General features: G+C 58.4%; 57 protein-coding genes and 3 pseudogenes. 26 read left to right on the forward strand and 34 right to left on the reverse strand.

Going from position 1 to position 55322, the window contains the following annotated elements; genetic code table 11:
• The 3 genes from FQ182_RS30060 to FQ182_RS25820 form a co-directional block, all read right to left on the reverse strand.
• Nucleotides 1-246: hypothetical protein (locus tag FQ182_RS30060; protein ID WP_218575106.1), on the reverse strand; the 246-nt coding region annotated here is incomplete at its 3' end.
• Between the two features lie 26 nt (nucleotides 247-272).
• Complete coding sequence (locus FQ182_RS25815) at nucleotides 273-1502, reverse strand: winged helix-turn-helix domain-containing protein (RefSeq protein WP_149414367.1); 1230 nt, start codon at nucleotides 1500-1502, stop codon at nucleotides 273-275.
• A gap of 64 nt (nucleotides 1503-1566) precedes the next feature.
• Complete coding sequence (locus tag FQ182_RS25820; protein ID WP_149414374.1) at nucleotides 1567-1773, reverse strand: DUF1127 domain-containing protein; 207 nt, start codon at nucleotides 1771-1773, stop codon at nucleotides 1567-1569.
• A gap of 97 nt (nucleotides 1774-1870) precedes the next feature.
• Between FQ182_RS25820 and FQ182_RS25825 the strand changes: the two genes are divergently transcribed.
• Entirely contained in the window at nucleotides 1871-2725 is an 855-nt protein-coding gene (locus FQ182_RS25825) for a LysR family transcriptional regulator (protein ID WP_149414366.1), read from the forward strand.
• On the opposite strand, the gene FQ182_RS25830 is transcribed toward FQ182_RS25825, so the two are convergent.
• Nucleotides 2715-3464, reverse strand: coding sequence for a sulfite exporter TauE/SafE family protein (locus FQ182_RS25830; RefSeq protein WP_149414365.1), 750 nt, complete (start codon nucleotides 3462-3464; stop codon nucleotides 2715-2717). The genes FQ182_RS25825 and FQ182_RS25830 overlap by 11 nt on opposite strands.
• A gap of 108 nt (nucleotides 3465-3572) precedes the next feature.
• On the opposite strand from FQ182_RS25830, the gene FQ182_RS25835 reads away from it, so the two are divergent.
• Nucleotides 3573-4523, forward strand: coding sequence for a LysR family transcriptional regulator (locus FQ182_RS25835; protein ID WP_149414364.1), 951 nt, complete (start codon nucleotides 3573-3575; stop codon nucleotides 4521-4523).
• A 64-nt stretch (nucleotides 4524-4587) separates the two neighbouring features.
• Here FQ182_RS25835 and FQ182_RS25840 read toward each other — a convergent pair whose 3' ends face one another.
• Entirely contained in the window at nucleotides 4588-5160 is a 573-nt protein-coding gene (locus FQ182_RS25840) for an elongation factor P (protein WP_133098860.1), read from the reverse strand.
• A 49-nt stretch (nucleotides 5161-5209) separates the two neighbouring features.
• Nucleotides 5210-6343 carry an elongation factor P maturation arginine rhamnosyltransferase EarP gene (gene earP / locus FQ182_RS25845; RefSeq protein WP_149414363.1) on the reverse strand — a complete coding sequence of 378 codons (1134 nt, stop codon included), beginning with the start codon at nucleotides 6341-6343 and terminating at the stop codon, nucleotides 5210-5212.
• Between the two features lie 132 nt (nucleotides 6344-6475).
• Between earP and FQ182_RS25850 the strand changes: the two genes are divergently transcribed.
• Nucleotides 6476-6844 (forward strand): DUF1761 domain-containing protein, encoded by a 369-nt coding sequence (locus FQ182_RS25850; RefSeq protein ID WP_149414362.1) that lies wholly within the window; start codon nucleotides 6476-6478, stop codon nucleotides 6842-6844.
• 15 nt (nucleotides 6845-6859) lie between these two features.
• A complete protein-coding gene (locus FQ182_RS25855; RefSeq protein WP_149414361.1) occupies nucleotides 6860-7342 on the forward strand; it encodes a GreA/GreB family elongation factor in 483 nt (160 codons plus the stop codon).
• Between the two features lie 5 nt (nucleotides 7343-7347).
• On the opposite strand, the gene cysB is transcribed toward FQ182_RS25855, so the two are convergent.
• From cysB to FQ182_RS25880, 5 genes are all read right to left on the reverse strand, one after another.
• Nucleotides 7348-8322, reverse strand: a complete 975-nt coding sequence (cysB, locus tag FQ182_RS25860; RefSeq protein ID WP_149414360.1) for an HTH-type transcriptional regulator CysB — start codon at nucleotides 8320-8322, stop codon at nucleotides 7348-7350.
• 104 nt (nucleotides 8323-8426) lie between these two features.
• A complete protein-coding gene (locus FQ182_RS25865; protein ID WP_149414359.1) occupies nucleotides 8427-8927 on the reverse strand; it encodes a universal stress protein in 501 nt (166 codons plus the stop codon).
• A 73-nt stretch (nucleotides 8928-9000) separates the two neighbouring features.
• Complete coding sequence (locus FQ182_RS25870; RefSeq protein ID WP_149414358.1) at nucleotides 9001-9915, reverse strand: 5'-nucleotidase; 915 nt, start codon at nucleotides 9913-9915, stop codon at nucleotides 9001-9003.
• 12 nt (nucleotides 9916-9927) lie between these two features.
• Entirely contained in the window at nucleotides 9928-10887 is a 960-nt protein-coding gene (locus FQ182_RS25875; RefSeq protein ID WP_149414357.1) for a putative 2-dehydropantoate 2-reductase, read from the reverse strand.
• Nucleotides 10887-11264: a thioredoxin gene (locus FQ182_RS25880; RefSeq protein ID WP_149414373.1), complete on the reverse strand. Its 378-nt coding sequence runs from the start codon at nucleotides 11262-11264 to the stop codon at nucleotides 10887-10889. Before FQ182_RS25880 ends, FQ182_RS25875 begins: the two co-directional genes overlap by 1 nt.
• 146 nt (nucleotides 11265-11410) lie before the next feature.
• On the opposite strand from FQ182_RS25880, the gene FQ182_RS25885 reads away from it, so the two are divergent.
• Complete coding sequence (locus FQ182_RS25885) at nucleotides 11411-12487, forward strand: 3-deoxy-7-phosphoheptulonate synthase (protein ID WP_133098868.1); 1077 nt, start codon at nucleotides 11411-11413, stop codon at nucleotides 12485-12487.
• A gap of 63 nt (nucleotides 12488-12550) precedes the next feature.
• Here the strand turns inward: FQ182_RS25885 and FQ182_RS25890 are convergent, their stop codons facing one another.
• Nucleotides 12551-12832, reverse strand: coding sequence for a GNAT family N-acetyltransferase (locus FQ182_RS25890; RefSeq protein ID WP_133098869.1), 282 nt, complete (start codon nucleotides 12830-12832; stop codon nucleotides 12551-12553).
• A 617-nt stretch (nucleotides 12833-13449) separates the two neighbouring features.
• On the opposite strand from FQ182_RS25890, the gene FQ182_RS25895 reads away from it, so the two are divergent.
• Nucleotides 13450-13701 (forward strand): Lpp/OprI family alanine-zipper lipoprotein, encoded by a 252-nt coding sequence (locus FQ182_RS25895; protein WP_133098870.1) that lies wholly within the window; start codon nucleotides 13450-13452, stop codon nucleotides 13699-13701.
• A gap of 132 nt (nucleotides 13702-13833) precedes the next feature.
• Here the strand turns inward: FQ182_RS25895 and FQ182_RS25900 are convergent, their stop codons facing one another.
• From FQ182_RS25900 to FQ182_RS25910, 3 genes and pseudogenes are all read right to left on the reverse strand, one after another.
• Nucleotides 13834-14802: a L,D-transpeptidase family protein gene (locus tag FQ182_RS25900; protein WP_149414356.1), complete on the reverse strand. Its 969-nt coding sequence runs from the start codon at nucleotides 14800-14802 to the stop codon at nucleotides 13834-13836.
• 72 nt (nucleotides 14803-14874) lie between these two features.
• Nucleotides 14875-15171, reverse strand: a complete 297-nt coding sequence (locus FQ182_RS25905; protein WP_133098872.1) for a hypothetical protein — start codon at nucleotides 15169-15171, stop codon at nucleotides 14875-14877.
• A gap of 57 nt (nucleotides 15172-15228) precedes the next feature.
• Nucleotides 15229-15522: pseudogene (locus FQ182_RS25910) on the reverse strand (SGNH/GDSL hydrolase family protein); the annotation flags it as partial.
• A gap of 40 nt (nucleotides 15523-15562) precedes the next feature.
• On the opposite strand from FQ182_RS25910, the gene FQ182_RS25915 reads away from it, so the two are divergent.
• From FQ182_RS25915 to FQ182_RS25945, 7 genes are all read left to right on the forward strand, one after another.
• Complete coding sequence (locus FQ182_RS25915) at nucleotides 15563-17014, forward strand: tyrosine-type recombinase/integrase (RefSeq protein ID WP_149414355.1); 1452 nt, start codon at nucleotides 15563-15565, stop codon at nucleotides 17012-17014.
• A 106-nt stretch (nucleotides 17015-17120) separates the two neighbouring features.
• A complete protein-coding gene (locus FQ182_RS25920) occupies nucleotides 17121-17405 on the forward strand; it encodes a hypothetical protein (protein WP_149414354.1) in 285 nt (94 codons plus the stop codon).
• A 173-nt stretch (nucleotides 17406-17578) separates the two neighbouring features.
• The gene (locus FQ182_RS25925) at nucleotides 17579-18139 is read left to right on the forward strand and encodes an HNH endonuclease (RefSeq protein WP_149414353.1); all 561 of its coding nucleotides are present in this window, start codon (nucleotides 17579-17581) and stop codon (nucleotides 18137-18139) included.
• A 529-nt stretch (nucleotides 18140-18668) separates the two neighbouring features.
• On the forward strand, nucleotides 18669-18983 hold the full coding sequence (locus FQ182_RS25930; protein ID WP_149414352.1) for a hypothetical protein: 315 nt from the start codon (nucleotides 18669-18671) through the stop codon (nucleotides 18981-18983).
• Between the two features lie 202 nt (nucleotides 18984-19185).
• Nucleotides 19186-19581, forward strand: a complete 396-nt coding sequence (locus FQ182_RS25935) for a hypothetical protein (RefSeq protein ID WP_149414351.1) — start codon at nucleotides 19186-19188, stop codon at nucleotides 19579-19581.
• Nucleotides 19582-19639: 58 nt separating this feature from the next.
• Nucleotides 19640-20644, forward strand: coding sequence for a hypothetical protein (locus FQ182_RS25940; protein ID WP_149414350.1), 1005 nt, complete (start codon nucleotides 19640-19642; stop codon nucleotides 20642-20644).
• Between the two features lie 229 nt (nucleotides 20645-20873).
• Nucleotides 20874-21593, forward strand: coding sequence for a Rha family transcriptional regulator (locus FQ182_RS25945; RefSeq protein WP_149414349.1), 720 nt, complete (start codon nucleotides 20874-20876; stop codon nucleotides 21591-21593).
• Nucleotides 21594-21916: 323 nt separating this feature from the next.
• On the opposite strand, the gene FQ182_RS25950 is transcribed toward FQ182_RS25945, so the two are convergent.
• Entirely contained in the window at nucleotides 21917-22522 is a 606-nt protein-coding gene (locus tag FQ182_RS25950) for an arylesterase (protein ID WP_149414348.1), read from the reverse strand.
• A 10-nt stretch (nucleotides 22523-22532) separates the two neighbouring features.
• On the opposite strand from FQ182_RS25950, the gene FQ182_RS25955 reads away from it, so the two are divergent.
• Nucleotides 22533-23216, forward strand: coding sequence for an ABC transporter ATP-binding protein (locus FQ182_RS25955; protein ID WP_149414347.1), 684 nt, complete (start codon nucleotides 22533-22535; stop codon nucleotides 23214-23216).
• A complete protein-coding gene (locus FQ182_RS25960; protein WP_149414346.1) occupies nucleotides 23216-25726 on the forward strand; it encodes an ABC transporter permease in 2511 nt (836 codons plus the stop codon). Before FQ182_RS25955 ends, FQ182_RS25960 begins: the two co-directional genes overlap by 1 nt.
• 45 nt (nucleotides 25727-25771) lie before the next feature.
• Here FQ182_RS25960 and greB read toward each other — a convergent pair whose 3' ends face one another.
• Both greB and FQ182_RS25970 read right to left on the reverse strand, forming a co-directional pair.
• Complete coding sequence (gene greB / locus FQ182_RS25965; RefSeq protein WP_099169508.1) at nucleotides 25772-26245, reverse strand: transcription elongation factor GreB; 474 nt, start codon at nucleotides 26243-26245, stop codon at nucleotides 25772-25774.
• Nucleotides 26246-26401: 156 nt separating this feature from the next.
• Nucleotides 26402-27565 carry a hypothetical protein gene (locus tag FQ182_RS25970; protein ID WP_149414372.1) on the reverse strand — a complete coding sequence of 388 codons (1164 nt, stop codon included), beginning with the start codon at nucleotides 27563-27565 and terminating at the stop codon, nucleotides 26402-26404.
• A 316-nt stretch (nucleotides 27566-27881) separates the two neighbouring features.
• On the opposite strand from FQ182_RS25970, the gene FQ182_RS25975 reads away from it, so the two are divergent.
• The 3 genes from FQ182_RS25975 to FQ182_RS25985 are packed head-to-tail and all read left to right on the forward strand — an operon-like array spanning nucleotide 27882 to nucleotide 31354.
• Nucleotides 27882-28808 carry an ABC transporter ATP-binding protein gene (locus tag FQ182_RS25975; protein ID WP_149414345.1) on the forward strand — a complete coding sequence of 309 codons (927 nt, stop codon included), beginning with the start codon at nucleotides 27882-27884 and terminating at the stop codon, nucleotides 28806-28808.
• Nucleotides 28805-29530, forward strand: coding sequence for an ABC transporter permease (locus FQ182_RS25980; RefSeq protein ID WP_149414344.1), 726 nt, complete (start codon nucleotides 28805-28807; stop codon nucleotides 29528-29530). Before FQ182_RS25975 ends, FQ182_RS25980 begins: the two co-directional genes overlap by 4 nt.
• 15 nt (nucleotides 29531-29545) lie before the next feature.
• Complete coding sequence (locus FQ182_RS25985) at nucleotides 29546-31354, forward strand: Gldg family protein (RefSeq protein ID WP_149414343.1); 1809 nt, start codon at nucleotides 29546-29548, stop codon at nucleotides 31352-31354.
• Nucleotides 31355-31392: 38 nt separating this feature from the next.
• On the opposite strand, the gene FQ182_RS25990 is transcribed toward FQ182_RS25985, so the two are convergent.
• From FQ182_RS25990 to FQ182_RS26000, 3 genes are all read right to left on the reverse strand, one after another.
• Entirely contained in the window at nucleotides 31393-31701 is a 309-nt protein-coding gene (locus tag FQ182_RS25990; protein ID WP_149414342.1) for a class I SAM-dependent methyltransferase, read from the reverse strand.
• Between the two features lie 250 nt (nucleotides 31702-31951).
• Nucleotides 31952-32386, reverse strand: coding sequence for a DoxX family protein (locus FQ182_RS25995; RefSeq protein WP_149414341.1), 435 nt, complete (start codon nucleotides 32384-32386; stop codon nucleotides 31952-31954).
• Between the two features lie 102 nt (nucleotides 32387-32488).
• Nucleotides 32489-33910 carry a transglycosylase SLT domain-containing protein gene (locus FQ182_RS26000; protein WP_149414340.1) on the reverse strand — a complete coding sequence of 474 codons (1422 nt, stop codon included), beginning with the start codon at nucleotides 33908-33910 and terminating at the stop codon, nucleotides 32489-32491.
• A gap of 235 nt (nucleotides 33911-34145) precedes the next feature.
• Here FQ182_RS26000 and FQ182_RS26005 point away from each other — a divergent pair, with 235 nt between their 5' ends.
• Nucleotides 34146-34967 carry a TatD family hydrolase gene (locus FQ182_RS26005; protein WP_149414339.1) on the forward strand — a complete coding sequence of 274 codons (822 nt, stop codon included), beginning with the start codon at nucleotides 34146-34148 and terminating at the stop codon, nucleotides 34965-34967.
• Nucleotides 34968-35063: 96 nt separating this feature from the next.
• Nucleotides 35064-36545 carry a methyl-accepting chemotaxis protein gene (locus tag FQ182_RS26010; protein WP_149414338.1) on the forward strand — a complete coding sequence of 494 codons (1482 nt, stop codon included), beginning with the start codon at nucleotides 35064-35066 and terminating at the stop codon, nucleotides 36543-36545.
• Between the two features lie 103 nt (nucleotides 36546-36648).
• Here FQ182_RS26010 and FQ182_RS26015 read toward each other — a convergent pair whose 3' ends face one another.
• The gene (locus FQ182_RS26015; RefSeq protein WP_149414337.1) at nucleotides 36649-37860 is read right to left on the reverse strand and encodes an RNA-guided endonuclease TnpB family protein; all 1212 of its coding nucleotides are present in this window, start codon (nucleotides 37858-37860) and stop codon (nucleotides 36649-36651) included.
• Nucleotides 37861-37980: 120 nt separating this feature from the next.
• On the opposite strand from FQ182_RS26015, the pseudogene FQ182_RS26020 reads away from it, so the two are divergent.
• Nucleotides 37981-38100 (forward strand): annotated as a pseudogene (locus tag FQ182_RS26020) (transposase); the annotation flags it as partial.
• A gap of 133 nt (nucleotides 38101-38233) precedes the next feature.
• Nucleotides 38234-38596 (forward strand): Mpo1-like protein, encoded by a 363-nt coding sequence (locus tag FQ182_RS26025; protein WP_149414336.1) that lies wholly within the window; start codon nucleotides 38234-38236, stop codon nucleotides 38594-38596.
• 6 nt (nucleotides 38597-38602) lie between these two features.
• Here the strand turns inward: FQ182_RS26025 and FQ182_RS26030 are convergent, their stop codons facing one another.
• The 3 genes from FQ182_RS26030 to FQ182_RS26040 all read right to left on the reverse strand — a co-directional run bounded on the left by FQ182_RS26030 (nucleotide 38603) and on the right by FQ182_RS26040 (nucleotide 40637).
• Entirely contained in the window at nucleotides 38603-39400 is a 798-nt protein-coding gene (locus tag FQ182_RS26030; RefSeq protein WP_133098885.1) for an acyl-CoA thioesterase II, read from the reverse strand.
• Between the two features lie 102 nt (nucleotides 39401-39502).
• Complete coding sequence (locus FQ182_RS26035; RefSeq protein ID WP_149414335.1) at nucleotides 39503-40276, reverse strand: CHAD domain-containing protein; 774 nt, start codon at nucleotides 40274-40276, stop codon at nucleotides 39503-39505.
• Between the two features lie 82 nt (nucleotides 40277-40358).
• A complete protein-coding gene (locus FQ182_RS26040) occupies nucleotides 40359-40637 on the reverse strand; it encodes a hypothetical protein (protein WP_133098887.1) in 279 nt (92 codons plus the stop codon).
• A gap of 217 nt (nucleotides 40638-40854) precedes the next feature.
• Here FQ182_RS26040 and FQ182_RS26045 point away from each other — a divergent pair, with 217 nt between their 5' ends.
• Nucleotides 40855-41892, forward strand: coding sequence for a patatin-like phospholipase family protein (locus FQ182_RS26045; RefSeq protein ID WP_149414334.1), 1038 nt, complete (start codon nucleotides 40855-40857; stop codon nucleotides 41890-41892).
• A 42-nt stretch (nucleotides 41893-41934) separates the two neighbouring features.
• Here the strand turns inward: FQ182_RS26045 and FQ182_RS26050 are convergent, their stop codons facing one another.
• The 6 genes from FQ182_RS26050 to kdpF form a co-directional block, all read right to left on the reverse strand.
• Complete coding sequence (locus tag FQ182_RS26050) at nucleotides 41935-42630, reverse strand: response regulator (RefSeq protein ID WP_149414333.1); 696 nt, start codon at nucleotides 42628-42630, stop codon at nucleotides 41935-41937.
• 47 nt (nucleotides 42631-42677) lie between these two features.
• A complete protein-coding gene (locus FQ182_RS26055; protein WP_149414332.1) occupies nucleotides 42678-45329 on the reverse strand; it encodes a sensor histidine kinase KdpD in 2652 nt (883 codons plus the stop codon).
• 82 nt (nucleotides 45330-45411) lie between these two features.
• The gene (gene kdpC / locus FQ182_RS26060) at nucleotides 45412-45957 is read right to left on the reverse strand and encodes a potassium-transporting ATPase subunit KdpC (protein WP_149414331.1); all 546 of its coding nucleotides are present in this window, start codon (nucleotides 45955-45957) and stop codon (nucleotides 45412-45414) included.
• Between the two features lie 103 nt (nucleotides 45958-46060).
• Nucleotides 46061-48118 carry a potassium-transporting ATPase subunit KdpB gene (kdpB, locus tag FQ182_RS26065; protein WP_178114535.1) on the reverse strand — a complete coding sequence of 686 codons (2058 nt, stop codon included), beginning with the start codon at nucleotides 48116-48118 and terminating at the stop codon, nucleotides 46061-46063.
• A 12-nt stretch (nucleotides 48119-48130) separates the two neighbouring features.
• Complete coding sequence (gene kdpA, locus FQ182_RS26070; protein ID WP_149414329.1) at nucleotides 48131-49825, reverse strand: potassium-transporting ATPase subunit KdpA; 1695 nt, start codon at nucleotides 49823-49825, stop codon at nucleotides 48131-48133.
• Nucleotides 49826-49833: 8 nt separating this feature from the next.
• The gene (gene kdpF / locus FQ182_RS26075; RefSeq protein WP_003218754.1) at nucleotides 49834-49923 is read right to left on the reverse strand and encodes a K(+)-transporting ATPase subunit F; all 90 of its coding nucleotides are present in this window, start codon (nucleotides 49921-49923) and stop codon (nucleotides 49834-49836) included.
• Between the two features lie 1009 nt (nucleotides 49924-50932).
• Between kdpF and eat the strand changes: the two genes are divergently transcribed.
• On the forward strand, nucleotides 50933-52297 hold the full coding sequence (eat, locus tag FQ182_RS26080) for an ethanolamine permease (protein ID WP_149414328.1): 1365 nt from the start codon (nucleotides 50933-50935) through the stop codon (nucleotides 52295-52297).
• 110 nt (nucleotides 52298-52407) lie between these two features.
• Complete coding sequence (locus FQ182_RS26085) at nucleotides 52408-52575, forward strand: DUF2897 family protein (protein ID WP_149414327.1); 168 nt, start codon at nucleotides 52408-52410, stop codon at nucleotides 52573-52575.
• A gap of 74 nt (nucleotides 52576-52649) precedes the next feature.
• On the opposite strand, the gene FQ182_RS26090 is transcribed toward FQ182_RS26085, so the two are convergent.
• Nucleotides 52650-53498 (reverse strand): DUF1989 domain-containing protein, encoded by an 849-nt coding sequence (locus FQ182_RS26090; protein ID WP_149414326.1) that lies wholly within the window; start codon nucleotides 53496-53498, stop codon nucleotides 52650-52652.
• Nucleotides 53499-53513: 15 nt separating this feature from the next.
• The gene (locus tag FQ182_RS26095) at nucleotides 53514-54158 is read right to left on the reverse strand and encodes a GntR family transcriptional regulator (RefSeq protein WP_149414325.1); all 645 of its coding nucleotides are present in this window, start codon (nucleotides 54156-54158) and stop codon (nucleotides 53514-53516) included.
• A 157-nt stretch (nucleotides 54159-54315) separates the two neighbouring features.
• Here FQ182_RS26095 and FQ182_RS26100 point away from each other — a divergent pair.
• Nucleotides 54316-54902, forward strand: a pseudogene (locus FQ182_RS26100) (TetR/AcrR family transcriptional regulator).
• Nucleotides 54903-54929: 27 nt separating this feature from the next.
• On the opposite strand, the gene FQ182_RS26105 reads toward FQ182_RS26100, so the two are convergent.
• Entirely contained in the window at nucleotides 54930-55265 is a 336-nt protein-coding gene (locus FQ182_RS26105; RefSeq protein WP_371923916.1) for a ComEA family DNA-binding protein, read from the reverse strand.
• Nucleotides 55266-55322: the final 57 nt, after the last annotated feature.

Raw genomic sequence — 55322 nt, forward strand, 5'->3', positions numbered from 1 at the left:
AGAGCAAATCCTGCCTTCAGGAGCGATCGGCCTCCCCCAGAAACGCACTTGCTGTTGTATGAGTCCTTGAGCGTAACCTCTCTCTTTGGACTCAGGGTCAACATACAAGGAGCGAGCTTGCTCGCGATGGTCGTTAACGATGACATGGGCTTCCTGGATGAACGCGGCGCCCTCAGGTTCTTCGCGAGCGCCGCCCGGAGCAAACTCGCTCCTACAGTAGATCCGCTTTTGCTTTTCACCACTCACTTAGGCGCCCCGTTACCCCCCGCTTATCACCGCAACCCTAAAACCCCCATCGCCACCCGCAACCGCACCGCACTGGCCCGCTGGCAATTAAGCTGAACCTGCTCAAGCCCAAGCCAGTCGGCCATCTGCCGTAGATTCAGCGCCAAGGCCAACATCCCCTCCTCGTCCAACCCCGGTTCCTCTTCGTGTACGGCATGCACCGCCAATCGCCCGGCAGCACGTTCGGCCCGCAGATCGACACGGGCGGCGATCCGTTCGTTGTGCAAAAACGGCAGCACGTAATAACCGTAGACCCGCTTGTCTTGCGGGGTATAGATCTCCAGCCGGTAACGGAAATCGAACAACCGCTCGGTCCGGCTGCGCTCCCAGACCAATGAATCAAAAGGCGAGAGCAGCGCACTGGCCAGCACCTTGCGCGGAACTTTCGGCTCAGGCAGGCAATAGGCAGGCTGCTTCCAACCCTGAACCTGGCACGCAACCAACTGGCCCTCCTCGACCAACTCCGCCAAGCGCCCACGACTATCGGCGGGCTCCAGTCGAAAGTAGTCCCGCAGATCCTTCTCAGTGCCAACGCCCAACGCCGTAGCCGCGTGCAGCAACAAGCCCCGCTGCGCCTCGGCCTCGCTCAAGAGCGTTTGCTGGAGAATCGCAACGGGGATCACCCGTTCCGGCAAATCATAGAGCCGTTCAAAACCCCGACGTCCGGCGACCGTCACCAGGCCGGCGGCAAACAACCATTCCAGGGCATGCTTTTCATCGCTCCAGTCCCACCAGGGCCCGGCACGCTCCTCGCGGGTCGACAAACTGCCCGCGCCCAAGGCGCCCTGCTGCTCGACGATGCCCAGCACCCGGAGAATGGTGCCCTGTTGTTCACGACCAAAGCGCGCCATCTGCTGATAAATACCTTGCCCTTGAGACGCGCGCTGCATGCGCCAGCGCATCAACGGATACAGTGCCATCGGCAGCAACGACGCCTCATGCCCCCAATACTCAAACAACGAGCGCCGCCGCCCCTGGCTCCAGGCAGCTTGCTCAAGAATCAGCGGGGAATAACTCCCAAGGCGGGAAAACAGCGGCAGGTAATGGGAGCGCACCACAGCGTTAACCGAATCAATCTGCAGCACACCCAAACGGTCAATCAGGCGATTGACCTGCGCAGCCTTGATCAGCGCCGGCGGCTGACGCCCGGAAAAACCTTGGGCCGCCAGCGCCAGACGCCGCGCCTGCTTGAGGGAAAAGGACAGTTCTGCGGGCATGGGCATCTCCTTGTATGCTCGCAAACTACCTTACTGCACCTTGGGTTGTGTAGGGACATCGACGTCATTTTCGCAGCGGATCTTCCCAGAAGCGCCGATGACTTTCCCTCTCGACGTCAGCGCGATTAAGACCGATGTCCTTGAGTGCGTCATCGCTCATGCTCGTCAGCAACTGGCGTTCGCAATACAGCGCGTGCCAACGGGAAAGTCGCTGAAACAGCCCGAAAAAAGGACGTTTCACCATCAACACAAAACCTTTTTGACCTTTCATCATCTTGCCCTCCAGTGGGGATGACTGAAGTCTGTGCCTGACGCTATGATCAATCCAACGAATGTTTCTTATGTAATACATCTCGGAGATTGATCAATTGCCCAGCTATCCGAGCATCGACACTGAAGTCCTGCGCACCTTCGTCGCCATCGCCGATCAGGGCGGCTTCACCCGCGCGGGCGAGCAGGTCAACCGCACCCAGTCGGCGGTGAGCATGCAGATGAAGCGCCTGGAAGAAGACGTGCTGCAACGTAAGCTGTTCGAGCGCGATGGTCGGCAGGTCAGGTTGACACCGGAGGGGCAGGTTCTACTGGGCTATGCGCGCAGGATCCTGAAGTTGCACAGCGAGGTCTTTAACACCTTACGCGAGCCACATATGGTCGGGCTGGTACGCATCGGCACACCCGATGATTACGTGATGCGTTTTTTGCCGGGCATCCTCAAGCGTTTTTCTAAGGCTTACCCGCTGATCCAGATTGAAATGCATTGCGAGGCGTCGCCGATACTGATGCAGCGGCGAGACCTGGACCTGACCGTCATCAGCCGCGAGCCGGGCAATGAAGTCGGCGAATTGCTTCGCCATGAACCCATGGTCTGGGTCGCCGCACCCTGCTTCTGCACAGACGAACACGCCGCGCTGCCCTTGGCCATTTCCGGTCTGGACAGCTTCTGCACCCAGTGGGCGCGCGCCGCGCTGGATGCCAATGGACGGGAGTATCGCCTGGCGTATCACAGCTCAAACGGTGCCGCGATCCTGGCGGTGGTGGGCGCAGGCCTGGCGGTGACGGTCACCATGGAAAGCCTGGTAACCGAAGACCTGCAGATATTGGGCGCAGCCGAAGGCTTCCCGCCGCTGCCATCCGTCAATCTGCGGCTGCTGCGTAATTCGCGCACCACCTCACCCATCACCGAATGTCTCGCCGAGTACATCATCGAAGGCTTTAAACTTTAAAGGTGAGCATCACCGCGCACACCACCAGAAAGCCGCAGAACAGCCCGCGCAACAAGCGTTCCGGCAAGGCATGGGCGACTTTCACGCCCCAACTGATGCTAAGCAGCCCGCCGATGGCAAGCGGTATGCCGACCATCCAGTCCACTTCGTGGTGCCAGGCGTAGGTCACCAGGGTCACGCTGGTGCTAGGCAGCGCCAAAGCCAGGGACAGGCCTTGAGCAACCACTTGGGTGGTGCCGAAAATACTGGTCAGCACTGGCGTGGCAACCACCGCGCCGCCCACGCCGAACAAGCCACCCATCGACCCCGACGCCGCCCCCAGCACCCCAAGCCACGGCCAGGAGTAGCGCATCTGTGCCGACGGCGGTGCATTGCGGGTGAACATGCGCAATAAGTTATAAGCCGACAGCGCCACCAGAAATGCAATAAAACCAATGCGCATTACACCGGCATCAATGCCCACGGCCCAAATCGACCCCAGCCAGGCGAAGCAGAACCCCATCAGCCCCAGCGGCAGCGCGTGACGCAGCTCGATGCGGTTGCGTTGGTGATAGCGCCACAACGCGAGCATCACATTGGGCACCACCATCACCAGGGCCGTGCCTTGGGCGATTTGTTGATCAAGGCCAAACAACACGCCCAACACCGGGATGGCAATCAGCCCGCCGCCGATGCCAAACAAACCGCCGACAGTGCCCAACGCCACACCGAGTACCACATACACCGCCAAATCAAGCACACCGCATACTCCACAATCCCAAGTCTTGCATGCTACGCAGTCGGCTCTGGCGGGGAAACGCACAGCAACGCACAATGGCTGTGCCAATTTCGCATAAGCAGCATGTTTATGAATCCCAATACCTTGACCGATCAACTCAGCCTGTTTCTCGACGTACTTGAAACGGGAAGCTTTTCCGCGACTGCACGGCGCCATCCGCTAACACCCTCGGCCGTGGCCCGCCGGATCGACAGCCTGGAAACCTCGGTGGGCAGTCGCCTGTTCCTGCGCAGCACCCACGCGGTGGTGCCAACACCGGCCGGCCTAGCCTTTGCCGAGCGAGCACAGCGGATCGTCAACGAGTTGCAACTGGCCCGGGCCGAAGCTGTGTCTCTGAGTCATGCACCGGAAGGCCTGATTCGCGTGGATGCGCCTGCTGCCTTTGGCAGACGCCACTTGGCGCCAGCGATTGCCGACTTCCTCAATGTCTATCCGGGCCTGGATGTCCATCTGCACTTGATCGACAGCTTTGTCGACATGCAAGGCGCTCACCTGGGCAAGGTCGACCTGGTGTTGCGGGCCGGGCATATCGTCGATACACGCTTGATCGCCACGCCGTTGGCCAGCATCGTACGCATCGCCTGTGCCAGCCCGGCCTACCTGAAAAACAGTGGGACGCCGACCCATCCCAGCCAATTGAGCGAACATGACGGTCTGGACTGGGAAGGTCTGGCTCCGATGTTTGCCTGGCGTTTCAAGCTGGATGGGCGCCATGCATCCTATCGCCCGCAACGTATCCGCATGAGCGCCAACAACGCCGAGGCCTTGCTCTCGGGCGCCTTGGCGGGCCTGGGCATCGCCCACCTACCCACCTGGCTGGCCAGTGAGTATCTGGTGCGCGGCGAACTGTTGCCCCTGTTCTGCGAAGGCGGCCTGCCCACTCCGGAAACCGCAGGTATTTATGCCCTGCGCCTGGAGCAACAGGCCAACACCCGCAGCCGGTTATTGCTGGAATACCTCAAGGCACGTTTCAGCCCTGTGCCGCCCTGGGATCTGGCGCTGCAAAGCGCTATGGGCTAACACGCACTCAAAAAAAACCCGACTCATGGTCGGGTTTTTTTTGGTGTCGCGGGTCAGGCAAGGATTAGACCTTGGCCCGGCCCTTGTACGAACCACCTTCACGGGTATCGATTTCGATCCAGTCGCCGATTTCTACGAAATCTGCAACGCTCAACTCGGTACCGTTTTTCAGTTTGGCAGGCTTCATCACCTTGCCCGAAGTGTCGCCGCGAGCGGAACCTTCGGTGTAGTCAACCTGACGCACGATGGTGGTCGGCAGCTCTACGGAAACCAGACGCTCTTCGAAGAAGATCGCTTCGCAGACGTCGGTCATGCCTTCTTCCACGAACGGCAGAACGGCTTCGATGTCTTCAGCGTTCAGCTCGTACATGGTGTAGTCGCTGGTGTCCATGAACGTGTAGGTGTCGCCGCTGATGAAGGACAGGGTCGCTTCTTTGCGGTCGAGGATCACGTCTTCCAGCTTGTCATCGGCGCTGTAGACGATTTCGGTCTTGTAACCGGTCAGCAGGTTTTTCAACTTGGTCTTCATGATCGCGCTGTTACGACCGGACTTGGTGAATTCAGCTTTCTGAACCAGCCAAGGGTCGTTTTCGAGCTTGATGACGGTACCGGGTTTAAGCTCTTTACCAGTTTTCATTGCGAATATCCGAAATTTGGATGGGATTTACAAAATTCAAGGTCGCGTATCATATCCAACTTTCATAAAACTGTACCAGTGCCGTCGCAAGATCTGCTTGCAAGCCTTGTTCCAGACACCACTTTTCGGCATGAACGGTCACTTCCGGCCAGTGTTCAAGCAGCATTTTCCAGCTTTTGGCCATATCGCCACCAGCGTTCCACGCCTGCCAAAGGTCAACCAGCGCGACTTTCGCGGCCGGCGACAAGCCCTCGGTGTACAGCGCCAGGAAAGCATCGAGCTTGTCCAGATGGATGTCTTCATCCTGGCGGTAGATATGCCACAGCAAAGGACGCCCGGCCCATTGCGCCCGCACGAAGGAGTCTTCGCCGCGCACGGCGTTGAAGTCACAGCACCACAGCAGTTGATCGTATTGATCCTGTGGCACGAATGGCAGCACCTGAACCGTCAGGGCGCCGCGCTGGTGCACCGCCCCCACTGCCAAGCTATCCACACCCAACCAGCGCTGCACATCGCCGAGAATTCGCCCTTGCGGCACCAACAGATGGGTCGCTCGCCCATCGGCCGCCAACACGTCCAGCCAACTGGCCAGCCCGGCATTTTCATAGGCAAACAGCGACATCAGCCGCGCACCCGGCACCGGAAAAACCCCGAGCGCCTGCAGAAACTGTTGCCGGGCCTGCGGGTCGTTTTGAAAGGCCCGACGCTGCTCCAGCAATCCGGCCTCACGCAGCAAACCGCCTGTCTGCGGACGAAACCCCGGGAAGAAGAAGTACTTTTGCACGCCTTTGAACTTCACTGACGGCAGGCCGTGACAACCGACCACCCAGTCCTCGGCGCTCAAGTAGTCCAGGTTCATCCACAGCGGTATGTTCTCGCGCTCGGCCATGGCCTCCATATAGTCAGCCGGCAACTGACAGGCGAAGGCGGCAATGACCACGTCTGCCGCATCGGTCGCTTGCCAGTCTGCAGGCCAATGGCGCACCTCGACACCTTCTCGCCATTGCTGATCCAACTGCACATCAATCTGAGGACACATGCGCTCGAATGCCCGCAGGTCGTCCACCCACAAACGTACTACGCAAGCATGCTCCGCCACCAGTTGCCGGGCCAGGCGCCAAGTCACGCCAATGTCGCCGTAGTTGTCGACGACACTGCAAAAAATATCCCAGCGGGCTTTCATTCCGGGCTCCAACGCTCAAAGGCTCGATTGTCCGCATAAATGCTGCAATGCAGAAGGGTTGATAGCGATTATTCTGCATGGGGGCTGTGCGACAATCCGCAGCTTGCCGTAAACGCCTGTCAGGAGGCCGCCATGTCAGATCGCCCGTTATCGCTGTTCAAACTCAGTGTCGCCATTGCCCTGGGCCTGTGGCTGGGGTTTATCGCCATTGCATTGACCACTTGGCTGGCCTCGCATTATCTGTTCGAACAAACCCTGGCGCCCGTCGCCCAGGCTGTGCAGCAGTTAGGCAAACCGGCGGTGGTTGCACCAGAACTACCCAACCGAATGTTCGAGCAGTATCAGGACAACCTGCGCAAGCAGGAGCAACAGCAGGTCCTGGACCAGGCGCGTAACAACCCGCGTAACCTGTCCAACCCCAAATGCCAGTTCTGGCTGCAACAGGACCAGAACGCCTCCAGCGACAAAAGCCGAGCCAATGTCCTGCAATTTTGCGACTGATGATCAAGCAGACCCATGAATAAATACGCCGTCCACCAGTTGATCCTGGAAAAACTTATCGTCGACCTCGACGTCGCCCAACGCGCCGCGCAAACCGCCTACGAAACTGCGACCCACGAAGAAAATATCGCGGAAAACAAATACGATACTCTGGGGCTGGAAGCTTCTTATCTGGCGGCCGGGCAAGCCAAGCGTGTCGAGGAAATCAAGCAGGCGCTGACCTTGTGCCAGAACCTGAACCTGGGCCCCTACGATGATCAACGGGGGATTGAAGTGGGCGCACTACTCGGCCTGGAGGACGACAACGGTCGTCAGCAATGGCTGTTTCTTGGGCCGGATGCGGCGGGCTTGAAGGTTTATGTGGTGGGGCAGCTGGTGACCGTCATCACCCCACGCTCACCCCTAGGCAAAAGCCTGCTGGGCAAGTTCGAGGGGGACGAGGTGGAGATCCTGGTGGCGGGCGCTCGGCAACAGTTTGCTGTTACCGAGGTCAAGTGAGCCGATCAGTGAACCGGTAGTTCAACGCCGTCGAACAAGTCTTCCAGTTCCTGCTTGTTATGGCACTGGATAGCCTTGGCCATGACTTCACGGGTCAGGTGCGGAGCGAACTTCTCAATGAAATCGCACATGAAGCCCCGCAGGAAAGTGCCACGACGGAAGCCGATCTTGGTCACGCTGGATTCGAACAAATCGCTGGCATCCAACACCACCAGGTCGCTGTCGAGCTTGGTATCGACCGCCATTTTGGCGACGATGCCGACACCCAGGCCCAGGCGCACGTAGGTTTTGATCACGTCGGCGTCGGCGGCGGTGAACACCACTTTCGGCGTCAGGCCGCGATGGCTGAAGGCTTCGTCGAGCTTGGAACGACCGGTAAAACCGAACACATAGGTAACGATCGGGTATTCAGCCAGGGCTTCGAGGGTCAGCTTCGGCAGCTTGGCCAATGGGTGACCTTGCGGAACCACGACGCAGCGGTTCCAGCGGTAGCATGGCATCATCACCAGGTCGCCGAACAGCTCCAGGGCTTCGGTAGCAATGGCAAAATCGACGGTACCGTCGGCGGCCATCTCGGCGATCTGCATCGGCGAGCCCTGGTGCATATGCAAGGCCACGTCCGGGTACTGCTTGATAAAACTGCTGATCACCGGTGGCAGCGCATAACGTGCCTGGGTGTGCGTGGTGGCAATCGACAGGGTGCCTTTTTTCTCGTTGGAGAATTCCTGGGCGATCTGCTTGATGCTTTCAACCTTGCGCAGGATTTCGCCAGCAGTGTTGATGATGCGCTCACCGGCCGGGGTGACGCGGGTCAGGTGTTTACCGCTGCGCGCGAAGACTTCGACGCCCAGCTCGTCTTCGAGCAGGCGGATCTGCTTGCTGATACCTGGTTGCGAGGTGTAGAGGCTTTGAGCCGTGGCGGAAACGTTGAGGTCGTGGTGCGCCACTTCCCAGATGTAGCGCAGTTGCTGAAGCTTCATATGTATCCCTCAAAGCAGATAGACGCCACGGGTATCAGCGACGGTATATAACTATATTAAAGGTTAGACGCATAAATCTAGAACTTTTTATCGTTTTCTACCAATCACATGTCATCACTGCGTCGATGTTGCAACAACGGCACCAAATACACCGGCACCTGGGACAGTTGCAACACTCGTGCAGCGGTTCGTCCCAGCGGCGTCGCCACCCCGGCGCCATGGCTATGACTACCTACGATCAACAAGTCCACGGAGAGTTTCTGCACCTGGTCGAGAATCACCTGCGAGGGGTCGCCCTGGATTACCCGCACCGACTGGATCAACTCGAGGTCCTGCTCGCCCTCCCCCACCTCCTCGCGAAAGCTGTCCAGCACCCGCTGCTCGATATTGGCCATCACGGTGGTCAGCCCCTGGCTTTGCCATTCACTCAGGGCCTGCTCATCAAGGTAGCTTTGCAAGACAGATTCGGCGAACAGCCCAAGGGGCTCGACCACGTGAATCACGTACAACTCGGCCTTGAACGTTCGCGCCAGCGCCAGCGCATGTTGCATCACATAGGGCGCATACAGGCCGAGGTCTGTGGCGTACAACATCGAACGAATCATAGAACCTCCTGGAGTGCCAGGATGGCGGATATTGATTGAGCTTAGCAGCGCCTTTGCGAGTTAGGAGGCTTGCTCACTCAACCTGGATTTTCAGCTCGTTGCTGATGCCGTGAGGTACATGTCCGGTGGCCACCACTTCCCGGGCTTTCTCGCAATGTCCGGCCTGATCGTCGAAAAACACATCGGCGGCGAAGGCTTCAAGAAAGGCCGATTTTTCCAGGCCGCCGAGAAACAGCGACTCGTCCAGGCGGATGTCCCACTCGCGCAAGGTACGGATCACCCGCTCGTGGGAAGGTGCCGAGCGGGCGGTCACTAGCGCCGTACGGATCGGGCAGGCCTCGTCAGGAAACTCACGCTGCAACAGGTTGAGCGCCGCCAGGAAACCCTTGAAGGGACCACCACGCAGCGGCTCGCGTGCCGACTCCCGCTCGCTGGCCTGGAACGCTTCCAGGCCACCTAACTGGTAGATACGTTCCGACTCGTCGGAAAACAGTACGGCATCGCCGTCGAAGGCAATTCGCAATTCAGCGCTGGACGCCCGACGGGCGCCGCCAGAAAGAATCGTCGCCGCAGCAAACCCGGCATCCAGGGCACTGCGTACGTCTTCAGCATGGGTGGAGAGAAACAAGTGGCAACCAAACGCTGCCAAATAAGGATAAGGACTACGCCCTCCTACAAACGCAGCGCGGGAAATATCCAGCCCGTAATGCTGGATCGAATTGAACACCCGCAAACCGGTATCGGCACTGTTGCGTGATACCAGCACCACTTCGACCCGCGCCCGTCCAAGGCTGGCGTTGAGGCTCAGCAGTTTCTTGACCAGCGGGTAGGCATCACCCGGCTCAAGGGTTTCTTCTTCATGGTCGATCTGGTACTTGCGGTAGGCCTCGACGCCTTGCGCCAGGTAGACCTTGTGGCTTTCGCTCAGGTCGAATAACGCCCGCGAAGAGATCGCCAATACGAGTTTTTCGCCCAGACCCTTCGCCATATTCTTCCCCCGTCAGCTGTTGCGTCGATCGATAAAACTCAAGGCCTGATACAGCGCCTGCATCCTCGGCAACTCACAACCTGCTGCCCTGGCGGCGGCCAATGGCCGGGCGTAGATGGCCGCCAGTTCCAGCGGGCGCTTGTGTAAGTGATCGTGATACATGCTCGGCCAGTAATCGGCCAGGCTCTCGGTCATCTGGAACATCTGCTCGGCATAGCTCGACGCAATCTCATGGCCGCACGCCCGGGCGCCCTGCACCACTTCAGCCATCAATGCCTGGATCATTGCACGGCTCGCCTCATCAGCCATCAACTCCGTGGTCCCCGCGCCGAGCAATACCGAAAGACCGTTATACGGCACATTCCACACCAGTTTATGCCAGCGCGCCTGATGCAAATTGGCCATGGCCTGGGATTCGATGCCCGCCCGGTGAAACAACGCGGCGCCTTCTTCGACAATCGCTTGCCGACGGGCCTCATCGTTCGCGGCACTACCACTGTGATAGCCAAGATTGACCCGGCCCATCGCCTGATGCTCGACGATGCCAGGTGCTGAACGATGCACGCAGATATAACAAAGGCCACCCAACAGATGCAGCGAGTCTGGCAGGTGTTCGCGCAAACTGTCCTCGACGTCCAGACCATTTTGCAGCAAGACCACCTTGGCGCCCGGTGCCGCCACCTGGGCGATGGTCGGTGCCAATTCGACATTACCGGTGGTTTTGGTCCCCACCAACAGCCAGTCGCAAGGCGGCATATCGGCCGCACGGGCGTAAGCCTGGACCGGGTTGAGGCTCAACGCCCCGTGGACCGCACTATTAAGTTTCAGGCCTCGCTCACTCACCGCCGGGAACTCGCTGCGCAACAGAAAGTGCACATCGAATCCGGCGCGCGCCAGCATCAAGCCGTAAAAGCCACCGATGGCGCCGGTGCCGATAATGCCGATTCGCGGCGCCTGGTCTGCAGCACTCATCATGGCAACTCCTCTGGTTTTCGCGTGAGCGCCTGCTCCACGCCATGAGTAAGGTCGCTGGCGGTCAGGCGCGCCTGTAAGGCTCCGTGGAATTGACCGTCGCACACTACAAACAGTGCCGGCAAATGAAAAATCTGGTAACGCTCGACGGCCCCACCATTATGGCCGGCATCAATCCAGCACACTCTGTCTACCGGCAAGGCCCAGCCTGGCAACTGCTGACGCGCCCAGCGGCAGCTGGAACAACCGACGCTGGTAAACACCAGCAATGACGTGCCCGGTAGCCCCAACAACTGCTGGTCGATATCCAGATCGGTCAATTCAAGCGCTTTCACTCTATCTCTACCACTGCCATAAACTGGACAGCAGACTATCAGGCCGGGCGACAGCGCGCGCAATTGCCCATTGTCGAGCAGGCTTGTTACGCGCTAAGGTTCGGCTCCCCGCTGCATCTAAATCATGCTGTGCTCCGCCGCACGGGGATCGCTGGCGGCCGGCACCCGTGACCCTGACGAGTAACACGATGGCTGATTTACCGATCAACGACCTAAACGTCGAATCCAACGAGACCCTGATCACACCTGATCAGCTCAAGCGCGAAATCCCTTTGAGCGATGCTGCCCTGCACACCGTCACCAAGGGTCGCGAAGTCATTCGTGACATTCTTGACGGTACTGACCACCGTCTGTTCGTGGTGATCGGGCCCTGCTCGATCCACGATCTGAAGGCTGCTCACGAGTACGCAGAGCGCCTGAAAGTGCTGGCTGCAGAAGTGTCCGACACCTTGTATCTGGTCATGCGCGTCTATTTCGAGAAACCGCGTACCACCGTGGGCTGGAAAGGCTTGATCAACGACCCGTACCTGGACGACTCGTTCAAGATCCAGGACGGCCTGCACATCGGCCGCAAGTTGCTGCTAGAGCTGGCAGAAATGGGGCTGCCGACCGCGACCGAGGCCCTGGACCCGATTTCCCCGCAGTACCTGCAAGACCTGATCAGTTGGTCGGCGATTGGTGCGCGCACCACCGAATCCCAGACCCACCGGGAAATGGCCTCCGGTTTGTCTTCGGCCGTGGGCTTCAAGAACGGCACTGATGGCGGCCTGACGGTGGCGATCAACGCCCTGCAGTCGGTTTCCAGCCCGCACCGTTTCCTGGGGATCAACCAGGAAGGTGGCGTTTCCATCGTCACCACCAAAGGCAACGCCTACGGTCACGTGGTGCTGCGCGGCGGCAACGGTAAGCCCAACTATGATTCGGTCAGCGTGGCCCTGTGCGAACAGGCGCTCAACAAGGCGAAGATCAAGCCAAACATCATGGTCGACTGCAGCCACGCCAACTCCAACAAGGACCCGGCCCTGCAACCGCTGGTGATGGAGAACGTCGCCAACCAGATCCTCGAAGGCAACCAGTCGATTATCGGCCTGATGGTCGAGAGTCACCTGAACTGGGGCTGCCAGGCGATTCCCAAGGATTTGGCCGACCTGCAATACGGCGTGTCGGTCACCGATGCCTGCATCGACTGGGCTGCCACCGAGACCACCCTGCGCAGCATGCACGCCAAGCTCAAGGACGTATTGCCCAAACGCAAACGCACCTGAACCCACACTGCGCACACAAAAACGCCGGGCTAAGCCCGGCGTTTTTTTATGGGTCTCTACTGCTCAGAGCTTCGCAGCATGGCGCTGGTGGCGCTCCATGTAGCGTTCAACATAAGAGCAGGATGGGATCACCGTGTAACCCATGCTCTCGGCGTACTGCAGCGCCTGTTCGGTGAGCGCAGCGGCAATGCCGCGCCCCCGCAAGGCGTTGGGCACGAACGTCCGATAGATATCCAGGGTCTGCTTCCCGAGATCCATATAGGTCAGGTAAGCACGATGACCGTCCACATTGGTCTCGAATTGATGACCAGTCTGGTCATGGTGGATGGACAACGCCTCGCTCATCACTACTCCTCGCGGGTCTTGGTTTCTGACCCTTACCTTACCGATGTTTTTCCGGCGAAGGAACATCTACGCCACCCCGTGCCAGGTTTCGACAACGAGAAAAGCCCTACAGCACTCATAACCAGCACGTAGGAATAGTAGGCACCAATCCCGAAATTGCTCAAGGCGCACTCGTCATCCCCCCGTCGCTGGCAGACATAGAAAGGGCCGATCGAGCATCCTAGGGTCGATGGCCTGAACATTGCCGGCAATTGAAGCTTGAGACGAACAGCCTCTCTTAAAGTCACCTCAACATGCACAAAAGATACCTGTCGGCGAAAATACAATCTGAAAAATAGTGTCGACACCAATATATAATTTGACTTCTCTTTACACCGCTTAACACGTGCCAGCCGGTGCTTTGCGCCGGGATCCAATTCTGCGCAGAACCGCGAAAACTGGATATTTTTTATACAAACTCGCTAAAGATTAGCCAAAATAGATTCGGCACAAGAATTTTTTTTGCTTCTTGCGCTACGTCAGTTTACTTACTACAAGTAATGGGTAGTATGTACGCCGGCTATTAGCTCACTCTGAGAAAGTAGCCATTTAATAGAAAGTCCTTGAAGGGGAACACGATGAACAACGTTCTGAAATTCTCTGCTCTGGCTCTGGTCGCAGTTATGGCTACCGGTTGCAGCAGCGTCTCCAAAGAAACCGAAGCTCGTCTGACTGCAACTGAAGACGCAGCAGCTCGCTCCCAGGCTCGTGCAGACGAAGCCTATCGTAAAGCTGATGAAGCTCTGGCTGCTGCTCAAAAAGCACAACAGACTGCTGACGAAGCTAACGAGCGCGCTCTGCGCATGCTTGAGAAAGCAAGCCGCAAGTAATAATCCTTCGGGGTTGTTATCAAGCCGATCCATTTTTGGATCGGCTTTTTATTGCCCAAGATCCGGCTCCGGATTCTGGGCAATAAAAAACCCGCTACAGCGCAACGCCGTAACGGGTCCTGGCTACCTCAGCTACTGCTGCAGATCGATCGGCGCGCTCGAAACCATCGGCGCATCACCCGGCACCCCGATTTCTACCGGTAAGCCGTCTTCGGCCGCGACCACATCACGCACCTCATCCCAATTGACCCGCAGGTTCTTCGACAGGTCTTCACGCTTGAGCAAGGCATTGATCACCGCTGTGTGCTTGTCCACCACCGACGGCGTGCCATCGTCGTTCAGTGGCGTATGAGCTTCCAGGTAAACCTTGCCACCGCTCATGCCAAACTTGTAGGCGTCGCTGATAATCCGCACGGACGTGCCCACTGGCACCATGCCCGCCATTTCCAGCACATTTTTGTTGAACATGCGAAAGCAGCCGTGGCTGGTACGGGTACCGATGCCGAACTTTGCGTTGGAGCCGTGGATCAGATAGCCCGGCGTGCCCAGGGTGAACTTGAACGGCCCCAAAGGGTTGTTCGGGCCTGCTGGCACCACGTTGGGCAGCGGATCCCCGTTGGCAGCGTGCTCAGCCTTGATCGAAGCCGGCGGCGTCCATGTCGGGTTCGGGGTCTTGGCGATGATGCTGGTGTGAGCGATCGGCGAACCCCAACCTTCGCGACCAATCCCCAGCGGAAAGGTGTAAACGACGTTCTGGCCCTTGGGGTAGTAGTACAACCGGTACTCGGCCAGGTTGATCACAATACCTTCACGGGGCCCCGGCGGCAGAATGAAACGGGTCGGCAGAACGATCTCGGTTCCCGCCCCCGGCAACCAGGCATCAACACCGGGGTTGGCCGCGACCATCTCTGAATAACCCAGGTCATAGGTGGTACCCAGGTCGGCAAAGGTGTCTTCGTACTTGGCCTTGATCACCTGGACCTGGCCGACGATGTCTTCACCCGGTAGTGGCAAGGGCAACTGCAAGGCTGCAACAGGGCCGGCGGCACAGAGTGCAGCGAGAGACAGGCAGCGAGTGACGGCAGGGAGGTGCGACAACATCCGGAAAATCCTTCGCAGATCGACGGGTAATAAAAAATTGATTGTACACGGGAGCCTGGCGAGCACCCACAGTCAAAGCTCGAAGCGCAGCTCGGGCCAGATCGGCGGCGTACCACGTTTTTGCGATTCTAGAATCGCCCGGCACAAGGGGCACAGGCGTTGGTCCTGAAAAATCGTGCGATCCACTGCCGACCAGCGCGGCTGGGCAGGCAGCAACGTACCGCAGAGGGTGCGGTCGATCGAGCCGCCCAACTCCAACTGACGCGGCACCAGGTGCACCCTGGCTTCCTGGCAGGCGAACAGATCCAGCTGTTCGTCAGGCTCGATCAGTTGGTAGGCAAACAGGGACCAGGCAGGACGCGACGACATCGGGGGCACCAAATCGGGGGGCGCCACCTTAGCCGAAAGACCGCCGCTAGAAAAGCGTCATAACAGCGGTTTTAGCGTCGGCCAGACATTTTCCAGCAACTTGCCCTGGGCACTGACCGCCGGGTGCAGCCCGTCGGCTTGCATCAGGTCGGGATGACCACCGATTCCTTCGAGGAAAAACGGCACCAGCGGGACCTTTTTCTCTTCAGCCAACTTGCCGTACACCTCGGCGAAAGACTCGGTATAACGCTTTCCATAATTGGGCGGCAACTGCATGCCCAACAGCAGCACCTTGGCACCACTGTCCCTGGACTGGTCGATCATCGAAGCAAGATTTTGTTGCAATCCCTCCCTGAGGACAGGAACCCAATAAACTCAAGGGTTCCAGCTCATGACCACCACTCAGCGTCCTCAAAGTGGGACAAACCTGTTACAAACTGCCCTCGCCAAGCCGTACCACTATCGTCGGTCTGGTCGCTATTACCTTCGCCTTCGCCCTCAGGGCACCGCTAAGGGCTTCTTCACGCTATCGCTCAGAACTACCGACAAGGCCACCGCAATGACCATCTCCCAAGACATTCTCAAGACCCTCAAGGATTACCATCTGGACAACCCAGAGGCGACATGGGATGAGCTTCGGGAGCGTCTCATAGACATCGCTGAGTACAGCTTGACGATGGCCTTCGGGGATAGCTCGCTGGTGGCCTATGAGATGATCAATGATGAGCACCATCAGGCGCTTCGTGAGGCGAGCGCTAAGCTGCCCCTGAGCGTCAATCAGCAAAGGGCTGTGAGCAAGGCCTTGGAGATCATTGAGGCCTCTCAGGAGCGCATGAACGGCAGGGCGGGGAAGCTGGTAGAGATCGTTAGGGACCTCAAGGGTGAAACATGTAGCACGTCTGTAGCCCTGTCTCGGTCCCTATCTGTATTACCGTCTGGAGGTCCCCTCACTTGGGACTACCTGTCCAACCAGTACCTCACCGAGCACAGCGTCAATATCAAGGAGTCCACCAAGGCGAGCATGTTGGTCAATTACAAGGCCATCAAGGGCGCCTTCGAGGAGATCGGATTGACTGACCTACGGACCCACACTCGTGACCATATGGTGGCCCTCAGGTCCGCTCTGTTGGTGGGTCGTCAACCCTCCACCGTAAACAACATCCTCACCAAGATGATGACGGTCATGGACTGGGCTGTGGACAATGATTACCTGACCAAGGCCTACACCTCGAACCTCAAGCTGACCAAGGGGACCGATAGCAAGCGTGAAGGCTTCACCAAGGGTCAAGTAGTCACCTTAATGACCCACGCGGCAGAACTGCCAGCCGACTCATGGGAGCGCTGGGGTCTGTCCCTTTTGGCAATCACTGGGGCTCGTGTCGGTGAAATCGCTTATCTGACCAAGAAGGACATCAAGCAGGTCGATGGTCTCTGGTGCATTCACATCAACGAAGACGGTCCCGACAAGTCGATCAAGAACAAGCACAGTGACCGGACCATTCCCCTGATCGACGGTGCCTTCAATACCTTCGACCTGAGTGAGTTCCTCAAGGCTGTCGAGTCGGGCGCCCTACCCTCTGACCATGGCGTCAACCCAATGAAGGCCAGCAGGAACCTTGGGACGCTGATGAAGACAATCCTTGGGGAGGCCCGAGGGGAGAACCAGACGCTGCACTCGCTGAGACACTTCTTGTCGTCCGCCCTGCAAGCTGAAGGGGTTCCTGTGGCGTTCGTCCAAGCCATCGCTGGGCACTCAACCCGTACCATCACCTTTGACAACTATGGTTCTGCTGTGCCTGTAGGGAAGCTCGCTGAGGAACTCAAGAAGGTCCTGAAGGCGTAAGCAAGATGCCTTTAGAAACCTCTGAGGCTGCCATGAAGGCCGTTGAATCTTCCTTAGAGGCGTCCATTCTGCTCTACTCAGGACTCATCACATCAGGGAGTCAGTCATGAGCGATAAGGTTGTCGAAATAACGTTATCAGGCGGGGAAGTGGTCACATTCACCGATACGGAATATCACTTGGAGTTCCCGCCCGCTGATCTTTATACAGGGGCTGACGGCTCTCAGGCTTTCATTGTGAAGGCCGGTACGTTTTCGATAAGGACGCCGGAGTTCAAAGGATGGCAAGGCGCTGAGGGGGTTACTGTTGACGGGGCTTTCTACGAGGTCAAAAGGAACTTTCGCTACCCAACCCAAGAAGGGGAGTGGCTGCAATACCCTGTCGGTCAATAGGTAAGTAAACCTCTGCGCTCCTACGTGAAATCTAATCGAATCGCTGGGTCCTGGCCTTGCTTCGTGAGCGTAGGAGCGTGGAAGCTCGTGACTGCTTTATCCTTTTTGGTCATATCTGAAACGATTTAATAAACCCTCACTCGTGCCACCACCAACCACACGCAGGAGGAGTTATGACCAGTAAAGTAAAGATCACCCCACTTCCACCCATCGAGATCCTTGAGGCTCGATACAAGCTCGTAGACAGCCGTGAAGGAATTCTAACGAAGGCATATAAGGTCTCACCGAAGTCTCGTCGAGTAACATATGAAGGAAGCCTTGTAGGTTCCGTGACAAACAATAAAGGACGCCGCCAAGCTCAGGTTGAGTGGGAGGACGATACCGGACGACACATGGTCAGGGTCCAAACGAGCCGCATTGTTTACCGTATGGCTTATGGTCCATTCGATGAGGCTCTATATGTTGACCACATTGACGGTGACCCATCCCACAATCATCCATCTAACTTGCGGACTTGCACCGCGAAGCAGAACATGCAGAACGCCAAGAGGAGAGACACTAAGGCCGATGGTCTGCCTAAAGGCATCTCCGCATATGGGACTCAGTTTGCGGTTGATATAAACATAGGTGACGGTGATCGGGGGGTTGTCCTCTTTGAGAACATCCGAGCGGCAACCCGATACGCTGATCAGATTCGCAAGCGATTCCATGGTGAATTTGCCCGGAATGGCTGAGTACCAATCATAGATTGATGATGACTGTCAATAATAAGTTAATTCCCCCTCACTATTGTAGAGGACACCCAGAGAATAAAAATAAATATCTCTGAGAGGCCTTTCCAGATTCCTACCGTTTCCCTCAACGGCAACGACCGAGACGACCGAGACGACCAGTGCGACCACCCTCAAGGGAGGCACGCCAAGCGCTCAACCGTTCCCCGGTAATCAGACCTTAGTGTCTGGCTCCAGTAGGAAGGAGCGCAGCTTGATAATGTCACCTGTTAGTCGATGTCCATTAAGGGCGCCGCTGGGAGACCGCATACGGGATTGGGACCACCGTATGTTGCTCAAGTTGCAGGGGACCTTAACTTAAAGATTCTTAAAGATTACTCATTGAGTAACTTTATAATTATTATCTTTAAATAATCTAATAAGAAAAGAACTTAAAGATTCTAATAGATTGTCTAAGATCATCTCAAGTTGGGGATTGGTCTTGCGACCATGATTATCCCGCTCTCTCAGTCACCTCAAAGGAGGTCGATAATTGAACTTTCAATTTGTCCTCGATGATCTTAGCGCGCAGCACCAAGCGGACCTATTGACCATCGAGAAGGCCATGGGTGAGATTCCCAGATCGGCCTATGCAGTCTTTGAACTTAAAGCCTGTGGTCTCCGGTTCCACCGTGGTCTTGAAGATGCCCTTGAGTTCCTGAAGACCAGACTATCAGCGTTCCACTTGGTCCCCCTTGAGATGCTCCTTGAGTCCACTGGGTTCGACTTGGAGACGCTCGTCAAGCTCGTCAAGCGTGTCCCCGTGATCCTCAAAGCTCGTCCCAGTGGTGCTAACCACACCCAGTAACACCTCTACGTCGCCTCGTAGATCAACTTAAAGATGCCCGCTCAGGATTGCCATGTCCTGACCATCAACACACAACCAAACCCCAGAACCTATTAGTCAGTCTTGGATGATGCCCGCGTGGCTCCCTCCTTGGCCGTCTGGTCGCGTGCCTCAATGGCGCCAAGGCTGAACTAATGGGTCACCCAATAGGAGTCCCAATCCCATGCTAATCAACATCACCAATGTCCTGAAGAACGAAGTGACCATCTCCGGCCAGACCCAGAGCCGTGAGTACGTCGAGAACATCCTGCTGCCCATGCTGGTCGCCCAATGCGCCACCGTAGTAAGCCGAAAGTTCGAGATCGTTAAGGTCTTCGATGAGGCCGGGTTGTCGCTCGATGCGATTCCCGATGTCGCCCGTGAGTACCGCCAAGACAAGTCAGAGAAGGCCCGTGAGCGTCTCCGTCAACAAGCTGAGGCCAATGCCCATGCTGAGCGTCTCCGTGAAGCTACGCCCCGTGAGCTGGCCCAATTGAAGGCCGACCGAGAAGCCCGAGCGGCTGCCATTCGAGAACAAGGTGAGCGCATCCGTGCTGCCTCTCGTAACTCCGGCTGGTAACAGCACCTCGACATCTACAACTTCATCCCCCTTCAACTAATTCAGGAGAAACAATCCCATGCGCCTACCTAACCAATACGTGAAACCGACTTCCCATTACTCGACCATCTTTGATGATCAGAACGGGTCAATCCGCTTCAACACTGCTGACATCCGCGCTGAGAACGAAGCGGCCACCGATGTGTCCGTCTACGTGGAAGCCCTGACCGATGGCCTCGACGAGTACCTTAACAGTGACGAATGGCGCGAAGAGGCTGCTGAGAGAACCCCTTGCGAGTTCCGTCCGGCTGGCTCTGATGCCACGGGTCAGCAAATCATTACCATGGCTGATCGCTCTGTCACCTTCGACCCTCGCAAGAACTGGGACAACAAGACCATCTCGAAGGGCGAAGTCCTGGCCGGGTCTGTGATCTTCACCGAGCCCACCGATAAAGCCTTGGTCATCAGCCACCGCTTCACCATCCTCGACCACACCCTGTTGGCAGGCTTCACCGAGGGCTCCATGAACCAGACCGCTGAGAAGCTGTTGCGGGACATCGAGTTCCTTGCCGCTGGCAAGATCGCTTCAATCCTGTCTACCGCTCCATCCACTGAGACCAAGCCAGCGACCAAGCCAACCGGCAAGCCTGTAGAGATCGCAGAGGACCTGATCGACATCTTGACGATGAACATCAACCAGACTGTGGGCACCTCGTTGGGTGACTTCGTGGTCCTGCTCCCTGTGTCGCTGGTGGCCGTTCTTGAGCGGGCTGCTCAACGAGCTGGCGTAGCGGACATCGAAGCCCTGATCGGCGCCTCTGTGCAACCATACGCTGGTACTGACTATGGTCTGTTCCTGTTACCTAAGATGTTCACCTCGCTGAGCTACCGCGAAGGTCGTAACGGTGACGTGTGGAAGATCGAAGCGACCCGCAACGGTGCCCACCAGTGCTGGGACGTTGAGATCATGGCTGTCGTGGACATCGTTGCTAATGGCAAGGTCCGTGTGAAGCTGAGCGCTGATGGCCTCCAGACCGAGGATGTGGCCTTCCCGATGATCACCCGTATCACGCTGACTGCCTAAGGGATTCCCTTAGATGCCCCGTAAGGCCGACCTAATGAAGGATCGGCTGGGGCGCTATCAGACGATGTGCAGATTTGCATATCACTTCACCTATCGCCCATCGCTGGGCATTCAACCATCAGAGTCTTTCTGATTGCTCCTTGTGCCACTCGCCAGAACCCTTGTTGTGGGTCTCTGAGCTGGCCTGTGGGAGCGAACTCAGGGGGCAATCAAAAGGAGTCACAACACTATGCTGACCAACACCGTAACCATGACCACCATTGAGATCGCTGAGCTGACTGGCAAGGCCCACAAGAACGTCCTTGCGGATGCCCGTAAGGTAATCGAGATAACTCGGCTCAAATCTCAGCCGTGTTCAAATAATGACCAACCCTTGGGATACTCCGAGGCGACCTACCGGGATGGTCGGAACGCTGAGCGGCCTATGCTGGTCCTCGATAAGCACCTGACCTTCACCTTGATCACCGGCTATGACACGGGTCTACGTCATACAGTCGTGGGTCGATGGATTGAACTTGAGGCTCAGGCCAATCCGGGCTTCCTCGCGGAGACCATCAAGGACACCCTCGACACTCTCCAAGCGCGAGTCAATGCAATGGCCCCAGCCTATGACGAACACGTCCGCAAAGGCCGCACAGTTGGCTATAGCTGGCGTGAAGCCTGCCGCCTCGCTGACATCGACCACCCTGACAAACTACTGGCCTTGCTGATCACCCAAGGGAAAGCCCGTAAGACCCTTTCAGGTCACACCGAGCTTCACCCCGACTATCACGCAAAGGGCTTCGTGAAGGCTGTTAAACCGACCAACCTGATTACCCAATCCAATGGCGGTCACCTGTTCAAGATCACCAGCAAGGGTCTCACTGAGTGGCTCAAGGCCAAGGCTGGGGAGATGAACAAGGCTGTTGCGTTCGCTGGTGTTGACCAATGGGGCCGACCCATCAAGTAACCTTTAGGAGAACCCAATGGACAAGCTACAGGCTGCCTATCTGGTCTGTGCGGCTGTCCATTTGGTCATCTGGCTGTGGTCGCATAGGTCCCGATGAGAAAATACAGAAAATTTGGGAATGACCACCTCATTGCTACTACAGGCCGAGGTTCCCCCGTGTGCCTTCGCATAGGTCCTCGCGGGCGCCATAAGGACCCTCGCAGGCGGACGATAAGGACCCCAAGCGATGGGACAAAGGTGCGCCAAACCTGTGACAAAAGCTCTGGACAGGCTGATTGGCAGCTCCCTACAATCGGGTCTTCCTGACCTCTTCAGGGATTACTTCAAAGCAACGGCTTCAGCATCGGCCAGACGTTATCCAACAGCCGAGACTGAGCTTCAGCAGTAGGGTGAATTCCATCACTCTGAACCATGGAAGGCACGCCACCTATGCCCTCCAGCAAGAAAGGCACCAAGGGAATGTCATTCTCTTTGGCTACTTGAGGGAACACTTCAGCGAAAGCAGTCGTGTAGCGAACACCGTAATTTGGCGGTAAGCGCATACCCAAAAGCAGCACCTTGGCCCCCGCCTTCTTCGACTGCTGAATCATGCCCGCAAGGTTTTGTTGCAATTGCGTTGGCAACTGACCACGCAGGCCATCGTTGCCCCCCAGCTCAAGGATCACCAGGTCCGGCTTATGCTCTGCAAGCGCCGCGGGTAGCCGCGCCAGGCCTCCGGCACTGGTGTCGCCACTGATGGACGCATTGACCACCTTGTCGTCGAAACCTTCGCTCTTGAGCCGCTGCTCCAACAACGCGACCCACCCTTTGCTGGTATCCAGGCCGAAACCGGCACTGATACTATCGCCAACGATCAGGACTGTACCCGCCGCTGCGTTCTGGGCCATGCACATCAGGGCCAGGCCAGCACTCAAAAACCACATTCGCATCGGACTCTCCATGGGCGCAAGCATTCTCACTGCGCGGAACCTTAGCAAAGTGGTTCCCAGCGCGGAAGGTGAACTGACCATCCTGCACGAACTGAGCCTGGAACTGAACAAGGGCGATAGCCTGGCTATCGTCGGAAGCTCAGGTTCCGGCAAATCCACTCTCCTGGGCCTGCTAGCCGGCCTCGACCTGCCCAGCAGTGGCGAAGTCACGCTTGCCGGGCTTGCCCTGAGCACCCTGGACGAAGACCAGCGCGCACGCATCAGGGCCGAACACGTTGGCTTTGTATTCCAGTCGTTCCAATTGCTGGACAGCCTCAACGCCCTGGAAAACGTCATGCTGCCTCTGGAACTGGACGGCCGCAAAGATGCCCGAGAACGCGCCAGACACCTGCTGGAGCGCGTCGGCCTGGGCCAGCGCCTGACCCACTCCCCGCGCCAGCTCTCCGGTGGCGAGCAACAGCGGGTCGCCATTGCCCGGGCTTTCGCCGCCGAACCGGACGTGCTGTTTGCCGACGAACCCACCGGCAACCTCGACAGCCATACCGGCGAGCGCATCAGCGATCTGCTGTTCGAACTCAATAAAGAGAACGGTACAACCCTGGTGCTGGTGACCCACGACGAGCGTCTGGCCCATCGCTGCCGACGCCTGATCCGCCTTGAAGCCGGCCTGATGGTCGCCCCCCTGGAGCCTTGATGGCACGTTTGCCGCTGTTGCGCCTGATCAGCCTTGCCCTACGCCAATTGCTGCGCGATGCCCGTGCTGGCGAATTACGCGTGTTGTTCTTTGCCCTGCTGGTGGCCGTGGCCGCCAGCACTGCCATCGGTTACTTCGGTGCACGCCTCAACGGTGCGATGCTGTTACGCGCCACTGAATTCCTTGGCGCCGACCTGGTACTCGAAGGCAGCTCCCCTGCCCGCCCCGAGCAGATCAGAAGCGGAACCGAGTTGGGTCTGGCACATGCCAGGGTCGTGGAGTTTTCCAGCGTCATCGCCACCGACAACAGCATCCAGCTGTCGAGCATCAAGGCAGTCAACGAGCAATACCCGCTACGCGGAGAGCTTAAAAGCGCCGCCGAACCCTTCGCAGAGCAAATACCCGGCGGCGGGCCTAAGCCCGGAGAAGCCTGGGTCGAGGCGCGCCTGCTGACGGCGCTGGACATGAAGATTGGCGACAGCATCGACGTCGGCATGAAGACCCTGCGCATGGCCCGCGTGCTGACCTACGAACCGGATCGCGCCGGCAACCTGTACAGCCTGACACCACGGGTGATGATCAACCTGGCCGACCTTGAAGCCACCGGCGTGGTACAGCCCGGCAGCCGCGTCAGCTACCGTGAGCTATGGCGTGCGCCGCAAGCCAGCACGGCCCTGCAAACCTACCGCGACCTGGTCAGCCCAGGTCTCGCTGCCAACCAGCGCCTGCAGGACGCACGGGACGGCAACCAGCAAATCGGCGGCGCCCTGGGCAAGGCCGAACGCTACCTGAACATGGCCAGCCTGGTGGCCGTGTTGCTGTCTGGCGTGGCTGTAGCACTTTCGGCAAATCGCTTTGCCAGTCGACGCTTTGATGCCAGCGCTCTGCTGCGCTGCCTTGGCTTGTCGCGACGGGAAACGATGCTGCTGTTCAGCCTGCAATTGACCGTGCTGGGATTGCTGGCCAGCCTTAGCGGTGCCCTGCTCGGTTGGCTGGCGCAATTGGGATTGTTTTATCTGTTGCACGACCTGCTGCCGGCAGACGTTCCGCCGGGCGGGCTGTTGCCAGCCATTGCCGGGATCGGCACCGGGCTCGTAGCCCTCGCAGGTTTTGCCCTGCCACCCCTGGCCGCACTGGGTCGCGTGCCGCCGCTGCGAGTGTTGCGCCGCGATTTGCTGCCTATCCCATCCAGCACCTGGATGGTCTATGGCGCCGCACTGTTCGCCCTGGGCCTGATCATGTGGCGCTTGAGCCTGGATCTGGTACTGACCTTCGCCCTGCTTGGCGGCGGCGTCATTGCGGCGCTGGTTCTGGGTGGCCTGCTGCTCCTGCTGTTGCAAAGCCTGCGCCGGTTGCTGGCCCGCGCGTCCCTGCCCTGGCGCCTGGGACTGGGCCAGTTGTTGCGCCACCCACTGGCGGCAGCGGGGCAATCCCTGGCGTTCGGCCTGATCCTGCTGTCCATGGGTTTGATCGCGCTGCTGCGCGGGGAGTTGCTGGACACCTGGCAGAACCAGTTGCCCAAGGACGCACCCAACTACTTTGCCCTGAACATCCTGCCCGCCGACAAGGAAGCCTTCGGCGCTCGCCTGCTGGAATTGCAGGCACAGTCAGCGCCGCTGTACCCGGTGGTGCCAGGACGGCTGATCAGCATCAATGGCGAACCTGTGCAGCAAATTGTCAGCAAGGACTCCAGTGGCGATCGCGCGGTGCAGCGCGACCTGAGCCTGACCTGGGCTGCGGACTTGCCACCGGGCAACAGCCTGACGTCGGGCTCATGGTGGTCAAGCCAACCCACCGATGAGATTCCCGGTGTCTCGGTGGAAACCAAGGTCGCCGAAAGCCTGAAGCTCAAGCTCAATGACCACCTGGTCTTCACCATCGGCGGGGAAAACCGTGAAGCCCGTGTCACCAGTCTGCGGGAGATCAACTGGGACAACTTCCAGCCTAACTTCTTCATGATCTTCCAGCCGGGAACCTTGAAAGACCTGCCGGCCACCTACCTGACCAGCTTCTATCTGGCTCCCGGCCATGACCAGCAGATCGTCGACCTGTCCCGGGCTTTCCCGGCAGTGACCATCCTGCAGGTCGAAGCCTTGCTCGCGCAGTTGCGCAGCATTCTGGCCCAGGTCACCCTGGCAGTGGAGTACGTGCTGCTGTTTGTGCTGGCGGCGGGCATGGCGGTGTTGTTCTCCGGCCTGCAAGCCACGCTGGATGAACGTATCCGCCAAGGCGCGCTGCTGCGCGCCCTGGGGGCGGAGCGCAAGTTACTGGTCAAGGCCCGGCGTATCGAATTCGGCCTGCTGGGCGCGGTCAGCGGCCTGTTGGCGGCGCTGGGGACGGAACTGGTGACCCTGGTGTTGTACCGCTATGCCTTCGACCTGGCCTGGCACCCTCATCCCTGGTTGCTGGTGCTGCCGGTCATCGGGGCCGTGCTGATTGGTGGTGCCGGTGTATTCGGTACACGCCGGGCGTTGAATGCCAGCCCATTGACGGTGTTGCGCGAAGGCTAAAACGTCGATGGCCCGCCCTCCTTCCAGAGAGCGGGCCACCAATGCCTACTTCACGTACTCGATACCAGTGATCCACCAGCACACTTCACCACCAGGGGTCTGCACGATAGCCTCATCGTCCACCTCCTTGCGTAGCAGCGCCCTCGCCATGGGCGAGTCTATGGAGATGTAATCCATACGCTCATAAATTTCGTCGTAGCCGACAATACGAAAGCGCTTGGTCTCGCCCTGCTCATTCTCGATATCGACCCAGGCGCCGAAAAATACTTTGCCTTCCTGCTCGGGCATGTACTCAACAACGCGCATGTCTTCCAGGCGCTTGCGCAGGTAGCGCACACGGCGATCAATCTCGCGCAGCAGTTTCTTGTTGTACTGGTAATCGGCGTTCTCGCTTCTGTCCCCCAGCGAGGCTGCCCAGGTCACTTTGCGGGTAGTGTCAGGACGCTTTTCTCGCCACAGGTAATCAAGCTCTTTCTTCAGCGCTTCATGACCTTCTTTGGTAATCAGCTTGGTACTCAAAAGCTTCACATCCCCAGGAAATTCCCACATGTTCAGACAGCTGCCGCATCAGACATACGGCGATGGCTAGCTGACTCCAGTTGATAGGGAGCGATAATAAATGAACGGGGGAAAGTAGCCAGACCTGATGACGACGCCCATCAGCAAAAGCACCCATCAGACGGCTTCTGGATGCCCCTGCACGCCCTTATCCAGGGGTTGATCAGCCTCAGCCACAGGTTCCAGGGCTTCGTCCAGACGATGAAACACGTCCCTGAGACTGTCCCGCAAGACGGATAAATGCGCCAATCCGGTCGCCAGTTGTTCCGCTTTTTTGTGAGTCGCCACATCATCGGTCTGCAACCGAGCCGCAAGGCTATCCAGATGATGGGCCAATTCGTCCAGGTGGCGCTGCTCGGTCTGTTGCGCCTGCGCCCCATGGACCAGGTGTTCTTCACGGGCATTCAAGGTTTGGGTCAACTGCTGCAAGGCCGCATTTTTTTCAGCCATCAGCTCGATACTCTGCTGCTTCGACTGCTCCAGAAGCGCTTTTTCCTGCTGCAACTGGCAACGCAACTGCTCAAGCGCTTCTTCCTGCTGGAGTACGGCGAGTTTCTGTTGCGTCAACTCCTGAGCCACACGGGCAAGATTGGTCAGCGTACTGTCTACTTCAAACAGCGATGGCGGGGCCTCCCTGGCAGGCAAGGCTGGTGGTTCGTCCGGGGTTGGCGGCACCGCCTCAGTTGGCAGCGTCGGTGCGGTGACGATCATGGGAGCCTGCACTACCGGGTCGAACGAATCCGGCAATACGGGTTCAGGACGGCTCGGAGTCTTTGGAGGAGACACCATTTTCGAAGAGAAACGAATAGAGGGGACGATCAGTTCTGTGCTTTCGATAGCAGGCAAACCGGTCACTGAAGTTCCCAGAGTGATGACCTTCATCACCAGCGCCTTCTTGATCATCAGCGAGTGGTGATCCTCTGGCCGGGCAGGTGGCAGTTTGCTGCCCTTCAGATCAATGAAATGGTAAGGCACCTGAGCCTCTGCCGCGTTCCCGGTTTTAATGCCGGATGCCGCCGCCAGAGTGAGGATTTGCTTGAAGACGTGCATCGCCAGTTGCAGATCCTCCTTGGAATCAATGCTTCCAAGAAAATACCGCTCCGACTTTTTGCGCAACGCCGCGATGTACACCCGAGAACTTCCGGGCTCCATTTCTTCATCCAGACTATAGGCAAGATAGTTTGAGGACGTCTGCGGTACAGCGAAACCACAGAGCAATGCACCATTAACCGGGGTGTCATGACCAGAGTTCTCAAGAACAAGAGTACGTAGAAGCATCATGGAATAGGGCTCCGTTACGGTAAAACCTCCTATGCGTGCCAGATAAAAAACTGACAGCAATAAAAACGCCAATAACAAGGCAATTGTTTCAGCGCGTGATCGAACAACCTGTAGGACTTACCTTATTCAACCTCTTTGGCATTTCCAAGACCGTCTATTGAACGTACCATTTTTTAACAAACAAATACCTGGCATCACCTGATCAAGACTTTTCAATTTTTTACTTTTCGACAACTCACAACCTGCCCCCACCCAGGTTAATCGAGGCTTCGTCAATGCAGCGATTCTTGCCAAACTTATTCAGTAGAAAAGCTTAATGATCAAGATAACAAACCTAACAAAATACCTTGGCAGAAAAGCCGTCATCAGTGACTTTTCATTCTGCGCCAAAGGCCAGGAGTGTGTAGGACTATTTGGAAACGATGGTGCTGGCAAAACAACTCTAATCAAATTATTGGCTGGCTCAATTCAGCCCTGTTCCGGCCATATAAGAATACTGGATTTGGATAGTGGAACGCATCCTCTCCAGGTAAAAAAAATAATTGGCTATCAACCTGCGTCCACGGTCAGCCATAGCACCATGACAGTGGAAGGGTTCCTCAACTTCATTGCTGAAATTCGCGGGTTCCGTGGTATGGAAAAACGCAAGATGGTTGACCGAGCCGTCGCCCGACTGGAGCTTTGGCGAACACTTAAATGCCCGATTGAAACACTGTCCATAGGGTTGAAACGCAAAGTGGCCATTGCCCAGGCCATTGTGCATGATCCCAAGCTGCTATTACTGGATGAACCTACAGAGGGCCTCGACGCTTATCAAAAAAACAAGGTCAGGATGCTCATCAAGTCGTTGACCAATGAGATGAGTGTGATCGTTGCCTCTCGCAACCCCGAAGAGCTGTCCAGCATCTGCAACCGCGCACTGGTCATTGCTGGCGGCCGTTTGCTGACAGACATCCCCCTGCCCGAACTGCAGCGCAGCTCCCGCTACTACCAGGCAGTCACACTTGCAACTGAAACCCCGCTGGACCTGCTGGCACTGGCGGTATTGCCTGGCGTAGCCGGTATCGAAGAGGACCGGCACACGCCTAGCTGCGTGACGGTACTGGCGATGCCAGGCCAAATAATTTACCCCCATGTCAGCGCGCTGATTGCCAATCGCCGCTGGAAAATCGACTCGTTGAGTCTGGAGTCTGGACGCCTGAATGACGTCGTTCACCAACTAAGCCAGGAGGCGTTAAAGTGAGACTTCTACCCGTAATGCTCAAGCGTCAACTCGCCAGTTATTTTTCCACACCGGCAACTTATTTCAGTATTTCGGCTTTCTTGACAGGCAACGCAGCACTCGGCTTCTACTCAGAAAACTTTCTTGATCAGCGAGTGACGGATCTGCATGTTTTTTTTAAGCTTCACACGTGGTTATACTTATTCCTGATTCCCTTTCTCGCCGCACACCTTTGGTCAGATGAACGCAATGAAAACGCCATTGCTTTTATGAATACACTGCCGGTGACGGCCTTCGAGTTGGTTGCAGGCAAATTTTTCGCCGCGTGGCTGGTTTCTGGACTGGCCTTGTTATTGACCTTTCCGATAGTGATCACCATCAACTATCTAGGCACGGCGGACAATCTGGTTATTGCATCCCAGTACCTGGGCAGCTGGTTATTGGCTGGCGGTTACCTTTCGGCGGGTTGTTTTATTTGTGTACTGACACGTCACCGGCTTGTTGTTTTTACTGTCAGCATGGGTTTGTTGATCATCGCCAGCGCTTTATCTTCGGTGCTGGACGCCCTGGATCATCACGCACCTGTCTGGATCATCGAAAGTTTGATTTCCCTGAGCCCGTCGGCACGCGTTAGCGCCATCGACAACGGCCTTATGACCTTGCATGACATATTGTATTTCGCAAGTATGATCTTCGCTTTTCTCACCGCCACAAGCGTCACTTTAAATTTTAGAAAAGGTTGAGAAAGGAAAACCTTAATGCGCAACGCCATAAACTTTAGCGTGACAATAATTGTCATACCCTTACTTTTCCTCGCCTTCAATCTGGTGTGGGCACTGAAACTTCCCAACCTGCGGCTGGATTTTTCAGAGCAAAAAATCCATAGCCTGTCCGACGCTACGAACACCCTGCTCACCTCGCTTGAGAGCCCCATGGATCTCTACTTTTTCAACTCAAGCAAACATCCCCAGAAAAGTGAAGCCTTGAAAAACCATGGCCAACGCGTTGCGATACTGCTCAGGGAGTATGAAAGGGTAGCGAATGGCAAAATCAACCTGCACCTGATTGATCCTGCCCCCTTCTCCGAAGATGAATACAAGGCCGGGTTATTTGGCTTGGACAGTACACGAGGTTTTTTCGGCTTGATCGGTACCAGCGCGGACCATGGCACGCAAAGAATCGATTTTTTCAATCCTGAACAGGAGGCCTTTCTGGAGTATGAAATCAGCCATCTGATTCATAAAGTCGCTCACCCGGAACAGCCCGTGATTGGACTGATCTCCGGGCTGCCCATGGATGGCAGTCGGGATGAACGTGGCAAGGCAACCGCACAGCCCTGGCAACTGCTGCAAGAAATCCGTCGGCAGTTTAAGCTCATGAGTCTGGGCCAGGAAACCCGGCATATTCCTGAGCACGTCAACACCTTGATGCTGGTTCAACCCTCTCGACTGCCCGAGCAAACCCTGTTTGCGATTGATCAATTCGTGCTGGGAGGAGGCAAGCTGATGATGTTTATCGATCCATCCAGCGACCTGGACTCGAACGTCGAAACCCCGGCTTTATCTTCCAGCCTGCAAGGGTTGCTGGCGGCATGGGGCGTGCAGATGCCTGCGAATAAAGCGTTGGCCGACAGTCTCTACGCAACACCGGCCATTCTTGTTGGTGGGCAACTTCCCGTACGCCACCCTGCGGCGCTTACCCTGCCCCGGGAGGCGTTGGCGCAGAACGATGTCAGCGCCTGGAAACTGGACAATGTGACCGTATTGAGCAGTGGCGCTCTTATGCCACTCAAAAAAAGCCGTACATCCTTCACCCCATTGCTCCAGAGCTCTGGGCAAGCCGCTCTGTTTGAAATTGAGCGCTTCACCGTACATGGCGCGTTTGATTCAGTGCTCAGCGAGGCGGCCGCCCGTGGTCAACGCCACGTAATAGCGGCCCGTATCCAGGGGCCGGCCTATTCTGCGTTCCCTGACGGCTTTGACGGGCAGAAAGCCCAGTTGCAGAAAGCCGCCGATATCCATGTGGTGGTAGTTGCCGACACCGATCTACTCAGTGATCGCGTATGGGCATCCGCACAGAACAGCAATGGGCACCAAGCGCCTCGCTCAGGTAACGCGACGTTTGTCTTGAATACTCTGGATCAACTGTCCAGCCCCGGCACGCTGATGGAGATTCGTCCTCGTACAGGTAGTCGAGAGCAACTGCAGTTGCTGGGGAAATTACGCAGGGATGCCGCACGGTCTTACCAGGAAAAGGCCACAATTCTGGAGCAACGCCTGGAGCAAACGGAAAAGGAATGGCAATCCCTGAACAACCCATTGCCGTCATGGGGCACCCAGCCCGTCAACACCCATTCGTTGCTACAAGCACTCAACAAGGAGCGCCTGCGTTTGCCCAGGGAGCTTCATGCGCTGAAAGTAGAGGCCTACAGGAAGGTCAACACCCTGGAACGAAACGTGAAGCTGCTCAATATCATTGCATTGCCGCTGATACTGAGTCTGATTGGCCTGGGGATTTTCATGTCTCGTCGGCGTATTCAGTATCCACCTTCAGCAGCGTTTTACTGATCGTTGGCAGTTCTCAAGTGGTATCAGGCAAGGGCCGATTAACGTCGCATAATCAGTCCTTGCCGTGCAACACGGGTCAAGTGGCGGATAACCTCGACAGCATCGGCCGCGCAGGGAGCCTGAATCACCGCCAGGTCAAAACTGTTGGTGGCAAAGCGGGCAAGTGACTCGCCGTCCTCGACAAACTGGATCAAAAAAGCCGAAGGCCGGCCGGTGCGACGGGGCCAGCCATCCAGATAACGCAATAGCGTCGGCTGGTGCTTGCCACCCAAGAGGATTTTCGGATTGCGCTGAGTCAGGCCCGCAGTGATCGGCGCCAAGCGTAAAAGAGGGTGAGGTGCATTCATCGTGTCGTGTCTCTGCCTCAAAAGTCTGCAGGCAGGTGGGAGGCAACACCGAACCAGCGCTTTAGCGGTATTTCGAAACCTGGATCAGGTTTCTGTCGGGACTGTATTGAGTCACCTGTGGCGCCCCGCAATTAGCTGTTTAAATCGGCGCATGGGCAACATCCTAGAGAAGCCGATGGGGAGGTGTCAAGAATCCCGATCAACGAAAAGGCCCGCACGGGGCGGGCCTTTGGGGGAACTTGCAGCTTAATCAGTTGGCGATGGCGCGGTCGGCAGACAATTTGCCAGCACCTTCGAGCAGCACCGCAACAGTACCGCCCAACAGCGCCAGGGCGAACTCGTAGCCATTGTTGGCCATGAACAAACCGTTATGGATATGCACCGAGAAGATCGCCACCAGCGAGACGATGGTGAGGCCCAACGCCGCCGGGCGAGCCAGGAGGCCGATGATCAGTGCCAAGCCGGCGAAGAACTCAGTACCGCCCGACAGCAGCGCCATCAAGGTACCCGGTGCCAGGCCGATGCTTTCCATCCACTGCGCCGTACCGGCCAGGCCGCCACCGCCAAACCAGCCGAAGAGCTTTTGCGAACCGTGGGCGGCGAAGATGATGCCGACAAAAATCCGCAGAACCGTCAGACCGTAGCCGGCGCGAGTGGACAGAACGCTTTTGATCAATGGGCTCATGCTGGGAATCCTTTTCAAGGTAGGGTGGGTTGGCCGCTATATTAATCAGTTTATGCAATGATAAAATCCGAAATATCGCCTTATTAATATCTAATTTGTCGATTACTTTCGTGAGGCGATCTTCGGCGTTGGCGGTTCGAGGGAGTCCCGCTCCCGATCGAACGCCAGGTAGTACTTGTTAACGCTATTAACATAGCTGACACCGCCCATTCCTACCTGCTCCATGGCAATGCGCTCAACCTGGAAGAACCACTGGTTGGGGTTCAAGCCTCGGCGCCGCGCCTCGGCACGCATACCCTGTACCCGCTCCGGCCCCATGTTATAGGCCGCCAGGACGAAGGCCATGCGCTCACGCTCATTGAGCTTGGGGCTGGCAAAAAACTTGCGGCGGATCATCGCCAGGTAGCGCGCGCCCGCCTGCACATTGTTGTCCAGAGTCTGGATATTGTTGACCCCCACTCGCTGGGCCGCCGACGGAGTGATCTGCATCAGGCCAGTGGGGCCACTGCCGCTTTTAGCGCCTGGATCAAGGGACGATTCCTTGAAGGCCAGCGCCGCCAGGTTCAGCCAGTCCATGCCCTGCTCGCGAGCGTGTTTTTGCAGGACCGGGCGCAGCTTCTCCAGGCGCTGGCGATCAGCCCGCGCCAATGGGTAACGCACTTGATAAAGGCGCCGGTAGATGCGCTGGAACGCCACATCCTGATCGGACGGGGTCTTGTAGGTTTTTAGGAAGCGATCGATGCTCGCCCGCAACATCGAGGCGTCCTGCCGTACGAACCAGTACTCCTCACCCGGTTCGCTGATTGCCACTTGCCGATCGAAACGCAGTTTGGGCAGGATTTTCGACCAGCGCTCGGCAATCGGCTTCTCGACGATAGTCAGGTGAAAGATACCGGCCTGGACCATCTCCAGCACGTCCTCCACCGCAAGGCTGGGATCAACCCACTCCACCTTGACCGGCGGTAACTTGCGCAGCGCCAGCTTCTGGTTGATCTGGTTCACCGCCTCCCCTGCCGCGCTGCCGGTGGTTAGGGCCAGAGTTCGGCCGGACAACTGCTCCAATCGGGTAAACCGTCGCTCGCCCTTGATCCCCACCAGCCACAGCGGCACGTCGCTGACAATCGGGTCGCTGGTGCTGATCTTGTGCGTTGCGTTGGCGTCCAGTAGTTCGCCGGGCGCCACCAGGTCACCCTCGCCACGGGCCAGCGCGCCCAATAGTTGATCCTTGGCTTTGGGAATGATTTTGAGGTTGATTTCCTGACCGTCACGGGCGTGGCCGTTGAGGTATTGCTCGAAGGCCCGCAGGCGATGGTACTCGACACCAATGGGCTGGCCCTGGACTTCGCCGGAGCTGTTGCGGCTCTGGTTGACCAGCACCCGCAAGGTTCGACTGCTGCGAATCTCGGCCAGATCACGAACCTTGCTCGGTTTGGTCACTTCCAGCGGCCCGTCCAGACGCGCAACCGCCGCCGGGGGCAGCAGTAACGTCAGGCACAGCATGAGCAACACCGAGGGTCGGATCATCCGCTCTCCGGAAAGGATACTGCCCATTGCGTCGCGAAATACGAAGCGTTGGGGGACAGAAACAGAGCGCTGTTAGCGCAGGCTTTGGGCACAAGGGTGGCACAGTAGCGGGCACTCGGCCAACCACGGCGTCACTCACGACATTCAAAGACAGCTTTAACTCGTTGTAGTTCTTGGTTTTTCTTATAAATCTACAGCTCTGATATGCTTTCCGGCCGCAGGCGGAGATAGCACCATGCAACTCATTGATATTGGCGTCAACCTGACCAACCCAAGTTTTGACGACAAGCACCAGGCGGTACTCGACCGCGCCTACGCCGCCGGAGTGAGCCAACTGGTCCTCACCGGCACCAGCATCGAAGGCAGTGAACAGGCCCTGGAATTGTGCCAACGGCTGGATGAAAGCGGCCAACGGTTGTTTGCCACCGCCGGCATTCACCCCCACAGCGCCAGCGAGTGGAACGCCGACAGCGCGCAACAATTGCGCGGGTTGCTCAAGGAAAGCAGCGTGCGTGCCGTCGGCGAATGCGGGCTGGATTTCAACCGGGACCTCTCGCCACGTCCCCTGCAGGAAAAAGTCCTCGAAGAGCACCTGGCCCTGGCTGTAGAGCTGAAATTGCCGGTATTCCTTCACGAGAGGGACGCTAGCCAGCGCCTGCTGGAAATCCTGCGGGACTACCGCGATCACCTAACTGCGGCGGTGGTGCACTGTTTCACCGGAGAACAGCGGGCCCTGTTCAGCTACCTCGACCTGGACCTGCATATTGGCATCACCGGCTGGATCTGCGATGAGCGCCGTGGGACGCACCTGCATCCTCTCGTCAGGGAAATCCCAAGGGGTCGCTTGATGCTGGAAAGCGATGCGCCCTACCTGCTGCCGCGTACGCTGCGGCCCAAACCGAAGAATGGCCGTAACGAGCCGGCCTATCTGCCGGAAGTCTTGCGCGAGGTCGCCTTGCATCGGGAAGAAAGTGTGGAAGACCTGGCCCAACACAGCACCGCCTGCGCCAGGGACTTTTTCGGATTGCCTGTTATTGACTTGCCTGTGCCGAATTGACGCGGTTCATTGACTCATATCAAAACCCTTTCACTGAATAGCAGCATAATGCTGGCACCTTGCCAATGCTGTTTCCGCTATCAGAGAAAACCTTCCATGGGTGCCTGGCTTAGCAATATATCGTTGAAGTACAAGTTCTGGGCCGTCAATGCCGTCGCCTTCATCACCACCCTGCTGCTGGTGTTGTACGCCGTGCAATTGGAGCAACAGGCACGCAGCCACGCCTCCCAGGCCTCGGCCCAGGCTCAAGGACGATTGCTCAGCACCTGGCCCGCCGGGCAAACGCTGCCCAAGGGCGAGCACTGGCTGACTTATCGCCGTGGCCACATTCCGGAATTGGCGGACCAGAATCTTTCAGCCCTGAGCACGGCCAGCGGTTGGGTCGAGTTCAGCCATATGCCGCTGTTCGGCGACAACCCATTGATAGGCGCCGAAGTGGTCGCTCGCCCGGACGGCCAGCAAGTGGCCGTGCTGGCCTATGGACCCAGCCTGAGCCAGGTGTTCACCGAGCGCTTCGCCAACTATGCGGTGGCGGTAATGATCCTGATGCTGGCGATGCTCTGCGCCTCGCAGTTGTTGATCCGCTTTCTACTCAGCCACCTCAACACCTTGAAAGACGTGATGCTGCACGTGGAAAAAACCGGCGACCTCTCGACCCGCGTGCCCTTGGCCTGCAAGGACGAGGTCGGGCAAATGGCGAGTGCCTTTAACGCCATGCAGGCGGGCTATCAACGGGTGGTCAATACCGTGGCGTACACCGCCAAGCAGTTGGACGACGGCGCAGCGCGCCTGGCCAGCAGCATGAATGAAGTTCGTCACGGTATGCTTGGCCAGCAAAGCGAAACCGACCAGGCCGCTACGGCGATCAATCAAATGACCGCCACCGTGTATCACATCGCCCAGCACGCCGGTGCTACCCGCGACCTGTCCCAGACCGCCGACACCCTCGCCGGCAGCGGCCAGGAAGTGGTGAGCCGTGTACAGAAGTCGATTGCCGGACTCTCCACAGGCGTACAGCAGACCGCCGAGACGATCCAGAAATTGGCCGAGGACAGTCAGAAAATCAATGCCGTGGTCGGCGTGATCCACAGCATCGCCGAACAGACCAACCTGCTGGCCCTCAACGCCGCCATCGAAGCCGCCCGTGCCGGGGAAATGGGTCGAGGCTTTGCCGTGGTCGCCGACGAGGTGCGTAACCTCGCCAAGCGGGTGCAAAGCTCCACCGATGAAATCACCCGCATGGTCTCGGACTTGCAGGCTGGGACTCGGGACGCGGTGGACTTTATGCAGGAAAGCTCGTTCAAGGCCGATGATTGTGTGCAACAAGCCCAGGAAGCTGGCGTTGCGCTCGCGGAGATCACCAGGGCCGTGGCACAAATGCGCGAGAGCAACACCCAGATCGCCGTCGCCGCCGAACAGCAAAGCCACGTCGCCGAAGAGATGAATCGGGCGATAGTGAGTATCCGTGATGTCACCGAAGACACCGTGCAACAGACGCTGGATTCAGCGACTACCAGTAATAAGCTGGCGACATTGGCCGGGGAATTGAACAAGGCGATTGGGCAGTTGAAGCTGTAACAGTTTTCAAGGCTGGCAAAGCTTTGACATCCTCCCCCACCTCTCGGCCTGCTACGCAGGACCTCCCCAGACACGCTGGAAAGGAGGGAGATTCCTACCGTGTTCAGCCTGCTAGGGCTGACTCACCTCGGCGGGTTCCTGCTGCTGACGGCCTGACAGCGCCGTTCACTTCACAGGCGAACCGGGCGTGTCCCACCCTTAATACATTGATCGCACCGACTACATCGGCGTTTTCCTCGAAACCACACTCGACGCATCGGAACTGAGCTTGAGTCTGCCGGTTGTCCTTGCAGACATGAGCACAGCATGGACAGGTCTGGCTTGTATAGTGCGGTGGGACCGCAACGAGGTAGCCTCCATTCCATGCCAGCTTGTAGTCCAGTTGTCGCCGAAACTCGAACCATCCTTGGTCGAGGATGGATTTGTTCAGCCCAGACTTAGCCCGAACATTCTTTCCCGGTTGCTCGCTATCGCCTGCCGATGACTTGGACATATTCCGAACCTGCAAGTCCTCGACACACACCATCGCGTGGTTTTTGCTGAGGGTGGTTGTGGTCTTGTGCAGGTAGTCACGGCGAGCGTTACCGATATGGGCGTGAATACGCTGGACGCGGGCTTTCGCCTTCTTCCAGTTGTTGCTGAATTTAACCTTGTGGCTCATCACCCGCTGCGCTGTGCTTAGGCGTTTCTCATGCCGCCTAAAGCTGTTGAGCGGCTTATAGAAAGTGCCATCTGAAAGCGTGGCGAACCGTGCGATTCCCAGGTCGATGCCCACTGCGTTGCCTTGTGGGGATGGCTGCTCTACCTCACGCTCTGTCTGGATACTGACGTACCACTTGCCGCAAGACAGGCTGATGGTGATGTTCTTGGCCTTGCCCAGAATATCGCGGCTGTTTCGGTAGCGCATCCAGCCCAGCTTGGGCAGGAAAATACGATTGTTGGCTTCGTCGATCTTGAATTGTTTGCTGTCCGGATAACGAAAGCTCTCGCTCTTTCCTTTGCGCTTAAAGCGTGGAAAGTCGGCACGTTTGGCGAAAAAGTTGGAATAGGCCCGCTCAAGGTCTTTGAGGGCATGTTGAAGTGCCTGGGATGGCGAGTCTTTTAGCCACTCAAAACCTGCCTCTCGCTTCCATATGGGTAGCCGGGCAGCCATTTCAACATAGCCAATAAACTTGTTTTCGGCCTCATGGTTGGATTTCTGTAAAGCCAGCGCCTTGTTAAAAACGAACCGACACGACCCCGCAAAGCGGCGCATTTGCCGCTCTTGATTGCCGTCTGGCATCAGTTCGTACTTAAAGGCTTGGAGTCGTTTCATCACTCGACTATAGTTTGGCCTATGAGTGATGACAATGATGTCAGACTTGGAAAACATTGAATTTTTTTGATACATGCTCACTTGGTCTTTGTAACAAAAAACCGCGAGAGGTGTTAGAGCATTCAAAAGAAACTGTGGGGCGCAGCTTTGGGGTCCCCGTCCTACTTCGCCGGTAGCTGCGGTGGGGCCTCCATAGATGTTATTCGCCGATACATCGAGCAGCAGCGAACACCTCTTTAGGACGGCTTCGCCGTCCACGCTATCCATCCCCGCCGCGAAGCTATAACCCTCATAGCCAGCCTTGATTCGCCCAAGCTCCTCGCCCGACCTAAACTCTGTTCAAGTTGTTTCAACGGACAGAGGATTTACCATCATGGGCAAACGTCATCCCAATCTCCCCGCCTGGCAATGGCGCGCCTACCCGCAAAACCACCAGCACCCGACCAATCTGGTATTGCACCTGATTGCCGTACCGCTGTTCATCATCGGTTTTCTGCTGATTGTGTCTGGGGTGTTCAGCCTGAGCCTGGCCGGTTTTGCCATCGGCGTGGTCGGCGTGCTGGCCGGCCTGGCACTGCAACGTCATGGCCACAGCCTGGAAGCCCAGGCCAGCGAGCCGTTCAGTGATCGCAAAGACGCCGTGCAACGTTTGGTGGTCGAGCAGTTTGTCACCTTCCCACGTTTTGTCTTGAGCGGTGCCTGGTGGCAAGCCTGGCGTCAGCGCCACCGGCACTAACTGGATTCAGGCGAACACCACCACGGTCTGGCGGCTCAGCGCGATCAACTGACCCTGCGGGCTCCACAACGCGGCCGCGGCATGACCATAGCCGTCGCGGGCGTGCTCGATCTCAACGTGGTACTGACACCAGTCCAGGGTGCTGACTTGCTGCAGCGGCTGGATAAACTCGATGGTCCAGGTCAAGGTGCTGCCCGGCGCCGGTTTACTCAGGTGCGGCAACAAGGCTGGCGGCCAGGCATCCACCAGCGCCAGGATATGCGCCTCGGTCAGCGGCTCCTCTTTCACATCCCCACGCAAGCGCACCCAGCCGCCCATGTCGCGGGACTTATTGCCAGTGAACGGCAAGCCGCCGACGCTCCAACGCATTGCCAGATGGCGCATGAACTCGGGTGTCACGCCTTTGATATAGGGCAACTCCTGGCATTCATCCCAGTGTTTGAAGGTGGGTGCAGGCTCGGCCACCACATTAATCTGCGACTCCCGCGAGGCGCCGAAGCTGGCCTGCACCAGGGTCATCACTTCACCGTTTTGCACAACGCGGCCCAGCAACTGGCTGACCGCCTTGCCTTCACGCAGCACTTCGACTTCATAACGTGCGGATACATCCGGCGCCACAGGACCGACAAAGGTAATGGCCAACGATCGCAGCGGGCGATCATCTGGCACACGAGCGCGCAAGGCTTCGTATTGCAAGGCGGCGACCAGACCGCCAAAGGTGGCGCGGCCCTGGGCCCATTCGGCTGGGATCGACACGTCCAAAGGATTATGGCGGGCGGCATCAAGCAAATCACTAAAGCGCATGGCAACCTCAATCGACAGAAAAACGATTGAGGGATCTTAACCACCCAAGCTGCGCGGTACAGCACTTATTCCGGCCAAAAACCCGGACAGATAAGCCGCAGACTAAGCCTTGTTCGAGAAACAGTCCGCACTCAGCTTATCCAACACCCGATCTGCGTGCCCTTCGGCCTCGGCCATAGTCCGGTGCCAAACCGCAACACAGGGCTGCAAATCTGCCTGGTGTTCGGCCTGGGCCAGCCACTGCCAACAGTCATGCCAATCACCCAATGCCCCTTGGGCGGACTTGAGGTGGGACATCGCCTTCGCAGGCAATTTGCCCAGTTGCGGGTACGCCTCGGCTGCATAGCGCACGCGCTTGATCAAAAGGCGCAGGCGATGGCGATCGTGACTGGGGTCGTGTAATGCCTCGTCCAGTTTCTGCCATTGCTTGGCCAGGCGCTTTTTGATAAGCGGGCGCAGGCCCTTGAGCAGTTTCTGGCGCTGGGAAGCGCGGATAAAGCGAGGGAATGCATCAATGATCAACAACAGTTGCGCCAGTTCCGGGCCTTGGGCCACCTGACGATAGGCCGCCGGCTGTTGACGGGTGCGTCGGTCGGCCGCCTCGTGATGGCCGTGGAGGTGAAGATAGGCCGCCAACACCTCACGGTCCCGCAACGGTGTAGTCAGTTGGCCGATGCCGCTGGCGGCCGCCTCGAGTTGCTCAACACCGGGCAACCCGCGTAACGGCCGCAACAGACTGCGCAAGCGCCGCACCGTGGTGCGCAGGTCATGCAGCGCTTCATCGTCGGTGACATTAGCAAGGCGAGCCTGGCAGCTCAGCAACCCCACTTCCAGGCCAATGACCTGAGCGACTAACTGATCCACCAAGGCTGACATCCTTTCCTCTCCTCAACGATAAAAACCCCTGCCTGCGCAAAGCTACTATCGCAGCCTCGCGTCACTCGACAACGGCTACAGGTCAACGCCCGGCACGAGACTCACGAATATAGAAACGGGCTTTCTCGGCTTTGTTGGAGCAGCCTTCGAACGCTTCGAATTGTTGCTGGGTCTTGGCGCCGGTCAACAGTGACAGGGCCTTGGAGTAACTGATGGTGCCAGCAAAGCCTTCGGCCTTGGCCAAGTCAAGCTCATGCCAGGCAGCGTCCAACTGCGTAGCGCAGCTATCACGATAGGCCGTCTTTCCCGCACAACCAGCCAACGCCAGTACGATCACAGGCAAACACATCCAGGCTTTCATCAATGACACCTCAAGAAAAGAAAAACAGTCGTGGGATGTAGACGTTGCCTACATCAAAAAGTGCCTCATCGCACAGCCTGAAATGCACAATGCCAATTGCCAGAGCATACCCGAGCACACTGGTCAGCTTACAAAAATAATAGCCCCAGTCGGCTAGGATTGAAGCAACCCCCACGATAGGTGCATTGTGGAGACCTGTTTTGCGAAGGAACGAGTCATGAAGAAACGTGTTGCATTGGTCCTGGGCTCCGGCGGCGCACGGGGCTACGCCCATATCGGGGTGATCGAAGAGATCGAAAAGCGCGGCTATGACATCGCCTGTATCGCCGGCTGCTCCATGGGCGCCGTGGTCGGCGGAATCTATGCCGCAGGCAAACTCAAGGACTATCGAAACTGGATCGAAAGCCTCGATTATCTCGATGTACTGCGCCTGGTGGATGTCAGCTTTCGCCTGGGGGCGATACGCGGCGAGAAGGTCTTCGGGCAGATCCGCAAGATCGTCGGCGAGATCAATATCGAAGACCTGCGCATTCCCTACACCGCCGTGGCTACCGACCTGACCAACCAACAGGAAATCTGGTTCCAGGAAGGCTGCCTGCATCAGGCCATGCGCGCATCGGCGGCGATTCCCAGCCTGTTCACGCCCGTGATGCAGGGCAACCGCATGCTGGTGGACGGTGGCCTGCTGAACCCGCTGCCCATCGTGCCCGTGGTGTCGAGCCATTGCGACCTGATCATCGCGGTCAACCTTAACTCCACCAACCAGAAGCACTACCAGTTGCCGGTGATCCAGCGCCCGCCCGCGTTCAAAAGCCGGTTCGATAACCTGGTGCGGTCGCTGGGTTCGCACTTGCCGTTTCGCCGCAAGCAGGCCGAACAGTTGTTGCTGCTGGAACAGGAAGCCCTGCTGGCCCAGGCCGCCGACATCAATCCGTGGCTGGACTCCGCCGAACCTGAAGCCCAACAACCGGCCGCTGCTCCGGAAATGGCCGGTGCGCCAAAGTCCGCCACGGGTTCGTTCATCATCGACAACGTAGGACCTGCGTCCCTGCTGGACTTGATCAACCAGAGTTTCGAGGTGATGCAAACCTCATTGGCACAGTACAAGATCGCCGGCTACCCGCCGGATATCCTGATCAACGTGCCCAAGCGGGTGTGCCGGTTTTTCGAGTTCTACAAGGCGCCGGAGCTGATCGAACTGGGGCGACAAATTGCCAGTGATACCTTGGACCGGTATGAAAGTGAGCAGCACTGAGGGTTGCTGCTACGAGAAAAAGGTACAGGCAACAGGAATCTATCAGGTCTCAGGGTTCAATAACCGATACCCCACTCCCGCCTCGGTCACGATAAACCTCGGCTGGGTGGGATCATCCGCCAGCTTCTGCCGCAGATGCCCGACCACAATCCGCAGGTAGTGGCTGTCTTCGGTATGGGTCGGGCCCCAGATGTCCTTGAGCAATTGCTGTTGCGTGATGACCCTCCCTGGATGACGCGCCAGTTGCGCCAGCACCGCATACTCTTTACGGGTCAGCGCCACCTCGGCACCGTCCAGCAATACCCGGCGATAGGCAAGGTCCACGGTCAACGGGCCAAAGTTCAGCGCCGCTTCCTGAGCCTCCCCCCCCGGAGCCTGGCGTAACAGGGCACGCACCCGCGCCAGAAACTCCTGGATGCCAAAAGGCTTGGTCACATAGTCATTGGCGCCATTGTCCAGCGCCTCGACTTTCTGCCCTTCACTGGCGCGAACCGACAACACCAGCACCGGCACCGTCGACCACTCGCGAAACTCGCGCAGCACTTGCTGGCCGTCCATGTCCGGTAGGCCAAGGTCCAGCACCAGCAGGTCCGGTTTGCTCAACGCCGCCTGGGCCAGTCCTTCATTGCCGGTACCGGCCTCAATCACTTTATAGCCCTGAGAAGCCAGGCTGATGCGCAAAAATTTGCGGATCTGCGGTTCGTCGTCAATGACCAAAATCGTCGCAGTCTGGCTCATGGTATCCAATCAAAATCCGTTGATAGAAGAAAGTAGCGTACCTGGGTTCAAGGTTCGCTTTCCAGGCCGGGTTGAGTCTGCAATGGCAGGAACAAGGTGATGCACGTGCCCTGCCCTTCGATGCCCTCGGCCACACTGATATGCCCGCCGTGGGCACCGACCATGCCCTGGCAGATCGCCAGGCCAAGCCCGGTTCCCTGCCCGCCACGATCACCCCGGGCAGCGGTGTAGAACATGTCGAAAATCTTCGCCCGCTCGTCCTCGGGAATTCCGGGGCCTTCGTCGCTGACGGAAAAAAACAATTCCTTTTCAACAACACCCGCGCGCAGTTGAAGACGCCCGTGGGGCGGCGAAAAACGCGCGGCGTTTTCCAGCACATTAACCAGCGCCTGCTCAATCAAGGCCGCGTGAACATACAGTAACGGCAACTCAGCGGGTACGTCGGTACTCACCTGCAACGGTGCCAGCACCGCCCGCAATCGGCCGAGGGAACTGCCGACGATATCGCCGGGCGACACCCAATCGCGCGCCAGCTTCAAGGCGCCGTGGCCGAGGCGGGTCATGTCCAGCAGGTTCTGGATGTAACGGTCCAGGCGTTCAGCTTCATCGCGGGTGCCTTCCAGCAATTCCCGGCGATCTTCCAGGGGAATGGCTTCGCCAAGAGCCAGCAGGCTGTCGATGCTGCCGCGCATGGAGGTCAGTGGGGTGCGCAAATCATGGGACACCGACGCCAGCAAAGCACTGCGCAGTTGCTCGGTTTCACCATGCAGACGGGCCGCTTCCAGCTCCTGGGCCAACTGCGCACGGGCCAACGCCTGAGCCAGCGGTTGGCTCAAGGCGGTGAGCAAGCGACGGCGCTGGCCGCTCAGTTCCAGGCCGGCTTTCGGGCTGACACCGAGCAAGCCCAAAGGGCCTTCTTCGCCGGACAACGGCCACCACCACCAGCGGCCAAACGGCAAGGTGCCGGTGCCCATCCCCGCCGGCTGATCGTGTTGCCAGGCCCAATCGGCGGCGGCGCGCTCGGCCTCGGTAAAGGTGATCGGGCCGCCTGTCTCGATCTTCCAGTCGCCCTGCCCATCGCGGTTGACCAGGCACAGTTGCAAGTCGCGCCAGCCTTCCAGGTGATGGGCAGCCGCACTGATCACCGCCTGGCGATCGGTGGCAGCGGTGAGTTTGCGCGACAGGTCCAACAGTTCGCTGGTTTCTTCCTGAGTGTCGCGCAGCGCCTGCAATTGCCGACGTTGGCGCGCAGCCAGGTTGCCGGTCAACGCCGCCATCAGCAGGAAGAACAACAGGGTCAACACATCTTCTTCACGCTGGATAGCGAAGGAGAAATTCGGCGGAATAAACAAGAAGTCGTAGGTCAAGAACGACAGCGCCGCACAGGCCAGCGCCGGGCCAAGACTGCTGCGCACCGCTACCAGCAGCACGGCGGCGAGGAATACCAGAGAGATGTTGGGCAACGGCAAGACGCTGGACACCGCCCAGGCCAATCCGCTGGCCAGCACCGTCGCCAGCAGCGCCAGGAGGTAGTCGAACCACACCAGCCCGTGGACATCGGGCAAGCGTGACGGGGCCGGTGCTTCATCGCTGTCGAGGACGTTAATTTCCAGGCCCCGTGCGTTACGCAACAACCGCGCCGCCAGCCCGCCGCCGAACAGCATGCGCTGCCAGCGTGGTCGCGACTGCCCCACCAGCACCAGGCTGGCACGGCGCTCGGCGGCATGCTGGATCAAGGTCTTGGCCACTTCGCCAGCGCGTAGCAACACCACCTCGCCGCCAAGCCGTTCAGCCAGTTGCTGGGCATTTTGCAGATGCAGGCGTGACCGCTCATCCTGTACACGGCCGTTGTCGACATGCACCAGGCTCCAGGGCAAATGCCGACGCTGGGCTACGCGACTGGCGTGGCGTACCAGGCGCTCGGCGTGGGCATCGCCATCGACACCCACCAGCAAGCGCCCGCGCACGGCGGGCGCAGCCTGGCCCAGCTGTCGATAACCCTGGGCCAGATCGTCGTCGACGTGGGCGGCGGCGGTTTGCATCGCCAACTCGCGCAGAGCCATAAGGTTAGTCTGGGTGAAAAACGCATCGATGGCCGCACGGGCCTGCTCCGGCACGTAGACTTTGCCGTCCCGCAGACGCTCCAGCAGCTCACGGGATGGCAGGTCGATCAGCAGCAGTTCATCGGCTTCCTGCAACACCCAGTCGGGCAGGGTTTCGCGCACCTGCACGCCGGTGATGCCGCGCACCTGATCGTTGAGGCTTTCCAGGTGCTGGACGTTGACCGTGGTGAAGACGTTGATACCAGCTGCGAGCAGTTCCTGGATGTCTTGCCAGCGCTTTTCGTGGCGGCTGCCGGGGGCGTTGCTGTGGGCCAGTTCGTCCACCAGTACCAGCTTGGGCTTGGCGGCGAGCAGACCGTCAAGGTCCATTTCCTCCAGCATCACGCCTCGGTACTCGGAGCGCAGCAAAGGCTGCTGCGGCAAACCGCTGAGCAAGGCTTCAGTCTCAGCTCGGCCGTGGGTTTCCACTATCCCGGCGATCAGCCTTACACCTTGGCGCAATTGAGTGTGTGCAGCCTGAAGCATGGCGTAGGTCTTGCCCACACCTGGGGCGGCACCGAGGAAGACTTTGAGCCGGCCACGGCCGTCCCGGGGTAGATCGGCTAACAGGGCATCGGCACGGCCGGAGTCGCTCATGCGCAGGGTTTCCTTCTGGTGTTTATGTAGAGTTTTTCAGACTGTCATCGCGGGCAAGCCCGCGATTGGCGGTGCCTACTGTTTATAACGCTTGCAGGGCCATGTTCAGCTCCAGCACATTCACTACTGGCGGCCCTACCAGCGGCTGCTCGATGTGAGCAGCCATCAAGCGCTCCAGTGTGGCCACCGGCAGATTGCGTGCGGCGGCGACCCGCGCCAGTTGATAGGCAATCGCTTGCGGTGGCAAGTGTGGATCAAGACCGCTGCCGGAGGTAGTCAGCAGCGCCAGTGGCACCGGCCCCTGGCTTGAGACGAGCAATTTATTGGCATCGTCAAACACCCGCGTGGCCAGCGCCGGGTTACTTGGCCCCAGGTTGCTGGCGCCGCTGGCCACGGTAGCAAAGGCACCGGCGGACGGCCGTGGGTGGAACCAGCCGTCACCAGTAAAGTCCTGGGCAATCAGGCTGGAACCACGCACCTTGCCGTCGGCATCGCGCACCAGGCTGCCATTGGCCTGGTCAGGGAAGGCGACTTGCGCCACGCCAGTGACAACCAGGGGGTAAGCCACGCCGGTAATCAGGGTCATCAACACCAGCAGGCTAAGGGCCGGGCGGATAATGTTGGACATTTCATATTCCTCAATTCGTTGAACAAAACGGCGTTGTGGTGAGAGGCTTTTGTGGAGAGGAGATACCCCCCTCTCGGCACAACAAGTCCCCTCACAACAGGGCTTAAACCAAGTGCAACGCCGTCAACAGCATGTCGATCGCCTTGATCCCCACGAACGGCACCAGAAGCCCGCCGACGCCATAGATCAACAGGTTGCGACGCAGCAACGCCGCCGCACTCGCCGCCTGCACCCGCACACCGCGCAGGGCCAGCGGGATCAGCACGACAATAATCAGCGCGTTAAACACGATGGCCGAGAGGATCGCGCTCTGCGGGCTGCTCAGGTGCATCACGTTGAGCACGCCCAGTTGCGGGTAGATCGAGGCGAACAGCGCCGGCAGGATGGCGAAGTACTTGGCCACGTCGTTAGCGATGGAAAAGGTCGTCAGCGCGCCACGGGTCACCAGCAATTCCTTGCCGATCTGCACCACGTCCAGCAGCTTGGTCGGGTCGCTGTCGAGGTCGACCATGTTCGCCGCCTCGCGGGCCGCTTGTGTGCCGTCGTTCATGGCCATGCCGACGTCAGCCTGGGCCAGCGCCGGGGCGTCGTTGGCGCCGTCGCCGCACATGGCGACCAGGCGGCCGTCGTTCTGTTCATGGCGAATGCGCGCCAGCTTTTTCTCCGGTGTGGCTTCGGCCAGTACGTCATCGACACCCGCCTCGGCGGCAATCGCAGCAGCGGTCAACGGGTTGTCACCGGTCACCATTACCGTGCGAATCCCCAGCTTGCGCAGCTCGGCGAAACGCTCGCGAATGCCAGGCTTGACCACGTCCTTGAGGTGAATCGCCCCCAACAACTTGCCATCGGCGCACACCAGCAACGGCGTGCCGCCGCTCTGGGCGATCTTGTCGATTTCACGGGACAGCGCCGGCAGCAGGTCGCTACGTTGCAGACCGATAAAGGCCAGCAGCGAATCCACCGCGCCCTTGCGGTACACGCGCCCTTGATAGTCGACACCAGACAAGCGCGTTTCGGCACTGAACGGCACGCTAGTCAGTTCTTCGCTCGACGGTTCGGCTTGCGGGTGCAGGGCTCGCAGGTACTCGACAATGGACTTGCCTTCGGCGGTGTCGTCAGCCAGGGACGCCAACAGTGCGCCTTCGGCCAGTTCCTTGCCGCTGACACCTGGGGCCGCATACACGGCAGTGCAACGACGATTACCGAAGGTGATCGTGCCGGTCTTGTCCAGCAACAGCACATGTACGTCCCCCGCCGCTTCCACGGCGCGGCCAGACTTGGCGATCACGTTCAGGCGCACCAAGCGGTCCATGCCGGCAATGCCGATGGCCGACAGCAGGCCACCGATGGTGGTAGGAATAAGCGTCACCAACAGTGCGACCAGGAACACCAGCGGCAGGCTGCCATTGGCGAAGTGGGCGAACGGCTGCAGGGTCACGACCACTAGCAGGAAGATCAGGGTCAGGCCGATCAGCAGAATGTCCAGCGCCACTTCGTTGGGGGTTTTCTGGCGTTTGGCGCCTTCTACCAGGGCGATCATGCGGTCCAGCGTCGACTCACCGGGGTTGGCGGTGATACGAATCATCAGCCAGTCCGAGACCAGCCGGGTATTGCCGGTGACGGCCGAACGGTCGCCGCCGGATTCGCGGATCACTGGCGCGGATTCACCGGTGATGGCCGCTTCGTTGACCGCAGCAATCCCTTCGATGACTTCGCCGTCACCGGGGATCATTTCCCCGGCGGCGACACGTACCACATCACCTTTGCGCAGGCTGGTAGCCGGGACGACCTTGAAGCTGCCGTCGGCTTCCTTGCGCCGTGCACTAAGGCCTTCGCTGCCAGCCTTGAGGCTGTCGGCGCGGGCCTTGCCGCGACCTTCAGCCAAGGCTTCGGCGAAGTTGGCGAACAGCACGGTGAACCACAGCCACACGGCGATTTGCACGGCGACAAAGGTCGGCACAGCGACGTCTGGTATGAAGCACAGGACGGTGGTGAGAATCGCGGTCAGTTCGACCACCAGCATCACCGGCGAGCGCTTCAGTTGGCGCGGGTCCAGCTTGACGAAGGCCTGGATCAGCGCCGGGCGCCACAGGGCCGACATCGCGGTTTTTGTAGGCTCCGGGGCTTTCACCGGGGCAGCATTTTTGGCAGGCATATTCATTTCCATATCCCCTTAGAAGCCCATACTCAAGTGTTCAGCAATCGGACCCAGCGCCAGCGTCGGCAGGAAGGTCAAGCCGCCCACCAGCAAAATGGTCACGGTCAACAGGGTCACGAACAGCGGGCCATGGGTCGGGAAGCTGTTCTGGCCAATCGGTGCACTCTTCTTCATCGCCAGGCTGCCGGCCAGGGCCAGTACCGGGAGGATGTAGCCGAAGCGGCCGATCAACATGCCCAGACCCAGCATCAGGTTGTGGAACGGGGTGTTGGCACCGAAACCACCAAACGCCGACCAGTTGTTGGCACCGGCCGAGGTGTAGGCATAGAGCAACTGACTGAAACCATGGGGGCCAGGATTACTGACGGCCGCCGCAGGGCCAGGCAGGCTGGCGGCGATGGCGCTGAGCACCAGTACGCCTACCGGCATCACCAGCAAGGTCACCACCAGCAGTTGCACTTCCTTGGCCTGGAGTTTCTTGCCCAGGTATTCCGGGGTGCGGCCAATCATCAATCCGGCGAGAAACACCGCAATCAGTACGTTGAGCAACATGCCGTACATGCCGGCACCGACACCGCCGAAGATCACTTCGCCGACCATCATGTTGACCAGCGCGACCATTCCACTCAGCGGGCTAAGGCTGTCTTGCATGCCGTTGACCGAGCCGTTGGACGCCGCGGTGGTGGTCACTGACCACAACACAGTGCCGGTGGTGCCGAAACGCGATTCCTTGCCTTCCAGCGGCGCGGTCTGTTCGACGGCGGCGTTGTTCAGGGTTGGGTTGGGTTGGTATTCAGACCACAGCGACACCGAGCCGCCGATCAGGAACAACGCCAGCATGCAAGCGAGGATCGCCCGGCTCTGACGCAGATCTTTCACGTAGTGACCGAAAGTGAACACCAGGGCCGCCGGGATCAGAATGATCGAGGCCACTTCAAACAGGTTGGCCCACGCGGTTGGGTCCTCAAACGGATGCGCTGAGTTGACCCCGAAGAAACCGCCGCCGTTGGTGCCCAATTGCTTGATGGCAATCTGGCTAGCTGCTGGCCCGAGCGGGATCACTTGATCCACGCCTTGCATCGTCACCGCGCCAACGTAGTGGGCGAAGGTTTGCGGCACACCCTGCCAGACTAGGAACAACGCCAGCACCAGGCACAACGGCAACAGGCCGTAGAGGGTGGCGCGGGTCATGTCGACCCAGAAGTTGCCCAGGGTAGTAGCCGATTTGCGACCGATGCCACGGCACAACGCAACCAACACGGCCAGGCCGGTGGCAGCGCTGACGAAGTTCTGCACGGTGAGCCCGGCCATCTGGCTGAGGTAGCTCAGGGACGCTTCACCGCTGTAGGACTGCCAGTTGGTGTTGGTCATGAAACTGACTGCGGTGTTGAAGGCCAACGTCCATTCCTGACCCGGCAATTTCTGCGGGTTAAGAGGCAGGTAGTCCTGGAACAGCAGGATCGAGAACAACAGCACGAAACCCGCAAGGTTGAAGGCAAGCAAAGCCAGGGCGTATTTCTGCCAGCTCTGCTCGGCCTGCGCATCGACGCCTGCGATGCGATAACACACGCGCTCCACCGGGCCGAAAACCGGGGTCAGCCAGGTTCGCTGGCCTTCCATCACCTTGTAGTAGAACCGCCCCAAAAATGGCGCCGGAACCAGTACCACGGCAAAGAAGGCGATGATCAGCCAATAGTCATAACTGTACATAGCCGCTCCTAGTTCCGATCCGCGCGTAACAGCGCAACCAGCAGATAAATGAACAGCGCCACGGCCAATAGCAGTGACACCCCGTCCAGAACGCTCATGGAAGTTTCTCCGTTGTACGGCGATTGCCGAGTGTGGGGGTATTGTCCGCAGGAGCACCGTAAAGGAACGAGAGCGAGGGTATGGGCAGGGCGTAAAGAACGCGTAAAGAGTGGGGTTGTGCGCAGGTTACAGGGGGCTTTGGGGGTTAGTGGGGGCTGATCAACTGTGGGAGCAAAGGCTGGGCTGGGTACATATCCGTTGCTGCGGTAACGGCGGCTTGGGGTTACGCCCTTACGGCGTGTCACTTTGAAAAGCCCAAAGTAACCAAAGGCTCTTGCCCCACCACTTGGTGCCTCGCTGTGGCTCGGCATGCCTTCACTCCGGCATTACTCCGTGGGCCGCCGCGATGGGCCATCCCTGGCCCAGCGCGGCTAAACCGGCGTCCTGCCGGTTTACCCACGGATCAATACCTGCGTTCAGCCATCGTGGTTAACGGGGCGCCTTAGATCAAGATCAAGATCAAAAGCAAGAGCACGGCGGCCTGGTAGCCGACCTGAGTGGTGAGAAGCAAGAGCGTATCTACTGCCACTGTAGGAGCGAGCTTGCTCGCGAAAAACGTTAACGATGACGCGGGCATCCTGAATCACCACCGCACCCTCAGGTTCTTCACGAGCAAGAACTAGGCATCCCCCTCGCGCCTACAAAAAAACGGATTGACGCTGGCCCTTGATCTGCTTTTGATCTATCTGAAGCGAACATAGCCCCCATCTGTAGGAGCGAGCTTGCTCGCGATGATCGTTAACGATAACGCGGGCTTCCTGAGTCACCACGGCACCCCCAGGTTTTCGCGAGCAAGAACTAGGCGTCCCCCTCAAGAGATGTGTAGATACCCATGTCGCAATGGCGCCAGACCAGACACCAGCGCCCTGATCTGGTGCGCTACAGAACATATTCAAACGCCAAACCATCCTCCCGACGACAGTTCAGCGACTTTACGACACTGATTTGCAGGCTGGCATGGCCGCTGCAATGCCTTGAAACATTCCAAACCGTTCAGGGAGCAGCACAATGAACACACAACTCAAACCAACCCTAGGCACCTTGCACTTATGGGGCATCGCCGTCGGGCTGGTGATTTCCGGGGAATATTTCGGCTGGAGCTATGGCTGGGGCGTGGCGGGTACGCTGGGCTTCCTGGTGACCTCGTTGATGGTCGCCACCATGTACACCTGCTTTATCTTCAGTTTCACTGAACTGACTACCGCGATCCCTCATGCAGGTGGACCCTTTGCCTACAGCCGCCGGGCCTTCGGCGAGAAAGGCGGCCTGATCGCCGGATTGGCGACACTGATCGAATTCGTCTTCGCCCCGCCGGCCATCGCCCTGGCCATCGGCGCCTACCTGAACGTACAGTTTCCGACGCTGGACCCCAAACACGCGGCCGTCGGTGCCTACATTGTGTTCATGGGCTTGAACATTCTCGGCGTCAAACTGGCCGCGACCTTTGAACTGGTAGTCTGCGTCCTCGCCGTGGCTGAGTTGTTGGTGTTCATGGGCGTGGTCGCCCCCGCCTTCAGCTTCAGCAACTTCGCTCTCAACGGCTGGGCCGGCTCCGACACCTTCGGTGCACCAGCGATTGCCGGGATGTTTGCCGCAATCCCATTCGCCATCTGGTTTTTCCTCGCCATCGAAGGCGCCGCCATGGCCGCCGAAGAAGCGAAAGATCCAAAACGCACCATTCCCAAAGCCTACATCAGTGGCATCCTGACCCTGGTGATCCTGGCCATGGGCGTCATGTTCTTTGCCGGCGGCGTGGGCGACTGGCGCACCCTGTCAAACATCAACGACCCACTGCCCCAGGCGATGAAAACCGTGGTCGGTGAAAGCTCCGGCTGGTTGCACATGCTGGTGTGGATTGGCTTGTTCGGCCTGGTGGCCAGCTTCCACGGGATCATCCTCGGCTACTCGCGGCAATTCTTCGCCCTGGCCCGCGCCGGTTACCTGCCGTCCTTCCTCGCCAAACTGTCGCGCTTTCAGACACCGCATCGGGCAATCATCGCCGGTGGCGTGGTTGGTATCGCTGCCATCTACAGCGACGGCCTGATCAACCTGGGCGGCATGACCTTCACTGCAGCGATGATCACCATGGCGGTGTTCGGTGCCATCGTCATGTACATCATGAGCATGCTCAGCCTATTCAAGCTGCGCAAAACCGAACCGCTGCTGGAACGCACCTTCCGCGCGCCGGGTTACCCGATTGTGCCGGGCATCGCCCTGGTGTTGGCGCTGGTGTGCCTGGTGGCCATGGCCTGGTTCAACACCCTGATCGGCCTGGTCTTCCTGGGCTTTATGGCGGTGGGTTTTGTCTACTTCCAACTCACGGCACAAGATCGTGCCGATGCACCGGCAGACGCAATGTTGACCGGGCTCTAAACCTGCAGGGCAGAACGGGCCTACAATGGAACCACTGACAAAGCCCGTTACTCAAAGCTGTTATTGCCGTGGGAAATCTTCCCACGGCAGTCGGCCTCAAGGAGAGCCCTATGCCCTGGTATGCCTGGTTGATTATGGCGGTCGCTATCGGTTCGATCGTCGGTGGTTTGATGATGCTGCGAGACAGCGCCAACACAGTGGAACTGACCGACGAACAACGCAAACGCGTGGCCGAGCGCAACGCGCAAGCGGATGCCAAGGACGCGCAGGACCGCTGAACCGGTCGCCCTGACCCACAACCCGTGGCGAGGGAGCTTGCTCCCGTTGGGCTGCGAAGCAGCCCCATCCCCGGTTACTCCCAATCCGCCTTGGCAATCTGCAAACCGTGCTGCCCTTTATAGGCAGCACGTTCCGGCTGACTCCAGCCTTGAAGCAGCTCATCTTCCAAGCGGTAAATCTCAACGCCTAACGGACGACACACGGTCAGTGGGTCTTGCGCGTCGGGCCCCCACATCGGCAACGACAGATCCCCACCCGGACACGTCGACAGCGCACACAACAAATCAATCTCGGCAAAAAACTCCAGATAGTCGCCCTTCTGCGCCGGGCAAGCCTTCATAAAATACATGTCGTCGTGATTCAGGCCAGTGCACTGAAAGATATTCAGCACGTCATGCACATCAAACTCCGTCAGGCCGTGGGGTAACACCGCCCGCGTCAGGTTCGAATGGCAATGGTGATGGAAGTCCTCTCCAGTGAGCATCTTGTTCACATAAGGGTCGCAGCGGGTGCCGAGCAAATCGTGCAAGCGCCCGCCATGCTCATCAATACCATAACCGGCCAGGCTGTCATCAGTGATGGTCACCAGCGGCCTTAGGAACGGCAGATTCGACCACAACCGGTCATGGACACTGACATGAGCGCCCTGCAACTGACGAGTGCGCGCCGCCCACAGACGTTCGCGAGGGTCGTTGGCGTTCCACACGTTGAAATCCCCCACCTGCGGCCCGACCGGAGTGGTCACGCGAAACACATGACCGGCAGGCACCTTCCACGCCCTCCCCGTCCGGATCGGCACCTCGAACTGCTCAATCAGCGTGCGCTGACAAGCAGCGTCGCGAATCCGCTCATAAAATGCCTTGTCGACCTGCAAGGCCGAGCCTTTACTGACCTGGTATGCGGCGGGGTAGTCTTTGTACATTGGGCAAATCCTCGATCAGGGGTGGGCAAACAGAGCCAACGACAGGCGTTCCGAATCATCCAGGTACAGGCTCATCGCCTCCCCCGCCGCCAGTTTGTTGCCTCGGACCAATAACGCGTAAATCTCTCGATCTCGCTCAAGCCAGGGCGACTGGAAACGTTGCTCATCGGGCGCAGCGCAAAACACCAGGCGCAGTTGGGCAATGACCTGGGCAAAGAACTCATCGAACAACGGACTGCATAACAAACCGACAATCTGCTGGTGGAAAGTCAGACTGTGGGTCGCCACCGCGCGCCAGTCTTCCCGCTCGCGGGCCAGAGTGGTAGCGTCGAGGGCGTTGTCCAAGCGCTCGGACTGATCGCCGCTCAAGGGCTTGCTGCTGGCAATGGCCTGCAACTCCAGGGTGCGACGGACTACAAACAGATCACGCACTTCCCCCATGTCCAATCGCCGGACCATCACCCCTTTGTTTCGCACGTAACGGGTCAGCCCTTCCTGCCCCAGACGATGCAACGCCTCGCGAATGGTGTTGCGCGACGCGCTGTAGGCCTTGACCAGATCGCTCTCAACCAGCGCCATGCCCGGCAACAGCCGACCGCCAATGATGTCCGCGCGCAACTCCCGCGCAATCTGATCCGCCAAGGACAATGTGGTACTCATCGCCACCTCATGATTGTTCAACAATCGTTGTTGTAGTCGTAATCACTATTCATGCCAAGCTCGCCGCCGGTCACCAATGAGTTGCGCAGTTTTGTAAAGAGCCGAGAAGCCGCCGTAAAGCCTGGTTAATATGGGCCACGTTTCGGAGGCCGCTCTAATGCGCTATTCACTCGACCACAAAGCTCAAACCCAGCAGCGCATCATTAAAGAGGCCTCGGTACGGTTCCGCCGCGACGGCATCGGCGCCACCGGCCTACAACCGCTGATGAAAGCGCTGAACCTGACCCACGGCGGGTTCTATGCGCACTTCAAGTCCAAGGACGAATTGGTGGAAAAGGCCTTGCAAGCGGCAGGCGAAGAACTGGACGCCCATTGCGAGATGTTGTTCAACCAGGAACAACCACTGGAAGCGTTCATCGACAGCTACCCGAATGGCACCAGACGTCGCCAGATAAAGGTTGCCCATTACCCACCATGTCTTCAGAACTGGGGCAACGCGGGCAAAACAGCGCCACCACCGATGCAGTACTTTGCGCGAGGCTCACGCAAATTGAAGCTGCGTTGGGCAGCACGAATGCTGATGAGCAAGGCTTGATGATGATGTCGACACTGGTGGGGGCGCTGGTGTTGGCACGTAGCGTCGAGAGTGAGGCGTTGGCGGCGAGGATTCTGGAGGTGGTGCGTGGGAATCTGAAAGTGCAGGCGAATGCAGAAATCACAGGCAGAAAGAAGGCCGGTCAATGACCGGCCTCTTGGCTTGACTGCTGCGCGTTATTTGATTTCCAGCCTGTCGCGATTCTTCTCCAGAAGCGACTTGCCGATCCCCTTCACTTCCAGCAACTCGTCCACCGCCGTGAACGGGCCACTGGTTTCACGATAGGCGACAATCGCCTTGGCCTTCGCTGAGCCAATACCGAACAGATCACGCTGAAGTGTTTGCACATCCGCAGCGTTGAGATTGACCTTGGCAGTGGTTTGCTCGGCCTTGGTCATTTGAGCGGCAATGGGGGTTGGAGTCTCGGGTTTGACTGATGGGGCTGCGCTGACAGCCAGTGAAATGCTGGTGAGGACAGCAAAAACCAGGGATGAAAAACAGGCTTTACGCATATAGAGACGCTCCATGACATCAGTGAGAAAAGCAGCTTTTCCGAAGCTGCTTTTCAA

The organism is Pseudomonas sp. ANT_H4, assembly GCF_008369295.1.
Lineage (GTDB): Bacteria > Pseudomonadota > Gammaproteobacteria > Pseudomonadales > Pseudomonadaceae > Aquipseudomonas.

What these genes read in the sequence shown, in the direction of transcription:
- FQ182_RS25815 (WP_149414367.1), bottom strand. Translation starts at nt 1,502, where the DNA reads ATGCCCGCAGAACTGTCCTTTTCCCTCAAGCAGGCGCGGCGTCTGGCG.
- FQ182_RS25820 (WP_149414374.1), bottom strand. Translation starts at nt 1,773, where the DNA reads ATGAAAGGTCAAAAAGGTTTTGTGTTGATGGTGAAACGTCCTTTTTTC.
- FQ182_RS25835 (WP_149414364.1), top strand. Translation starts at nt 3,573, where the DNA reads ATGAATCCCAATACCTTGACCGATCAACTCAGCCTGTTTCTCGACGTA.
- FQ182_RS25840 (WP_133098860.1), bottom strand. Translation starts at nt 5,160, where the DNA reads ATGAAAACTGGTAAAGAGCTTAAACCCGGTACCGTCATCAAGCTCGAA.
- earP (WP_149414363.1), bottom strand. Translation starts at nt 6,343, where the DNA reads ATGAAAGCCCGCTGGGATATTTTTTGCAGTGTCGTCGACAACTACGGC.
- FQ182_RS25850 (WP_149414362.1), top strand. Translation starts at nt 6,476, where the DNA reads ATGTCAGATCGCCCGTTATCGCTGTTCAAACTCAGTGTCGCCATTGCC.
- FQ182_RS25855 (WP_149414361.1), top strand. Translation starts at nt 6,860, where the DNA reads ATGAATAAATACGCCGTCCACCAGTTGATCCTGGAAAAACTTATCGTC.
- cysB (WP_149414360.1), bottom strand. Translation starts at nt 8,322, where the DNA reads ATGAAGCTTCAGCAACTGCGCTACATCTGGGAAGTGGCGCACCACGAC.
- FQ182_RS25865 (WP_149414359.1), bottom strand. Translation starts at nt 8,927, where the DNA reads ATGATTCGTTCGATGTTGTACGCCACAGACCTCGGCCTGTATGCGCCC.
- FQ182_RS25870 (WP_149414358.1), bottom strand. Translation starts at nt 9,915, where the DNA reads ATGGCGAAGGGTCTGGGCGAAAAACTCGTATTGGCGATCTCTTCGCGG.
- FQ182_RS25875 (WP_149414357.1), bottom strand. Translation starts at nt 10,887, where the DNA reads ATGAGTGCTGCAGACCAGGCGCCGCGAATCGGCATTATCGGCACCGGC.
- FQ182_RS25885 (WP_133098868.1), top strand. Translation starts at nt 11,411, where the DNA reads ATGGCTGATTTACCGATCAACGACCTAAACGTCGAATCCAACGAGACC.
- FQ182_RS25890 (WP_133098869.1), bottom strand. Translation starts at nt 12,832, where the DNA reads ATGAGCGAGGCGTTGTCCATCCACCATGACCAGACTGGTCATCAATTC.
- FQ182_RS25895 (WP_133098870.1), top strand. Translation starts at nt 13,450, where the DNA reads ATGAACAACGTTCTGAAATTCTCTGCTCTGGCTCTGGTCGCAGTTATG.
- FQ182_RS25900 (WP_149414356.1), bottom strand. Translation starts at nt 14,802, where the DNA reads ATGTTGTCGCACCTCCCTGCCGTCACTCGCTGCCTGTCTCTCGCTGCA.
- FQ182_RS25905 (WP_133098872.1), bottom strand. Translation starts at nt 15,171, where the DNA reads ATGTCGTCGCGTCCTGCCTGGTCCCTGTTTGCCTACCAACTGATCGAG.
- FQ182_RS25915 (WP_149414355.1), top strand. Translation starts at nt 15,563, where the DNA reads ATGACCACCACTCAGCGTCCTCAAAGTGGGACAAACCTGTTACAAACT.
- FQ182_RS25920 (WP_149414354.1), top strand. Translation starts at nt 17,121, where the DNA reads ATGAGCGATAAGGTTGTCGAAATAACGTTATCAGGCGGGGAAGTGGTC.
- FQ182_RS25925 (WP_149414353.1), top strand. Translation starts at nt 17,579, where the DNA reads ATGACCAGTAAAGTAAAGATCACCCCACTTCCACCCATCGAGATCCTT.
- FQ182_RS25935 (WP_149414351.1), top strand. Translation starts at nt 19,186, where the DNA reads ATGCTAATCAACATCACCAATGTCCTGAAGAACGAAGTGACCATCTCC.
- FQ182_RS25940 (WP_149414350.1), top strand. Translation starts at nt 19,640, where the DNA reads ATGCGCCTACCTAACCAATACGTGAAACCGACTTCCCATTACTCGACC.
- FQ182_RS25945 (WP_149414349.1), top strand. Translation starts at nt 20,874, where the DNA reads ATGCTGACCAACACCGTAACCATGACCACCATTGAGATCGCTGAGCTG.
- FQ182_RS25950 (WP_149414348.1), bottom strand. Translation starts at nt 22,522, where the DNA reads ATGCGAATGTGGTTTTTGAGTGCTGGCCTGGCCCTGATGTGCATGGCC.
- FQ182_RS25955 (WP_149414347.1), top strand. Translation starts at nt 22,533, where the DNA reads ATGGGCGCAAGCATTCTCACTGCGCGGAACCTTAGCAAAGTGGTTCCC.
- FQ182_RS25960 (WP_149414346.1), top strand. Translation starts at nt 23,216, where the DNA reads ATGGCACGTTTGCCGCTGTTGCGCCTGATCAGCCTTGCCCTACGCCAA.
- FQ182_RS25970 (WP_149414372.1), bottom strand. Translation starts at nt 27,565, where the DNA reads ATGATGCTTCTACGTACTCTTGTTCTTGAGAACTCTGGTCATGACACC.
- FQ182_RS25975 (WP_149414345.1), top strand. Translation starts at nt 27,882, where the DNA reads ATGATCAAGATAACAAACCTAACAAAATACCTTGGCAGAAAAGCCGTC.
- FQ182_RS25985 (WP_149414343.1), top strand. Translation starts at nt 29,546, where the DNA reads ATGCGCAACGCCATAAACTTTAGCGTGACAATAATTGTCATACCCTTA.
- FQ182_RS25990 (WP_149414342.1), bottom strand. Translation starts at nt 31,701, where the DNA reads ATGAATGCACCTCACCCTCTTTTACGCTTGGCGCCGATCACTGCGGGC.
- FQ182_RS25995 (WP_149414341.1), bottom strand. Translation starts at nt 32,386, where the DNA reads ATGAGCCCATTGATCAAAAGCGTTCTGTCCACTCGCGCCGGCTACGGT.
- FQ182_RS26000 (WP_149414340.1), bottom strand. Translation starts at nt 33,910, where the DNA reads ATGATCCGACCCTCGGTGTTGCTCATGCTGTGCCTGACGTTACTGCTG.
- FQ182_RS26005 (WP_149414339.1), top strand. Translation starts at nt 34,146, where the DNA reads ATGCAACTCATTGATATTGGCGTCAACCTGACCAACCCAAGTTTTGAC.
- FQ182_RS26010 (WP_149414338.1), top strand. Translation starts at nt 35,064, where the DNA reads ATGGGTGCCTGGCTTAGCAATATATCGTTGAAGTACAAGTTCTGGGCC.
- FQ182_RS26015 (WP_149414337.1), bottom strand. Translation starts at nt 37,860, where the DNA reads ATGAAACGACTCCAAGCCTTTAAGTACGAACTGATGCCAGACGGCAAT.
- FQ182_RS26025 (WP_149414336.1), top strand. Translation starts at nt 38,234, where the DNA reads ATGGGCAAACGTCATCCCAATCTCCCCGCCTGGCAATGGCGCGCCTAC.
- FQ182_RS26030 (WP_133098885.1), bottom strand. Translation starts at nt 39,400, where the DNA reads ATGCGCTTTAGTGATTTGCTTGATGCCGCCCGCCATAATCCTTTGGAC.
- FQ182_RS26035 (WP_149414335.1), bottom strand. Translation starts at nt 40,276, where the DNA reads ATGTCAGCCTTGGTGGATCAGTTAGTCGCTCAGGTCATTGGCCTGGAA.
- FQ182_RS26040 (WP_133098887.1), bottom strand. Translation starts at nt 40,637, where the DNA reads ATGAAAGCCTGGATGTGTTTGCCTGTGATCGTACTGGCGTTGGCTGGT.
- FQ182_RS26045 (WP_149414334.1), top strand. Translation starts at nt 40,855, where the DNA reads ATGAAGAAACGTGTTGCATTGGTCCTGGGCTCCGGCGGCGCACGGGGC.
- FQ182_RS26050 (WP_149414333.1), bottom strand. Translation starts at nt 42,630, where the DNA reads ATGAGCCAGACTGCGACGATTTTGGTCATTGACGACGAACCGCAGATC.
- FQ182_RS26055 (WP_149414332.1), bottom strand. Translation starts at nt 45,329, where the DNA reads ATGAGCGACTCCGGCCGTGCCGATGCCCTGTTAGCCGATCTACCCCGG.
- kdpC (WP_149414331.1), bottom strand. Translation starts at nt 45,957, where the DNA reads ATGTCCAACATTATCCGCCCGGCCCTTAGCCTGCTGGTGTTGATGACC.
- kdpB (WP_178114535.1), bottom strand. Translation starts at nt 48,118, where the DNA reads ATGAATATGCCTGCCAAAAATGCTGCCCCGGTGAAAGCCCCGGAGCCT.
- kdpA (WP_149414329.1), bottom strand. Translation starts at nt 49,825, where the DNA reads ATGTACAGTTATGACTATTGGCTGATCATCGCCTTCTTTGCCGTGGTA.
- kdpF (WP_003218754.1), bottom strand. Translation starts at nt 49,923, where the DNA reads ATGAGCGTTCTGGACGGGGTGTCACTGCTATTGGCCGTGGCGCTGTTC.
- eat (WP_149414328.1), top strand. Translation starts at nt 50,933, where the DNA reads ATGAACACACAACTCAAACCAACCCTAGGCACCTTGCACTTATGGGGC.
- FQ182_RS26085 (WP_149414327.1), top strand. Translation starts at nt 52,408, where the DNA reads ATGCCCTGGTATGCCTGGTTGATTATGGCGGTCGCTATCGGTTCGATC.
- FQ182_RS26090 (WP_149414326.1), bottom strand. Translation starts at nt 53,498, where the DNA reads ATGTACAAAGACTACCCCGCCGCATACCAGGTCAGTAAAGGCTCGGCC.
- FQ182_RS26095 (WP_149414325.1), bottom strand. Translation starts at nt 54,158, where the DNA reads ATGAGTACCACATTGTCCTTGGCGGATCAGATTGCGCGGGAGTTGCGC.
- FQ182_RS26105 (WP_371923916.1), bottom strand. Translation starts at nt 55,265, where the DNA reads ATGCGTAAAGCCTGTTTTTCATCCCTGGTTTTTGCTGTCCTCACCAGC.